Annotated in this window: 50 protein-coding genes and 4 tRNA genes (1 of these 54 running past the window's edge); 28 read left to right on the forward strand and 26 right to left on the reverse strand. The window is 73.4% G+C overall.

From position 1 onward, the window contains the following. Positions 1-38 precede the first annotated feature (38 nt). The 3 genes from ACFT55_RS02765 to ACFT55_RS02775 form a co-directional block, all read right to left on the reverse strand. A tRNA-Val gene (locus ACFT55_RS02765) sits at positions 39-113 on the reverse strand. A gap of 8 nt (positions 114-121) precedes the next feature. Continuing rightward, positions 122-192, reverse strand: a tRNA-Cys gene (locus ACFT55_RS02770). Positions 193-246: 54 nt separating this feature from the next. Further along, positions 247-319, reverse strand: a tRNA-Gly gene (locus ACFT55_RS02775). Between the two features lie 135 nt (positions 320-454). On the opposite strand from ACFT55_RS02775, the gene ACFT55_RS02780 reads away from it, so the two are divergent. Together ACFT55_RS02780 and ACFT55_RS02785 are read left to right on the forward strand one after the other, a co-directional pair. Then, the gene (locus ACFT55_RS02780; RefSeq protein WP_380241217.1) at positions 455-1,606 is read left to right on the forward strand and encodes a chorismate-binding protein; all 1,152 of its coding nucleotides are present in this window, start codon (positions 455-457) and stop codon (positions 1,604-1,606) included. Between the two features lie 29 nt (positions 1,607-1,635). After that, complete coding sequence (locus tag ACFT55_RS02785; protein WP_380241219.1) at positions 1,636-2,235, forward strand: dihydrofolate reductase family protein; 600 nt, start codon at positions 1,636-1,638, stop codon at positions 2,233-2,235. A gap of 7 nt (positions 2,236-2,242) precedes the next feature. Here the strand turns inward: ACFT55_RS02785 and ACFT55_RS02790 are convergent, their stop codons facing one another. Further along, entirely contained in the window at positions 2,243-3,817 is a 1,575-nt protein-coding gene (locus tag ACFT55_RS02790; protein ID WP_380241222.1) for a multicopper oxidase family protein, read from the reverse strand. Positions 3,818-3,830: 13 nt separating this feature from the next. Beyond that, on the reverse strand, positions 3,831-4,325 hold the full coding sequence (locus tag ACFT55_RS02795; protein WP_380241224.1) for a hypothetical protein: 495 nt from the start codon (positions 4,323-4,325) through the stop codon (positions 3,831-3,833). Between the two features lie 163 nt (positions 4,326-4,488). Between ACFT55_RS02795 and ACFT55_RS02800 the strand changes: the two genes are divergently transcribed. Then, on the forward strand, positions 4,489-5,355 hold the full coding sequence (locus ACFT55_RS02800; protein WP_380241226.1) for an aminotransferase class IV: 867 nt from the start codon (positions 4,489-4,491) through the stop codon (positions 5,353-5,355). A 61-nt stretch (positions 5,356-5,416) separates the two neighbouring features. Beyond that, positions 5,417-5,488 (forward strand) — tRNA-Val (locus tag ACFT55_RS02805). A gap of 60 nt (positions 5,489-5,548) precedes the next feature. Here ACFT55_RS02805 and ACFT55_RS02810 read toward each other — a convergent pair. The 10 genes from ACFT55_RS02810 to ACFT55_RS02855 form a co-directional block, all read right to left on the reverse strand. Next, positions 5,549-6,193, reverse strand: coding sequence for a response regulator (locus ACFT55_RS02810; RefSeq protein WP_380241228.1), 645 nt, complete (start codon positions 6,191-6,193; stop codon positions 5,549-5,551). Further along, on the reverse strand, positions 6,190-7,290 hold the full coding sequence (locus ACFT55_RS02815) for a sensor histidine kinase (RefSeq protein WP_380241230.1): 1,101 nt from the start codon (positions 7,288-7,290) through the stop codon (positions 6,190-6,192). The genes ACFT55_RS02810 and ACFT55_RS02815 overlap by 4 nt, the downstream gene beginning before the upstream one ends. A gap of 9 nt (positions 7,291-7,299) precedes the next feature. Next, positions 7,300-7,746, reverse strand: coding sequence for a hypothetical protein (locus tag ACFT55_RS02820; RefSeq protein WP_380241232.1), 447 nt, complete (start codon positions 7,744-7,746; stop codon positions 7,300-7,302). A gap of 166 nt (positions 7,747-7,912) precedes the next feature. Further along, complete coding sequence (locus tag ACFT55_RS02825) at positions 7,913-8,950, reverse strand: family 43 glycosylhydrolase (RefSeq protein ID WP_380241235.1); 1,038 nt, start codon at positions 8,948-8,950, stop codon at positions 7,913-7,915. Next, positions 8,947-11,565 carry a family 78 glycoside hydrolase catalytic domain gene (locus ACFT55_RS02830; protein WP_380241237.1) on the reverse strand — a complete coding sequence of 873 codons (2,619 nt, stop codon included), beginning with the start codon at positions 11,563-11,565 and terminating at the stop codon, positions 8,947-8,949. Before ACFT55_RS02830 ends, ACFT55_RS02825 begins: the two co-directional genes overlap by 4 nt. Before the next feature lie 2 nt (positions 11,566-11,567). Then, positions 11,568-12,467, reverse strand: a complete 900-nt coding sequence (locus ACFT55_RS02835; RefSeq protein ID WP_380241239.1) for a carbohydrate ABC transporter permease — start codon at positions 12,465-12,467, stop codon at positions 11,568-11,570. A 4-nt stretch (positions 12,468-12,471) separates the two neighbouring features. After that, entirely contained in the window at positions 12,472-13,356 is an 885-nt protein-coding gene (locus ACFT55_RS02840; RefSeq protein ID WP_380241241.1) for a carbohydrate ABC transporter permease, read from the reverse strand. 70 nt (positions 13,357-13,426) lie between these two features. Continuing rightward, a complete protein-coding gene (locus ACFT55_RS02845) occupies positions 13,427-14,737 on the reverse strand; it encodes an ABC transporter substrate-binding protein (RefSeq protein ID WP_380241243.1) in 1,311 nt (436 codons plus the stop codon). A 158-nt stretch (positions 14,738-14,895) separates the two neighbouring features. Continuing rightward, positions 14,896-15,957, reverse strand: a complete 1,062-nt coding sequence (locus ACFT55_RS02850) for a LacI family DNA-binding transcriptional regulator (protein WP_380241246.1) — start codon at positions 15,955-15,957, stop codon at positions 14,896-14,898. Between the two features lie 111 nt (positions 15,958-16,068). Continuing rightward, entirely contained in the window at positions 16,069-16,701 is a 633-nt protein-coding gene (locus ACFT55_RS02855) for a cysteine hydrolase family protein (protein WP_380241248.1), read from the reverse strand. Positions 16,702-16,824: 123 nt separating this feature from the next. On the opposite strand from ACFT55_RS02855, the gene ACFT55_RS02860 reads away from it, so the two are divergent. Beyond that, entirely contained in the window at positions 16,825-17,775 is a 951-nt protein-coding gene (locus ACFT55_RS02860) for a GlxA family transcriptional regulator (protein WP_380241250.1), read from the forward strand. Between the two features lie 34 nt (positions 17,776-17,809). Here ACFT55_RS02860 and ACFT55_RS02865 read toward each other — a convergent pair whose 3' ends face one another. Beyond that, positions 17,810-20,944 carry a hypothetical protein gene (locus ACFT55_RS02865; protein WP_380241252.1) on the reverse strand — a complete coding sequence of 1,045 codons (3,135 nt, stop codon included), beginning with the start codon at positions 20,942-20,944 and terminating at the stop codon, positions 17,810-17,812. A 192-nt stretch (positions 20,945-21,136) separates the two neighbouring features. Here ACFT55_RS02865 and ACFT55_RS02870 point away from each other — a divergent pair, with 192 nt between their 5' ends. The 3 genes from ACFT55_RS02870 (at position 21,137) to ACFT55_RS02880 (ending at position 23,793) form a co-directional block, all read left to right on the forward strand. Continuing rightward, a complete protein-coding gene (locus ACFT55_RS02870) occupies positions 21,137-21,568 on the forward strand; it encodes a hypothetical protein (protein WP_380241255.1) in 432 nt (143 codons plus the stop codon). A 90-nt stretch (positions 21,569-21,658) separates the two neighbouring features. After that, positions 21,659-22,516 carry an SDR family NAD(P)-dependent oxidoreductase gene (locus ACFT55_RS02875; protein WP_380241257.1) on the forward strand — a complete coding sequence of 286 codons (858 nt, stop codon included), beginning with the start codon at positions 21,659-21,661 and terminating at the stop codon, positions 22,514-22,516. A gap of 2 nt (positions 22,517-22,518) precedes the next feature. Beyond that, positions 22,519-23,793: a low temperature requirement protein A gene (locus tag ACFT55_RS02880; RefSeq protein WP_380241259.1), complete on the forward strand. Its 1,275-nt coding sequence runs from the start codon at positions 22,519-22,521 to the stop codon at positions 23,791-23,793. On the opposite strand, the gene ACFT55_RS02885 is transcribed toward ACFT55_RS02880, so the two are convergent. Both ACFT55_RS02885 and ACFT55_RS02890 read right to left on the reverse strand, forming a co-directional pair. After that, on the reverse strand, positions 23,740-26,685 hold the full coding sequence (locus tag ACFT55_RS02885) for an AAA family ATPase (protein WP_380241261.1): 2,946 nt from the start codon (positions 26,683-26,685) through the stop codon (positions 23,740-23,742). The two genes, ACFT55_RS02880 and ACFT55_RS02885, sit on opposite strands and share 54 nt — an antisense overlap. After that, positions 26,672-27,109 (reverse strand): nuclear transport factor 2 family protein, encoded by a 438-nt coding sequence (locus ACFT55_RS02890; RefSeq protein WP_380241263.1) that lies wholly within the window; start codon positions 27,107-27,109, stop codon positions 26,672-26,674. Before ACFT55_RS02890 ends, ACFT55_RS02885 begins: the two co-directional genes overlap by 14 nt. Positions 27,110-27,469: 360 nt before the next feature. Here ACFT55_RS02890 and ACFT55_RS02895 point away from each other — a divergent pair, with 360 nt between their 5' ends. The 3 genes from ACFT55_RS02895 to ACFT55_RS02905 all read left to right on the forward strand — a co-directional run bounded on the left by ACFT55_RS02895 (position 27,470) and on the right by ACFT55_RS02905 (position 31,106). Next, a complete protein-coding gene (locus ACFT55_RS02895) occupies positions 27,470-29,188 on the forward strand; it encodes a carboxylesterase/lipase family protein (protein WP_380241265.1) in 1,719 nt (572 codons plus the stop codon). 74 nt (positions 29,189-29,262) lie between these two features. Further along, entirely contained in the window at positions 29,263-30,303 is a 1,041-nt protein-coding gene (locus ACFT55_RS02900; RefSeq protein WP_380241267.1) for an alpha/beta fold hydrolase, read from the forward strand. Positions 30,304-30,434: 131 nt separating this feature from the next. After that, a complete protein-coding gene (locus tag ACFT55_RS02905; protein WP_380241269.1) occupies positions 30,435-31,106 on the forward strand; it encodes a response regulator in 672 nt (223 codons plus the stop codon). Positions 31,107-31,118: 12 nt separating this feature from the next. Here the strand turns inward: ACFT55_RS02905 and ACFT55_RS02910 are convergent, their stop codons facing one another. From ACFT55_RS02910 to ACFT55_RS02925, 4 genes are all read right to left on the reverse strand, one after another. Beyond that, the gene (locus ACFT55_RS02910) at positions 31,119-32,723 is read right to left on the reverse strand and encodes a GAF domain-containing protein (RefSeq protein ID WP_380241272.1); all 1,605 of its coding nucleotides are present in this window, start codon (positions 32,721-32,723) and stop codon (positions 31,119-31,121) included. Positions 32,724-32,803: 80 nt separating this feature from the next. Next, positions 32,804-33,379 carry a DoxX family protein gene (locus ACFT55_RS02915; RefSeq protein ID WP_380241274.1) on the reverse strand — a complete coding sequence of 192 codons (576 nt, stop codon included), beginning with the start codon at positions 33,377-33,379 and terminating at the stop codon, positions 32,804-32,806. Continuing rightward, entirely contained in the window at positions 33,376-34,419 is a 1,044-nt protein-coding gene (locus tag ACFT55_RS02920) for a universal stress protein (RefSeq protein ID WP_380241276.1), read from the reverse strand. Before ACFT55_RS02920 ends, ACFT55_RS02915 begins: the two co-directional genes overlap by 4 nt. A gap of 138 nt (positions 34,420-34,557) precedes the next feature. Next, positions 34,558-35,514, reverse strand: coding sequence for an Acg family FMN-binding oxidoreductase (locus tag ACFT55_RS02925; protein WP_380241278.1), 957 nt, complete (start codon positions 35,512-35,514; stop codon positions 34,558-34,560). 321 nt (positions 35,515-35,835) lie between these two features. Between ACFT55_RS02925 and ACFT55_RS02930 the strand changes: the two genes are divergently transcribed. From ACFT55_RS02930 to ACFT55_RS02940, 3 genes are all read left to right on the forward strand, one after another. After that, positions 35,836-36,864, forward strand: coding sequence for an Acg family FMN-binding oxidoreductase (locus tag ACFT55_RS02930; RefSeq protein WP_380241280.1), 1,029 nt, complete (start codon positions 35,836-35,838; stop codon positions 36,862-36,864). 68 nt (positions 36,865-36,932) lie between these two features. After that, on the forward strand, positions 36,933-37,400 hold the full coding sequence (locus ACFT55_RS02935) for a hypothetical protein (RefSeq protein ID WP_380241282.1): 468 nt from the start codon (positions 36,933-36,935) through the stop codon (positions 37,398-37,400). After that, the gene (locus ACFT55_RS02940) at positions 37,379-37,987 is read left to right on the forward strand and encodes an HPP family protein (protein ID WP_380241284.1); all 609 of its coding nucleotides are present in this window, start codon (positions 37,379-37,381) and stop codon (positions 37,985-37,987) included. The genes ACFT55_RS02935 and ACFT55_RS02940 overlap by 22 nt, the downstream gene beginning before the upstream one ends. On the opposite strand, the gene ACFT55_RS02945 is transcribed toward ACFT55_RS02940, so the two are convergent. Further along, positions 37,962-38,906, reverse strand: coding sequence for a universal stress protein (locus ACFT55_RS02945; protein ID WP_380241287.1), 945 nt, complete (start codon positions 38,904-38,906; stop codon positions 37,962-37,964). The genes ACFT55_RS02940 and ACFT55_RS02945 overlap by 26 nt on opposite strands. A gap of 511 nt (positions 38,907-39,417) precedes the next feature. Here ACFT55_RS02945 and ACFT55_RS02950 point away from each other — a divergent pair. From ACFT55_RS02950 to ACFT55_RS02980, 7 genes are all read left to right on the forward strand, one after another. Then, on the forward strand, positions 39,418-40,092 hold the full coding sequence (locus ACFT55_RS02950; protein ID WP_380241289.1) for a PAS and ANTAR domain-containing protein: 675 nt from the start codon (positions 39,418-39,420) through the stop codon (positions 40,090-40,092). Continuing rightward, entirely contained in the window at positions 40,089-41,150 is a 1,062-nt protein-coding gene (locus ACFT55_RS02955) for a glucose 1-dehydrogenase (RefSeq protein WP_380241291.1), read from the forward strand. Before ACFT55_RS02950 ends, ACFT55_RS02955 begins: the two co-directional genes overlap by 4 nt. A gap of 165 nt (positions 41,151-41,315) precedes the next feature. Further along, the gene (locus ACFT55_RS02960) at positions 41,316-42,359 is read left to right on the forward strand and encodes an aromatic acid exporter family protein (protein ID WP_380241293.1); all 1,044 of its coding nucleotides are present in this window, start codon (positions 41,316-41,318) and stop codon (positions 42,357-42,359) included. Positions 42,360-42,438: 79 nt separating this feature from the next. Next, positions 42,439-43,749 (forward strand): APC family permease, encoded by a 1,311-nt coding sequence (locus tag ACFT55_RS02965; protein WP_380241295.1) that lies wholly within the window; start codon positions 42,439-42,441, stop codon positions 43,747-43,749. Positions 43,750-43,903: 154 nt separating this feature from the next. Then, the gene (locus tag ACFT55_RS02970; protein WP_380241297.1) at positions 43,904-44,161 is read left to right on the forward strand and encodes an acyl carrier protein; all 258 of its coding nucleotides are present in this window, start codon (positions 43,904-43,906) and stop codon (positions 44,159-44,161) included. Between the two features lie 67 nt (positions 44,162-44,228). Beyond that, a complete protein-coding gene (locus ACFT55_RS02975) occupies positions 44,229-46,730 on the forward strand; it encodes a molybdopterin oxidoreductase family protein (protein WP_380241299.1) in 2,502 nt (833 codons plus the stop codon). After that, entirely contained in the window at positions 46,727-47,209 is a 483-nt protein-coding gene (locus ACFT55_RS02980; RefSeq protein WP_380241302.1) for a hypothetical protein, read from the forward strand. The genes ACFT55_RS02975 and ACFT55_RS02980 overlap by 4 nt, the downstream gene beginning before the upstream one ends. Positions 47,210-47,239: 30 nt before the next feature. Here the strand turns inward: ACFT55_RS02980 and ACFT55_RS02985 are convergent, their stop codons facing one another. Next, on the reverse strand, positions 47,240-48,145 hold the full coding sequence (locus ACFT55_RS02985) for an aminoglycoside phosphotransferase family protein (RefSeq protein WP_380241304.1): 906 nt from the start codon (positions 48,143-48,145) through the stop codon (positions 47,240-47,242). Positions 48,146-48,194: 49 nt separating this feature from the next. On the opposite strand from ACFT55_RS02985, the gene arfB reads away from it, so the two are divergent. Beyond that, positions 48,195-48,632, forward strand: a complete 438-nt coding sequence (arfB, locus tag ACFT55_RS02990; RefSeq protein WP_380241306.1) for an alternative ribosome rescue aminoacyl-tRNA hydrolase ArfB — start codon at positions 48,195-48,197, stop codon at positions 48,630-48,632. A gap of 57 nt (positions 48,633-48,689) precedes the next feature. Here the strand turns inward: arfB and ACFT55_RS02995 are convergent, their stop codons facing one another. Further along, the gene (locus ACFT55_RS02995) at positions 48,690-49,739 is read right to left on the reverse strand and encodes a LacI family DNA-binding transcriptional regulator (RefSeq protein ID WP_380241309.1); all 1,050 of its coding nucleotides are present in this window, start codon (positions 49,737-49,739) and stop codon (positions 48,690-48,692) included. 249 nt (positions 49,740-49,988) lie between these two features. Here ACFT55_RS02995 and ACFT55_RS03000 point away from each other — a divergent pair, with 249 nt between their 5' ends. From ACFT55_RS03000 to ACFT55_RS03020, 5 genes are all read left to right on the forward strand, one after another. Further along, entirely contained in the window at positions 49,989-50,810 is an 822-nt protein-coding gene (locus ACFT55_RS03000) for a carbohydrate ABC transporter permease (protein WP_380241323.1), read from the forward strand. Between the two features lie 3 nt (positions 50,811-50,813). Then, complete coding sequence (locus ACFT55_RS03005) at positions 50,814-51,728, forward strand: carbohydrate ABC transporter permease (RefSeq protein ID WP_380241311.1); 915 nt, start codon at positions 50,814-50,816, stop codon at positions 51,726-51,728. A gap of 68 nt (positions 51,729-51,796) precedes the next feature. After that, positions 51,797-53,140, forward strand: a complete 1,344-nt coding sequence (locus ACFT55_RS03010) for an ABC transporter substrate-binding protein (RefSeq protein WP_380241313.1) — start codon at positions 51,797-51,799, stop codon at positions 53,138-53,140. A gap of 93 nt (positions 53,141-53,233) precedes the next feature. Next, positions 53,234-55,021 carry a beta-galactosidase gene (locus ACFT55_RS03015; RefSeq protein ID WP_380241315.1) on the forward strand — a complete coding sequence of 596 codons (1,788 nt, stop codon included), beginning with the start codon at positions 53,234-53,236 and terminating at the stop codon, positions 55,019-55,021. 141 nt (positions 55,022-55,162) lie between these two features. Further along, complete coding sequence (locus ACFT55_RS03020; protein ID WP_380241317.1) at positions 55,163-55,828, forward strand: hypothetical protein; 666 nt, start codon at positions 55,163-55,165, stop codon at positions 55,826-55,828. Here the strand turns inward: ACFT55_RS03020 and ACFT55_RS03025 are convergent. Then, positions 55,812-56,540, reverse strand: coding sequence for a GTP pyrophosphokinase family protein (locus tag ACFT55_RS03025; RefSeq protein WP_380241325.1), 729 nt, complete (start codon positions 56,538-56,540; stop codon positions 55,812-55,814). The genes ACFT55_RS03020 and ACFT55_RS03025 overlap by 17 nt on opposite strands. A 116-nt stretch (positions 56,541-56,656) precedes the next feature. Between ACFT55_RS03025 and ACFT55_RS03030 the strand changes: the two genes are divergently transcribed. After that, on the forward strand, positions 56,657-56,801 hold the 5' end (the start) of the coding sequence (locus tag ACFT55_RS03030; RefSeq protein ID WP_380241319.1) for a gamma carbonic anhydrase family protein. 374 nt of this gene lie beyond the right edge of the window; the window shows 145 of its 519 coding nt (coding positions 1-145); it begins with the start codon at positions 56,657-56,659; the stop codon falls past the right edge of the window.

Raw genomic sequence — 56,801 nt, forward strand, 5'->3', positions numbered from 1 at the left:
GCCCCTGACCGGGGAGCCGGTCAGGGGCTTCGTCGTGCTGGTGGGCGATACTGGGATCGAACCAGTGACCTCTTCCGTGTCAGGGAAGCGCGCTACCGCTGCGCCAATCGCCCATGCTGCGAGGTGGGTACGGGATTCGAACCCGTGTATACGGCTTTGCAGGCCGCTGCCTCGCCTCTCGGCCAACCCACCTTGAGACGTGCTCTCCCGACGCTCATCGCGAGTCGATCAGAGAGTGGGCCTCCGAGCGGATGACGGGACTCGAACCCGCGACCCTCACCTTGGCAAGGTGATGCTCTACCAACTGAGCCACATCCGCACGACCAGGAACTTGGACACCTTGCGGTGACCGCCGTTCTGGCGCGCCCCAAACATTAGTGGACCCTTGACGGTCCGTCCAATCGCCTCGCCGGTGCCTCGCTGGTCGCCGCGCTGGAGCCGTTAGCGTGCTCCTGTGACCGCGCCGACCTCCTGGGCCACGTTCGCCGGACGCCGCGCGACGCGCGCCGTCGAGTGCGTCGACCTCGCCGAGCAGCCCGAGCGGCTGGACGAGGGCCTGTGGTTCGTCGTCGTCGACTTCGAGGCCGACCTCGGCCGCGACGGCACCACACGCCGGGGCGGCCGTGCACGCGCGTGGCGGTTCGCGGAGGTCGCCGCCGAGCCCTCGCGCCCCGCGCCCCCACGGACGGACGACTGGCACGGCCCCGCGCCGTCGGACTGGCGCACCTCCATGGACCGGGACGCGTACGTGCGCGCGGTCGGGACCGTCCGTGAGCGGGTACGGCGCGGGGACGTCTACCAGGTCAACGTCTGCCGGGTGCTCTCCGCCCCCCTCCCGGCGTGTGCGACGCCGGACGGCGTCGTCGAGCCGGACGCCGCCGCCCTGGCCGCACGGCTCGCCGCCGGCAACCCCGCCCCGTACGCCGCCGCCGTGCACGTCCCGGCGTCGAGCGGGCTCGACCCCGTCTGGGTGGTGAGCGCCTCGCCCGAGCTGTACCTGTCCCTCCATGGCCCTGTCCTGGCCTCGGGACCGATCAAGGGCACCGCCCGCACACCCGACGGGCTCACGGCGAAGGACCGGGCCGAGAACGTCATGATCACCGACCTCGTGCGCAACGACCTGCAGCGCGTGTGCCGCCCCGGCACGGTGGACGTCACCGACCTGCTCGCCGTCGAGGAGCACCCCGGCCTCGTGCACCTCGTCTCGCGGGTGCAGGGCCGGCTCGACCCGGACCTGGACGGGCCGGGCCGCTGGGGACGGGCGCTCGAGGCCACGTTCCCGCCCGGGTCGGTGTCGGGCGCGCCCAAGTCGTCCGCGCTGCGCCTCGTCGCGGAGCTGGAGCCCGTGGCCCGGGGCCCGTACTGCGGCGCCGTCGGCTGGGTGGACGGCGACGCCGGACGGGCCGAGCTCGCGGTCGGCATCCGCACGTTCTGGTGGACCGACGGACCCGGCGGCGGCGTCCTGCGCTTCGGCACCGGCGCCGGGATCACGTGGGGCAGCGACCCCGCGAAGGAGTGGGAGGAGACCGAGCTCAAGGCCGCGCGCCTCGTCGGCCTCGCGTCGTCGTCCCCCGAGGTGCCGCCTCCCGTGCCCGTCGACCGATGAGTTCCGGCGTCCGCCGACGTCGGACGGGCATGACACAGGTGACGTGCGACATCGGGATCTCCCTCGACGGCTACTCGGCCGGGCTCAACCAGAGCCTGGAGCAGCCGTTCGGGGACGGCGTGGGCGGCGGGGAGCAGATCCACGCGTGGATGTTCGACCACGCGGACGCCCACCGCGCCGAGCTCGACGCCATCACGGCCGCGGGCGCCTTCATCATGGGCCGCAACATGTTCACCCCCGGGCGCGGGGAGTGGGACCTGGGCTGGCGCGGCTGGTGGGGCGAGGACCCGCCGTACCACGCGCCCGTCTTCGTGCTCACCCACCACGAGCGCGAACCGCTGGAGATGGACGGTGGCACCACCTTCCACTTCGTGACGGGCGGCCCGCAGGAGGCGCTCGACCGCGCACGCGAGGCCGCGGGCGACCGGGACGTGTCCATCGCCGGTGGCGCCACGACGGTCGGGCAGTTCCTCGCCGCCGACCTCGTCGACGAGCTGCGCCTGCACATCGCGCCCGTCGTCCTCGGGGTCGAGGGTGTGCGCCTGTTCGACGGCGTCGGGAACCACGCGCTGCGCGCCGCCGGAGGCCGGGTCACCCCCGAGGTGACGCATCTCGTGCTGCGTCGCTGACCAGGCGCTACTCGGGGACGTTGCCGGTGTCGTGGCCCAGCAGGTACGGCGTCGTGACCCCCTCGTACATGAGGTGCGCGACGAGGCCCTCCGTCGCGTGCGGCAGGTTGTGGCAGTGGTCCATCCAGATGCCGGGGTTGTCGGCGACGAAGGCGATGTCGTAGACCTCGCCGTCGCCGACCTCCAGGGAGTCCACCCACCACGGGCTGCCGCTCGCCGCCACGCCGTCGCGGGACAGCACGACGACGTGGTGGCCGTGCAGGTGCATCGGGTGCGGCTCCCCGCTGCGGTTGTCGATCCGCATCCGGACCACGTCGCCCTCGGCGACCGTGAACATGGGCACGTCCGGGTAGGTGTGGCCGTTGACCGTCCAGTGCAGCCCGGGCTTGCCGTCGAGGAAGCCCGGCGCCCGGCCGATGACGTACGGGAAGCTGCGCGTCGCGTCCTGGGGGTCGAAGCCCAGCGGGGCGGGCGTGCCGTACGACAGCGGGTCGAGCGTCGTGGTCGGCCGAGGCTCCGGTGCACGCTCCTCGCCCGCCGGTCCGACGACCACCCCGGCGGAGCCGCCGAGCTCGACCCGCGCGGCCGACCCGTCCGCGGGGGCGACGACGAGCAGGTCGGCGCGGCCCCCCGCGGGCACGACGACGGCCTGGTCATGCACCTCGGGCGGCTCGTGGACGTCGGACCCGTCGATCGCCAGGAGGCGGAACGAGGCGCCGCTCACCCAGACCGGCAGGCTGCCGTTGTCGGTGTTGACCACGCGGACCCGCGCGGCCTGGCCGGGGGACACCTCGACCGGCAGGTCGCCGGTGGTGCCCTGCACCGTGCGACGAGCCCCGTACTGGTGCACGAGCGCGGGCACGTCGACGGCCGTGGCGAGCAGGCGCGCCACCTGCGCACCGCCCGCGACCTCCGCAGCCGGGTCGGGGCTGACCACCACGGCGCCGAGGAGACCCTTGCGGACCTGCTCGTGCGAGACCTGGTGCGAGTGGTACCAGTAGGTGCCCGCGTCGGCGGCGACGAACCGGTAGGTGAACGAGCCGCCCACGGGGACGGCGTCCTGCGTCACCCCCGCGACGCCGTCCGCGGCCCCCGGGACGTCGACACCGTGCCAGTGCAGCGTGGCGCCGCCCGGCACGCTCTCGTTGACGAACCGGACCTCGACGAGGTCGCCCTGGGTGGCGTGCACGGTCGGGCCGGGCGTCGACCCGTTGACCGTGTACGCGTCGATCGTGACACCCGGCGCGATCTCCACCTGCTCGGACCGCGCCGTCAGGGTGAGCCGGACGGCCGCCGGTCCCGACGGCGCGGTGAGCTCGTCGACGCCGACTACTGCCGCCGAGGCGCCATGGCCGCTGTCGCTGCCATCGCTGCCATCGCTGCCGTGGCCGCCATGGCCACCATGAGCGTCGAGGCTGGTCACGCGCGGTCCGCTGCCGCGCTCGGGTGCGCCGGCGTCGGCCACCGAGAAGCTCCCCGGGACCCGGCTGGTCTGCCAGAGCAGCGCGAGCGGGACGAGGACGGCGGCCGCGAGCAGGACCGCGACGACGCGCCGCAGGATCGCGGACGCACGCGCCGTCATCGTCCCGCCGCCCTCAGGACGCGAGACCCTCGACCGGCGCGCCGCCGGTCGCAGCGGGCGCCGTGCCAGGCAGCCTGCCGCGCGCCGCGACCCGCCACCCGGTGTACAGGGAGACGCCGAACAGCAGGAGCGCGTTGACGCCGTGCAGCGCGCCCAGGAACGGGACGCTGTGCCCGGCCAGGCCGAGCGTCACCTGCAGCACCACGAGCAGCAGAATCGCGAGCCCCCACCGCCAGGCACCCCGGACTCCGGCGAAGAAGGACGCGACGAGCGTCAGGATCGCGACGACGGGCAGCACCATCGTCCCGTTCACGCCGTGGAGCATGAACCCGACCTCCTCCGGGAACAGCGACGGTCCGGAACCGCTCTGCTCCATCGCGGCCTGGTCGAGCACGCCGCCGTCGTCGATGAACAGCCCCAGCCCGGCGACGGCATAGACCATCACGGCGGCCTGCACGACGACGCCCGCGGCGACGACGTACGCCAGAGTGCGAAAGACCTGTCTCACTGAGATCACCTCGAAGTCACCGGGGCCGCGCCGTCGCGGCCCCTCCTTCCGATGGTGAGGCGCCCGCCCCGCACGCGATACGACCACCCGGGGTGAACGCGCGGGTGAACTGGGGGCACGAGGATCATGCCGAAGGCGTGCGACGTCCGGCACACTGGCCCTCATGAGTCTGGTGATCTGGGCGGAGGGCCGCCTTGTCGGTCAGGGAGAGGCGGCGCTGAGCGCCGTCGACCACGGCATCACGGTCGGGGACGGCGTCTTCGAGACGTGCACGGTCTTCGACGGGCAGGCGTTCGCGCTGACCCGCCATCTGCGGCGGCTCGCGCGGTCGGCGCAGGGCCTCGGCCTCGCGGCGCCCGACGAGCAGAAGGTGCGCGACGGCGTGGCCGCCGTCCTCGCCGAGGCCGTGCGGGCCGACGGCCCGTTCGACGGCCGCCTGCGCATCACCGTGACCGGAGGGATCGGCCCGCTCGGGTCCGGGCGGGTCGACGCCCCGCAGACGGTCGTCGTCGCCGTGCAGGACTCGGCGATGGCCCCGACCTCGCGCTCCGCCCGCTCGCCGTGGCCGCGCAACGAGAGGTCCGCCGTCGCCGGCCTCAAGACGACGTCGTACGCCGAGAACGTCGTGGCGCTCGCGGACGCCGTGCGCAAGGGCGGCGACGAGTCGATCCTGCCCAACACCGTGGGCGACCTGTGCGAGGGCACCGGGTCGAACGTCTTCGTCGAGCGGGACGGCGAGCTGGTCACGCCCACCCTCGAGTCCGGGTGCCTCGCCGGCATCACGCGTGCCCTGGTGCTGGAGTGGTCGGCCGAGGAGGGGCTGCCCGTGCGCGAGGCGAAGGAGAGCGAGCTGCCGTTCACCGTCCTCGACGAGGTGGCCCAGGGCCGGTCGCAGCTCACGCTCACGTCCTCGGGGCGCAACGTGCAGCCCGTCGTGTGGCTCGACGGCGCCGACGTCGCCGTGGGCGAGGTGTCCCGCGCCGCGCGCGAGGTGTTCGAGCGCAACTGTCGCGAGCGCCTCGACCCCTGACGGTGCCGGAGGCGCCGGTTTGGTCCGCCGCCCGATCTGTGGCTAATATCGTCCACGCACCGGGCGATTGGCGCAGTGGTAGCGCGCTTCGTTCACACCGAAGAGGTCACTGGTTCGAACCCAGTATCGCCCACCCGTGAGAGAAGGCCCTCCGACCAGCAGAAGCGCTGGTCGGAGGGCCTTCTTGTCGCGTTCACCCCTCGAGCAGGCCGCGCCGGAACCCCACGGCGACTGCGGCCGCGCGATCGCCGACCCCGAGCTTGGCGTAGATGCTGATCAGGTGCGTCTTCACCGTCGCCTCGCTGAGGTGCAGGCGCGCTCCGGCGGCGCGGTTCGTCGTGCCGTCGGCGACGAGCGCGAGCACCTCGAGCTCGCGGGGAGTGAGAACGGATGCTTCCGGCGAGCGCACCCTGCGCACGAGCCGCGACGCCACCGAGGGCGCGAGCACCGCGTCGCCGACCGCGGCCGCGCGAATGGCGCGCAGCAGCTCGTCCCGCGGTGCGTCTTTCAGCAGGTAGCCGGTCGCCCCCGCCTCGATGGCGGGCAGCACGTCGGCGTCGGCGTCGTAGGTGGTGAGCACGACGACGCGTGCGCGGATGCCGAGCCGGCCGAACTCGCGGATCGCGGCAACCCCGTCCATGCCGCGCATCCGCAGGTCCATGAGCACGACGTCGGGGTCGAGCACGCGGGCGAGGGCGACCGACTGGGAGCCGTCCGACGCCTCACCGACGACCTCGACCCCTGGGTCGGTCGCGACCATGCCGACGATCCCGTCGCGCACGACCGGGTGGTCGTCGGCGACGAGCAGGCGCACGGGCGCTGAGAGGTGGCCGCTCATGCGGGCACCTCCGCGCGCACAGCGGTGCCAAGCCCGGGCCGGGACTCCACGACGAGCGCGCCGGCCAGCGACTCGATGCGCTCGCGCATGGCGAGCAGGCCGTAGCCGGCGCCGGCGGGGTCGGCGGATGCGTCGAAGCCGCAGCCGTCGTCGCGCACCTCGAGCCGGGCGCGGCCGCCGACGGTGCGCAGCTCGAGCACGACGCGGTGCGCCGCCGGGTGCCTGTCGATGTTCGCCAGCGCCTCTTGCGCCGTGCGCAGCAGGGCCACCTCGGTCTCGGTGCGCAGCTCCGCGCCGCCACCGGTGACGACCTCGACGGGGACACCGGTGCGGGCGGACCAGGTGCGTGCGACGTTCGCGAGCGCCTCCGGCAGTCTGTTGGCGTCGAGGGCGGGCGGCCTGAGCGCCTGCACCGAGCGGCGGGCCTCGGCGAGGCCGTCGCGTGCCAGCGCGAGCGCGGCATCTGTGTGCCTTGCTCGCGTGCCGTCGTCGACCGCCTGCTCCGCCGCCTGAAGCTGCGTCACGATGCCGGCGAAGTTTTGCGCGAGGGTGTCGTGGATCTCGCGGGCGAGCCGCCCTCGCTCAGCCTCGGTGGCGGTCTGCTGGGTCTGGCGCTGGGCGAGGCTGAGGCCCCACGACAGCCCGCACATCACGACGACGTTGAGCGTGACCACGGTTGCCGTCGCGACGATGCCGACGGTGTCGTGCCCGAAGCCCGAGCTCTGGGCCCAGCCCGCGACGACCGCGGTGGCGCCGACGGGAAGCAGCTCCCACGGCCACGGGACCATCGAGTACGCGAACGAGAAGGTCGCCACGGTGAGGAACCCGAACCAGCCGTCGCGCAGCACGAGCAGCAGGTTCAGGACGATCATGCCGCCCACGAGCACGGCGCTCGTCGTCGGGTGCCCGCGCCACCCGAACGGCAGGTCGCGCAGGACCAGCACCCACAGGGCGGTGCCGGCGCACAGCGCCAGCGTCGGGCCGAGCTGCGCCCACTGGCCCCACTGCATGACGAGAGTGAACAGCGCCAGGACGCCGAGCAGGACGTACGGCGTCGTCGTGAGGACGACGCGCCAGCGCGGGTGCAGTGCGGACACGGCCCGACCCTACGCGTGTCGGGGGAACAGGGTGCGGACGCGCGGCAGCAGCGCGAGGACCGCCACGGGGAGCACGATCGCGCCGCACACGGCCTGCTCGACGCGGACCCAGGCGGGCAGGAAGTCTGGGATCGAGACGACCACGACGACCGCGACCACGATGACGGGCGCGATGATCGCGAGACGTGCCCAGGAGGCACGCGAGCCGCGGGCCGCGCCGCGGGCGAACAGGATCTGCACGATCGCACTGGCGAGCACGAACGAGCACCGGATCCACACGGCGACGTCGACGGGCCCGACGAGCAGCGTCGTGACGATCAGGACGACGATCATCGTCGCGCTGAGCGCGAGGAAGGCGACGAGCAGGCGCAGGATCGGGCGGAAGGCGGCGCGGCGGGCGAGATCGGCCGCACCATGAGCGGCGGCAGCGTGAGCGGCGGCAAAGTTCTGGCTCATGCCCTCATGCTGCGTGCGGGGGCCGTCACCGTGGATCGACCGATCGGTGCGACATCGTCATCGATCGGCTGGTGCCGGGACGGACCGCGAGGACGGCTGGCGCCGGCAACCGACGACCCACGGCGCCGCGACGGCGAGCAGCACGCGGCGGGTGGTGGCGGGGACCTCAGGCGTAGTACTCGACGCGCCACTCGTCGTGCCACTCGATGACGGGGCGATCCCCGTCGAACCGGATCGGCAGCCAGACGTAGTCGGCGACCGAGGGGTCGACGTGCGCGAACTCCTCCATGGGCTCGTCACCGTCCCTTCCCGGGGCGAAGTGCTCGGTGAAGGCGGTGATCGCCTCGGACGAGTCCGCCGTGTACCGGGGCAGCCACCGGTCGCCGAGGGCGATGTACAGGTCCTCCTTGCCCGGGTGCTTGAAGACCGAGCTGATCTGCGACCGGAAGGAGTTCCGGTCGGTGTCGGTGGGGTGCAGGTCCCCGAGCACGGTCCAGGGGCCGTGGTACGTGTCCGCCACGGCCGCCTCCGACGGGTTCGGGTAGTAGCCGGTGGTGCCCGAGGTGAGGAGGTAGTGCTTGCGGTTCCGGTGGAAGTACGCCGGCGCCTCGCGCACCAGCGGCGGCTGCGGCTGGGGGAAGTGCGTCGAGTAGTACCCGGTGACGTCGGTGTAGTCGTCGGTCAGGTCCGCGACGATCATCTCGGAGTGCACCCGCTCGAAGATGTAGTAGCCCTTGCCGTCGTGGGGGTCGACGACGAGGTCGAAGTCCCCGGCGCTCATCCCGAGAGGGCGCAGGCCGGACCGCACGCGCCGGTACGGCCCGAGGATGTCGTCGGCGACCAGGACGGTGGACCGCTGCACCGATCCCTTGGACATCACCTTCAACCAGCACACGTACCGCCCGGTGCTCTCGTCGTAGACGATGTGCGGCCGGTCCATGCCCGTGCTGGGGTGCAGCGGCGAGTCCGGGTCGTCCGGCTCCGGCGGCACGATGAGCCCGCGGTCGGTCCAGCGGTACAGGTCGGTCGAGGAGTAGCAGCGCACCCCCCAGTGCCAGATTCCGCTGCCCGGCGTCGAGAGCTCCTTGTTCTCGCCGTACCAGTAGAAGGTGTCACCGACGGTGATGATCGAGCCTCCGTGGGCGTGGATCCGCTTGCCGTCGGTGTCGAGCCACACCTCGCCGGGCGTGATCGCGTCCTTCATCGCACCTCCTCCACGGTGGGTACGTCCTCGATCACGGCGGCGGTCCACACGTGCCGTCCCGCTCCCACCTCGTGCGTCGCGCCGTCGGGCAGCACGACGTCGGCCCGGACACCGAACGGCACCTCGACGAGGACCTCGACCTCGTCGCCGCGCCGCGTCCAACCGGCCTCGATCCGACCGTACGGGCTGTCCAGGCGCGCCGACGCGCTGGTCAGCCCGCCACCGACCCGCGGTGCGACCCGGACGCGCCGGTAGCCCGGGGCGGCGGGAGCGAGGCCGGCCACCACGCGATGGAGAAAGTCCACCACCGCGCCGAGGGCGTAGTGGTTGAAGCTGGTCATGTCGCCGGGGTTGACCCTCCCGTCCGGGAGCATCGAGTCCCACCGTTCCCAGATCGTGGTGGCGTCCATCGTCACCGGGTAGAGCCACGACGGGCACGCCCGCTCGAGCAGGAGCCGATAGGCGGTGTCCATCTGCCCCGTGTCGGCCAGGGCGTCGCAGACGATCGGCGTGCCGACGAACCCGGTCTGGATGCGGTGGTCCCCGTCCCGGACGAGCTCGGCCAACCGGCGTCCCGCGACCTGGCGTTGCCCGTCGTCGGCCAGCAGGCCGAACGCGATCACGAGCGCGTAGCCCGTGACCGACTCGTGGGCCAGGCGTCCGTCGGGCAGGACGTAGGCGGTCCGGAAGCCGGCAGCGGAGCGCTCGCCGACCTTGCGGTAGCGGGCCGCGACGTCATCGCGGCCCAGCACCTCGGCGGCCTGGACCAGGAGCCGGGCCGACCGGACGATGTAGGCGGTCGTGACGAGGTGCTTGTCGGTGCGGCCGGCTCCAGGATCGTCCGGCGGCGCGGCCGGGTCGAGCCAGTCGCCGAGGCCGAACCCGGACCGCACCACCCCGTCGTCGTCGGCACGGGAGGCGAGGTGGTCGACCCACCCGGACATGGAGTCGAACTGCTGGGCGAGGATGCCGGCGTCGCCGTAGCGCTCGTACATGGTCCAGGGCACGACGACGGCCGCGTCGCCCCAGGCTGCGGTCGAGTCGGACGGGAAGCCGCACGGCACCCACGGCACGAAGTTGGGCACCGCACCGTCGGGTGCGCCCTCGACGGACCCACCCGGCCCCTGCTCGTCGGCGACGTCGCGCAGCCAGCTGTCCAGCACCCCGCCGCTGCGGTACAGGTAGGTCGCGGCTGGGGCGAAGACCTGGATGTCGCCCGTCCAGCCCAGCCGTTCGTCGCGCTGCGGGCAGTCGGTGGGCAGGTCGACGAAGTTGTCCCGCATCGACCACACGGTGTTCTCGTGCAGCTTCTCGAGCAGCGGGTCGCTCGCGGCGAACCAGCCCGTGCGTGCCATGTCGGTGTGCACGACGACGGCATGCACGTCGCTGCGCTGGAACGTTCCGGGCCAGCCCTCCAGCTCCACGTAACGGAAGCCGTGGACCGTGAACCGCGGCTGGTAGACCTCGCCTCCCGGCTCGCCACGCAGGACGTAGGTGTCGGTCGACGTGGCCGTGCGCAGGGGACGGGTGCCGAGCTCGTCGTTCTCGAGCACCTCGGCATGATGGAGCCGCACCGTCGCGCCCGCCGCCCCGCACACCCGGATCTCCACGCGGCCGGAGACGTTCTGCCCGAAGTCGAGCCGGATGCGCCCGTTGGCGCGGCGCTCCACCGCGACCGGGGCGAGTCGCTCGACCTGCCGGACCGGGTCTCCGACCGCCGGCTCGAGCCGCGCCGTGACCGAGCCGAGCGGGCGGATCTCGGGCCGACGCCAGGTCGTGTCGTCGAACCCCGCGAGCGACCAGGCCGGGTCGTGGCGGCGCGCGTCGTACGTCTCGCCCTCGTAAAGCGCCGTCGCGACGGTCGGGCCGTCGGCCGTGGTCCGCCAGTCCAGGTCGACGATGCGCACCGCACCGTCGGTGTCGGTGAGCTCGAGCTGGGCGACCAGGCCCAGGTGCGACCCGTACAGATCCCACACGCCGCCGTCGAACCCGATCCGGCCGCGGAACCAGCCGTCGGCGATCTCGACGCCGAGGGCGTTGTCACCGGACCTCAGGAGCGGGGTGACGTCGTAGGTCTGGGTACGCAGCCGGTGGTCGTAGCTGGTCCATCCGGGCGCGAGATCCTGGTCGCCGACCTTGGCACCGTTCAGCTCGGCGCGGTAGACCCCCTGCGCGGTGGCGTACAGGCGCGCGCGCACCGGGGTTCGCTCGACGGTGAACTGAGCACGGAGCAGATGGGCGGGGCGCGGGCCGACGCCGCGCATCGCGCTCGGCGACGGCACGATCAGCGGGACCCTCCAGTCGGCTCGGTCCAGCAGAGCGGCCTCGATGGTCAGGAAATCGCTCCAGCGTGCGACGGTGCCGTCGTCGGCGGTGACCCGCACCCGCACGGCGACCTGCTCGCGGGAGGCCAGGGGGGCGAACGGCCAGTCGACCAGCACCTGGTCGGGCCCGTGCACGACGGCGGTCTCGCGCCGTCCGTGCCGAACGACCTCGACGTCGGCTCGAGCCTGGGTCCCGGTGCCGCCCTCGACGGTCCAGCTCAGTCGTGGCACCGAGGTGCCCAGACCGAACCCGTCGCGACGGTGTTCCACGCGTGGCGTGGTGGTGCGCATCGTCATCCCTTCACCGAGCCCGCTGTGAGGCCCTTCATGACCTTCTGGTTGAGGAACAGGTACAGCAGCAGCGTGCCCAGCACGTTCACGGAGATCGCCGCGAACATGGGCCCGTAGTCCACCGAGCCGTAGGAGCCGGTGAAGTTGAGCAGTCCGACCTGGATGGTCCGCAGTCCGGGGCTGTTGACGAAGGTCATCGAGATCAGCAGGTCGTTCCACAGGAAGAAGAACTGCACGAGCGCCACGGTGAAGACGGCGTTGCGCACCAGGGGCAGGCCGACGGACCAGAACAACCGGTAGACGTTCGCGCCGTCGATGGTGGCCGCCTCGAAGACCTCGCGAGGCACGGCTCGGAAGTAGGTCGCCATCATGAACACCGTCAACGGCATGCCGATGGCGACGTAGGTGATGATCAGCGGCCACAGGGTGCCGGTGAGGTCCAGGTTGAAGTAGATCGTGAACAGCGGGAGCAGGATCATCTGGACCGGGACCATGATCCCGGCGAGGAAGAGGAGCAGCACGGGGCCGCGGCCCTTCCAGACCATGACCTCGAGCGCGAACCCCGCCGCGGTGCCGAGCAGCACGATCAGGGCCAGGGACGGGAAGACGGCGAGGACGGAGTTGACGATGTAGCCGCCCAGTCCGCCTCCGACGAACGCCTCCACGTAGTTGTCGAGGCTCCACTGCTGGGGCAGGGACCAGAACGGGGCGGAGAGGAACTCGTTCTGCGTCTTGAAGGAGCCCAGGAGCAGCCACACCAGCGGGTAGACCACGACGATCAGCAGCAGCGTGACGCCGATGTGGACGGGCAGGTTCCGCAGGGTGCGGCGGGCGCGCCGGGGCCGACGGGTGACGGTGGGCGCGGGGGTGAGCTGCGGGGTGCGCAGCGTGTCGGTGGTCATCGGGTCACACCTTGGTGAGGTCGCGGCGCGTCGAGTTGAAGATCACGACGGTGACGACGAGGCAGAGGATGGTCAGCATGAGGGCGATGGTGGAGCCGTACCCGTAGTTGCCGTAGCTGAACGCGGTCTGGAACATGTAGACCGTCAGGGGCGTGGTGGAGCTGCCGGGCCCGCCGTTGGTCAGCGCGACGATGGTGTCGAAGACCTTCAGGGTGCCGTTGATGGAGAAGATCACGGCGGAGATCAGGACCGGCGCGGAGAGCGGGACGACGACGGAACGCACCAGGCGCCACCCGCCGGCGCCGTCGATCCGTGCGGCCTCGATGACCTCGTCAGGGATCTCGACGACGCCCGCGAAGAGCAGCACGGCGTAGAACCCCATCGAGCGCCACAGATCCAGCAGGATGATCACCCAGAATGCCGCGGTCGGGTCGCCGAACCAGTCGATGTTCGGGCCGCCGAGGGCCTGGATGATCGTGTTGACCGGTCCCACGGTGGGTGCCGCCTCGAAGAAGCGACGGAAGAGCAGCGCGACGGCCACGGTGGGCAGGATGACCGGGAAGAAGACGAGGGTGCGGACCACCGCCGAGGACCGCTTGAGGTGGAAGACGTACAGGAGCGACAGCGCGTAGCCGAGGCCGACCTGCAGGATCGTCAGCACGAGTGCGTACCTGATGGTGAACAGGACAGCGTCGTGGCCGGTGGGGTCACCGAAGAACTTGACGAAGTTGCCGAGTCCGGCGAACTCGAATCCGCGGATGGCGTTGCCGTCGGCGAAGGTGTAGCCGACCGACCAGAAGATCGGGACGAGCATGACGAGGGTGTAGACGAGGAGTGCGGGACCGAGCAGCAGCGCGACGGCGCGGCGGTCCCCGAGGACTTGTCGCATGGGTGGGCTCTCCGTGATCGGTGCGGGGGGTGGAGGGCGTCGGACGTGTCCACCCCCCGCGCGGCGGTGGTCAGTTGCCGCTGGCGTCCTGGACGAGCTTCATGAACTCCTGGCCGGTCAGGTCGCCGGTGGCGAGTCCGCCGCCGTTGCTCTGGCTGACCGTGGTCGCCTCCGGCGAGAAGAGCGCCTCGAACCACAGCACCGAGCTGGGGGCGTCGGCGATCGTGTCCTGGACGAGGGTGGTGAGGTCGCTCTGGCCCTCGGCCTTGGTGACCTCGAAGCCGGTGACCTGGCCGAACTCGTCCAGGGCGGTCTGTCCGTAGTTCTCTGCGACGCAGCCGAGCCAGTCCTTCTGAGCCTTGCCGTACTGCGCGGTGGTGAACATGACGGGGATGCCGACGTTGGCGGGCACCGCGTCGATGCTGCCGGCGCCCCCCTCGACCGCCGGGAACGGTGCGAAGCCGATGTTGTCGACGCCGATCTGGTTCTGCTCGGGGTCGTTGAAGTTCGCCACGGCCCAGGAGCCCATGTAGAGGAAGGCGCCGTTGCCGGTGAGGAACTGGCTGAGCGAGGTGTTGTAGTCGATCGACCCGGCGGCGTCGCCGAAGTAGCCCGCGCGCCCCAGGTCCGCGACGGCGTCGGCAGCCGCGACGTACTCCGGGTCGGTCAGGGAGGCCTCCCCGTCGGCCACCTTCTGCAGCGCGTCAGGACCGAGGTCACGGAAGATGTAGTTGCCGACGAGGCGGGTGACCGGCCAGCCGTCCTGGCCGGCGGCGATGAACGGCTGCACGCCGGCGGCGTCCAGCTTCTTGGCCGCGGCGACGAGGTCGTCCCAGGTCTGCGGCGGCTCGATGCCGTTGTCGGCCAGGATCTGCTTGTTGTACCAGAAGCCCTCGATGTTGAACTCGCTGGGCAGGGCGTACAGGTCGTCGGACCCGTAGAGCGCCTTGATGGTGGACTCCGCAGCGGGCAGGACCTTGTCCTCGACGCCCAGGTCGGCGAGCTCCTCGCTGAGGTTCACCACCTGGCCCGCGTCGATGAGCTCCTGCATCATCGTCGGGGTGCCGCCGGCCATCGACATGTTGGACAGGGCGTCCTGGCCCGCGAGGAGCTGGATCTGCTGGTCCCAGTTGGAACCGTCGATGGCGTCCGGCGTGAGGGGGGCCGCGTCGTTCTCGGCGGAGCACTGGTCGGCGGCGAGCGACTTGAGCGTGCCGACGATGGTGGTGTTGTCGTTGGAGCCGAGGTAAGTGAACTCGTCGCTGCCAGCGCCGGCGCCGCCGCCGGAGTCGCTGCCGGAGCAGGCGGTCAGGGCGAGCGCGGAGATGCCTGCGGTCGCGACGGCCGCGGTGAAGCGGCTGACTCGCTGGGTAGTGAACACGTTTCCTCCTTGAAAGGGTCCATCTTGGAGCGCTTCATCGCGGCGCCAGACGGTGTTCTTGAACCGCTTCAATGCTGATTCGAAGCGCGACGTTGAATCGCTTCAGTGACACGATGGCGGAGAGGTCCGCCGGCTGTCAATCGTTCGTTGCCCGATCGTTATCCGGGCGCGGAGCGCACGGTGATCGCTTGCCGCGCCGCCCAGCCCACCGTGCTGGGGCGAGCGATGAGCTGCGGCTGGCAGGTCACGAGTCGGTGCCGGTGCCCGGACGACGTCGCGGCGTTCATCTCCTCGAGAAGGAGCTTGGTCGCCTCCCGGCCGATCTCCTCGCCCGGTTGGCGCACCGTCGACAGCGGGATCGTCGAGTCCCAGGCCGCGCGGTTGTCGTCGTAACCGATGATCGCGAGGTCCTGGGGGACGCGCAGGGACGAGCCCACGAGGACCGACTGCAGGACGCCCAGCGCCAGCAGGTCCGCCGCCGCCACGACCGCATCCGGTCGCAGGTCCGCAGTGCGTGCGGCGATCTCGTCACCCACACGCCGGCCGTCCTCCACGCGCACGTCGTGGGTCCGTTCGACCTCGAGCGAGACGCCGGGATGCTCGGCGACGGCGCGCTCCACGCCGGCCAGCCGGTCGCGTACCGGCACGAGCTCGGTGGTCCCGGCGAACAGCAGCCGGGTGCGGCCCTGCTCGATGACGTGCGAGGCGGCCAGGTACCCGCCGAGCTCGTTGTCCGGAACCACTGAGCAGATGTCCGAGTGGTCCCCGGGGGCGTCGACCAGGACGACGGGCAGTCCGCGGGCACTGTGGTGCAGGTCCTGGGTGGATCCGTGGTTTGCCGCGATGAGGATCCCCGCGACACGTTCCTCGACGAACAGGTCGAAGTAGGTCCGCTGCTTGTCCTCCGACAGGTCCGAGTTGGCCAGCAAGAGGTTCAGGCCCGCCGTCCCGGCCGCCTCCTCGGCGCCGCGCGCGATGTCGAGGAAGTAGGAGTTGGACAGGTCGATGATGACGAACCCGAGGGTGGTGCTGCGCCCGGCGGCCAGCGAACGCGCCACCCCGTTACGGACGAACCCGAGGCTGGCGATGGCGGCCTCGACGCGTTCGCGTGTCGCGGGGGCGACGCGGGCGGTGCCGTTGAGCACGTTGGAGACGGTGCCCATCGACACCCCGGCCGCGCGCGCCACGTCCGAGATGCTCGGCGCGTGCCTCGTGCCCACCGTCGCTCCTTCGCCCACGTGCTCTCCGTCGTCGTCACGAAGATTACCCGCGCCTCGGCACACCGGACGGCACCATCCAGCAGTCGACGAGCTGTCCGAACCGGAGAGAGGTCAGCGGGCGGACCGCCCCTGCGCGGCGGACGTGCCGAGGTCGCTGCCCTCGAGCTCGTGCCCGTTCTTCACGGCGGCGGCCCACGTCGTGGTGTCGGCCACGCGAGCCCAGTTGGAGTGCAGGAGAGTCATGAGGGTCTCGTGCACCTGGCGGGCGGGCGCCGTGCCGGCCTCGTTGGCGAGGTCGACGGCGCCGGTCGCGTCGGAGAGCACCTCCACAGTGAGCCCGAGCGGCTCGGCGGCGGCCGCCGACGCGAGCACACAGTTGTTCGTCATGTAGCCCACCAGGGTGAGCGTGTCGACGTCGTGCTCGCGGGCCCAGGACTCCAGATCGGTGCCGGCGAAGATGCTCGAGTAGCTCTTCGTCACACGGGCGGCGGCTGATGCCGCTCGCCGCTCGATCTCGGGGTGCAGCTGCCAGGTCGCCGAGCCCGCGGCGAACACCGGCGAGCCGGCGGGCAGCTCGTGGCGGACGACGACGACGGGGACGTCCGAGGCGTCGGCGGCGTCGAGGGCCTCGAGGATCCGGGCGAGCGAGCCCTCACGCGGCGGGTACTGGACGGGTAGAGCTCCGCCGTCGAAGTACTCCTGCTGGGCATCGACGACGACGAGGGCGCGGCGGGGGACAGGCACGGGCGTTCTCCTTCGTGGGGCGGTGCGGCGCGAGGTCGCGCCGCCGCGTCCCACTGTCGTGGTCTCGGAGGCGCTACCGTGAGTGGCAGACAAGCACACTGTCGATGAAATCAGGACATGCCCATGCGAGTAGCCGTTCGTGCCTTCGACGGGATCACGGCGTTCCACCTGGCGTCGCCGCTGCTCGTGTTCGGCGAGGCGTCCCGCCAGCAGCCGGGGGCTGGCTGGACCACGACGGTCTGGAGCGACGACGCACGACCCGTGCTGACCTCGGAGGGCTTGTCGGTGGGAGACCTGCACGGACCGGAGGCGGCCGAGACCGCGGACCTGCTCGTCCTGCCCTCCTGGCCTGCCGAGTACCCCGATCCGGACGACACGCTCGTCGGCACGCTGCGCAGGGCGCACGAGCGTGGCGCAGGGATCGTCGGCCTGTGCCTGGGCGCGTTCCCCGTGGTCGCCAGCGGCGTGCTCGACGGGCGCACCGCGACCACGCACTGGGCCGCGGCGGCCGAGCTCGCGCGGCGCTACCCGCGGGTGGACGTCCGGGCCGAGGCGCTCTACGTGGACCACGGCGACGTGCTGACGTCCGCCGGGACCGCGTCGGGGCTCGACGCCTGCCTGCACGTCGTGCGCGAGCGGCTCGGCGCGGCGGTCGCCGCGGACGTCGCGCGGCGTCTGGTGATCGCGCCGCACCGCGAGGGCGACCAGGCGCAGTACATCGAACGTCCGCTGCCCGGCGACGACCCGGGCCCGCTCCACGACACCGTGACCTGGGCTCTGGAGCACCTCGACGAAGACCTGTCCGTCGACCGGCTCGCCGAGCGGGCGTGCATGAGCCCGCGGCACTTCTCGCGTCGCTTCGTCGAGTCGACCGGCATGACGCCCGCGCGGTGGGTCCTGGACCGCCGCCTCGACGAGGCGCGTGGACTGCTGGAGACCACGGGGCTCCCGATCGGTCGCGTCGCCGCAGCGTGCGGTTTCGCCAGCGTGGTCACGTTCCGGCAGAACTTCGCGGCACGGTTCTCCACCACGCCGACGTCCTACCGGACCAGGTTCGCGACCGCGGCGTCGTGAGCTTTCTTCCGGCCGAGGTGCCCCGGGGCGGCGGTCAGGAACGGCGACGCGCGCGCCTGGACCCGACGACGGCGGCGACGACCACCAGCAACGCCCCGGCCGTCATGATCGCGGCGCCGAGGCCCGCGGCCACCCACGGCAGGTCCACCGGGATGCCGAGGTGCACCGTGAGGCCGAGGATCCGCGAGAGCCCCCACGGCAGCACCATCATCTGGTCGTTCCAGGCCGTGAGGACCGTCTCCAGCCCGATGGCGCCGACCACGATCCCGCCGACCAGCACCGGAGCCGACACCGCGAGCAGCACGCGTCCGGCGGTGGCCGCCGGTCCGAGCCCGAGGGAGCGCAGCGCGAACCAGGCGGCGGCGACCACCCAGCAGAACGCCGCGAACGCGATCGTCACGTACACGGCGCGGGACGTCGGGTCCGCCCAGAGCCCGTACCAGTAGCCGCCCGGTCCGGTGAACGAGAGAGCGACCAGCAGGACGACGGTCCGCAGCACCGCGGCGCCTCCGACGGCGCCCGCCACCGCGAACGCGGCGCCCCGGCCGACGAGAGCCTGCAGCACCGCCACGAACAGGACCCAGGCGCCGAGCACGAGGACCAGGTGCACCCACCCCAGCGCCCAGGTGTACGCCACGCGGCTCAGCACCAGGGCGGCGGCGGGGAGCGTCCAGACCAGGACGCGGTCGGTGCGCGTCGCGGCCGCGGTCAACGGCGCGACCCGCCAGGGCCGGGTGGCGCCGAGCCACAGGGCGCGCAGGGCGGTGACGCCGCGCCCGGACCGCCCCCGGGCCAGCAGCCGCTGCCCGGGCTCGGTGCCCAGCAGCAGGGCGACCACGAGCAGGAGCCCGAGGACCCGCGCGACCCAGGACACCGGCAGGTCGCGGGCGGCGCGCTCGACGCCGAGGTCGGCCGCGGTGAACGTGTACGTGGGCAGGAAGAGGTCGTCGCCGTAGGTCTCGACGTGGTGGGCGCGGGAGGACTCGTAGGCGTCGCGCGCCGACGCCCACGCCCCGCGCGCGTCAGACGCTCCGGTGTCCAGCCAGCGGCCGTGCTGGAGGACGACGTCGCGGTAGTCGGCCAGGACCGTGAACAGGTCGACCTCGTAGTCCAGCGCCGCGAGGAACTGCTCGCGCAGGTCGGGGTCCCGCCACGTGGCCGGATCGGTGCCGGCGACCACGGCGCGCATCTGCTTCGCGACGTCGACGGCGGCGTGCCCCTCGGCCAGTGCGGCGTCCAGGTCGTCGCCGACGATCGAGGAGATCGAGTCCAGCGCCGCGGCGTCACCGGACAGGATGTCCCACTCGAAGATCCACATCATCGGCGGCGGCTCGAGGCCCAGCGCCCGCACCTGGTCGCGGGCGAACGCGCCGATGTACAAGCCGTGCCGGATCGCGTCGCGGGACTGCGCCATCGCCTCGCTGATCGCGGCGACGGTCTGCGGGTCGTCGGAGAACGTGGCGCGCGCCCAGTCGGCGGTGATCTCGCCCGGGTCGGCCTGGGGGTCGGCGGCCAGGCGCGCCGCCGCGTACGTGTTGAGGTCGTAGAGCTGCCAGAAGCCGGACTTGCGGTACAGCGTCATCGGCCCGGCCTTCCACGGACCGCCGTCCTGTGCCCACGCCCACACGCCTTCGAGGTGCGGGTTGACGTCCCGATAGTGCTGCAACGCCTGCTGGTAGGCGGACCCCAGGTCGTTGGGCAGCGCCCCGAACGCCTCGAACTCGCGTCGCGACTGGAGCTCGACGATCCGGCGCTGGTCACCGACCTCCAGCGTCGGGTTCAACGGCAGCCACGAGTAGAAGTCCCCGGCGACGTACTTGGTCGAGACCACGAGAGCGTCGGAGTCGATGCCGGCGAGCACCGCCTCGTACGAGTCCGGGTTGGTGTGCATGTCGCCCACCGCGCCCACGCCGACCGACCAGGACCGGAAGATCACGTCCTTGCCGTGCTCGTCGGCGACCCGGGTGAACGCGGTCAGCATGGCGCGCACCGACGCCGCGTCGGTCACGTCCAGCTCGGACCAGTAGTCCCAGCCGGGCAGGTCGTAGATGCGGCCCGCCTCGCCGATGCGGATCATGAGCCCGTCGACCGCCGGCATCGTGTCGAACACCTCGGCGAGCCCGGCGGCATACACGTCCCACAGCTCAGGATCGGTGGTGTCCAGGCCGTGCTCGTCGAGATAGGCCTGCAGGGGAGTGGTGAGCATGAGCATGTCGGTCTGCAGGTAGACGTCCATGCCTGCCTCGTCGGCGTCGGCCCACAGCCCGCCGAAGTCGCGCTGCATCGTCCTGGCGCGGGCGACGTGCTCGTCGGACCCGTCGTAGACGGGCTCGTCGAGGCCGTCGAACGTCACGTACTCGAGGAACCCCGGGACGACGACGCCCGTGAAGCCCTCGGCGAGCTGCGACCTGACGTACCCGCGGAAGTCGTCGGCGTCGTCGGCGAAGCTCGCCGGGTCCACGTAGGGCGCACCGGACACGATGCTGTCCGCGAACGACCCGCCGTTGTGGGAGTAGGGGTCGCCCTCGCGCCAGCCCTGCGGGTCCGGCTCGACTCCCGTGGCGCCCTTGTCGACCAGGCGCATGCTCATCGCCGGCGCCTGGACGACGCCGTCCTCCGCCGCGGGCCACGGGTCCGTCCCGGTGCGGACGCGGTCGGCCAGGGTGTACAGCCCGTGGGCCGCGCCGTCGTCCGTGGTGGCCTCGAGGAGCCAGCCGTCGCCGGTGCTGGTCAGGCGGGAGGTCTCGTCGCGCCTCCCCGACGTCGCGCCCTGGGTCTGCGGCGCGGGCGGCAGGTCGACGCCCGTCGTCACGGTCAGGACGCCGGTCCCGGCGCCCGGTGACTCGCTCCCCGCCGCGGAGGTGTCGGCGTCGTGCACCGCCACGGCCGCGGTGCCGCGCGCCGCGAGCGCGTCCACGACGGCGTCCGCCGCCAGCGTGAGCTGGAGCCGGTCCGCGGTGCGGACCTCGGAGATCTTCGGCGGTGCCGCGGGGGCGGTCGCGGGGGCCGCCTGCGGGTGCTCGGGCGCAGGGGAGACCCGTTCGGCCGAGACCGCGAGCAGACCGGCGAGCTGCGTCGCGACGACGAAGCCGAGCACGAGCAGGACGACGGCGGTGGCGGCCGCGTGCCAGGGGCGCCGGCGCGCGCCGGGGCGAGGGACAGGAGACACGGCGTGAGTGTAGGTGACCCAGGTCACAAGCCGGGCCGGTCGGCATACCCGGGGCCGACTGACGGGCCAGGGGCCTCGGGCACGCCCCCTGGGGGTCCGGCCAGGGACGCCCCCTGGCGCCTTCCCCGTGGCTCCGGAGGGAGTCTCGGAGAGCGGGGGACGACCTCCGCGTCACCCAGGAGGGAAGGCCCCATGCCCGTCATCCGCTTTCAGCTCGACTCCTCGCTCAGCGCCCCGGAGGCCTTCGGGGTGCTGACCGACTTCACCGCCGCTCGGCCGGACGCCTGGCCGACGATCGACGCCGACCACTTCGAGGTCCACGCCCTCGGCGCGAGCTGGGCCGACGTCACCGAGGGCACCGCGTCCGCGTGGGAACGCGCGCACTACGAGTGGGACGCCGACGCCGGCCGCGTCGACATCACGACGCTCGACTCGAAGGTCTTCGGCCCCGGCGGCGGCTGGGTCTTCCAGGTCACCCCGACCGCCTCGGGCTCCCGCATCGACGTCGAGCTCACCCGGCACCCCGAGTCCCTCAAGGGCAGGCTGCTGGCCGCGCTCCTGCCCCTCGTGGCGCCGGCGTCGCTCCGCAAGTCGTTCAGCGGCCCGCTGCACGCCGTCGCCTGACCTGCCACCACCGATCGCCCACCACCGATCACCCACGACCTACCACCCGTCACCGGCGGCACGGCCGCCGCGACTGAGAGGAACGACCCCATGTCCGAGATGAACCCCGCCCCGGAGCGTGTCTGGCTCGTCACCGGGAGCTCCCGCGGCTTGGGCCGCGCCGTCGTCGAGGCCGCGCTCGAGCGCGGCGACGTCGTCGTCGCGACCGCCCGCCGCACGGACGATCTCGCCCCCTTGACCGAGCGCTTCGGCGACCGCGTGCTGCGCACCCCGCTCGACGTCACGGACCCCGAGGCGGCACGGGCCGCCGTCGCCGCCGGGGTCGACCGTTTCGGACGGCTCGACGTCGTCGTGAACAACGCCGGCTACGCCGACAGCGCGGCGATCGAGGAGATGCCCGAGGACGTCTTCCGACGCCAGATCGAGGCGAACCTGTTCGGCGTCGTCAACGTCACCCGGGCCGCGCTGCCCGTGCTGCGCCGACAGCGCTCCGGGCTGTTCCTCCAGCTCTCCTCGGTCGGCGGCCGAGTCGGCGGCACGCCGGGCATGGGGGCCTACCAGGCCGCGAAGTTCGGTGTCGAGGGGTTCTCCGAGGTGCTCGCCGCCGAGGTCGCTCCCTTCGGCGTGCGCGTCGTGATCGTCGAACCGGGCGCCTTCCGCACCGACTGGCAGGGCGGCTCGATGCAGCGGTACCCGGCGGGTGCCGACTACGCGGCGACCGTCGGCGCGATCAACGACCTGCGCGCCGAGACCGACGGCACCCAGGCCGGGGACCCGGCACGGGCCGCCGAGCTGCTCGTGAGCCTCCCGGAGCGGCCCGACCTCCCGCTCCGGCTGCCGCTCGGCTCCGACGCCGTCGAGCGCGCGCTCGCCGGCGACCGGCGCCGCATCGACGAGACGACGGCGTGGGCCGACGCGAGCCGGAGCACCGACTTCGCGGTGCTGTGACCATGCCCGCGACGACCCGGTCCCGCCTGGGGCGGGTGCTCGTGCCGGGCACGGCGGTGCCCACGCGGGCCGGGGACCGCACGACGCCGTTCGAGATCTTCTTCGACCTCGTCTTCGTCTTCGCCCTCACCCGGGTCGTCGCGCTCGTCGAGGCGGCGCCCGGGGCGGCCGCGCTCGGACGTGGGCTCGTGCTGCTGCTCATGCTCTGGTGGTCGTGGTGCGCGTTCATCTGGCTCGGCAACCAGGTGCGCCTCGACCGGGGGTTCGTGCGGGTCGGGATGCTCGTCACGATGGCGGCCCTGTTCGTCATCGGGCTCGTGGTCCCCGAGGCGTGGGTGGCCCGCCCGGGCGGTGTCGCGCCCGCGGTCGTCCTCGCGATCGCCTTCACGGTGGTGCGCGCGTGCTACGTCGTGCTCCTCGTGGCGGTGGCCTGGCGACGCCGTCGGCTGCGCACGCAGATCCTGCTCGACCTCGTCCCGCAGTCGCTGTCGATCGGCCTCCTGTTCGCCGGTGCGCTGCTCGGGGGAGGGTGGCAGACGGCGCTGTGGGCGAGCGCGTTCGTCGTCGACTTCGGCGGCGGGCGGTCCGCGTCGCGGTACCGCGGCTGGCGGGTGGGCAGCGCGGGGCACCTCGCCGAGCGGCACGACCTCGTGCTCATCATCGCGCTGGGCGAGACCGTGCTCGCCACCGGCGCCCGGGTCGACCCGTGGACCTCCGACCCCGCCGCGCTCGGCGTCGTGCTGCTCGGCTTCCTGCTGACCGTGAGCCTGTGGTGGGCGTTCTTCGGGAGGCTCTCGGGCGAGGCGGCCCGCGCCCTGGAGAGCTCGGACCACTCCCGGCGTTCGGCGCTCGCGCGTGACGGGTACACGTTCGGGCACCTCCCGATCGTGGGCGGCGTGGTCCTGGTCGCCCTCGGCGTCGCCCTCCTGCTCGACGACGTCGCGGGCGCGCCGGGCGCACCCGCCGACGGGTTCGCCGTCGCCGTCCTCGCCGGGGGCGTCGTGAGCTTCCTGCTCGGCCTGGAGACGTTCCGGTGGGTGCTGCTGGGCAGGTGGCGGCCCGAGTCGGCGGTCGCTGCTGCACTCGTGCTCGCGACCGCCGCCGCGTCGCCGTGGCTGGCGGCCTGGACCGTGGCCGCCGCGGTCGCGGGGATCGTCACGGTCGCAGCCGCCGTCGTCGGGGGAGCGCCGCCCCGGACGAAGCGAGGGGGAGCGCCCGCCCCGTCAGCCGGACGCGACCAGCGCGTCGCGCAGGGCCGTCGCCAGCTGTCGCCGTGACGTGATGCCGAGCTTCCCGAACACCTTGCGCAGGTGCCACTCGACAGTCCGCGGGCTGAGGAAGAGCTGGGCCCCGATCTCCGGGTTCGTGCTCCCGGTCGCGGCGAGGCGCGCGATCTGGCGCTCCTGCGCCGTCAGCTCGTCGACGGGGCCGGTGGCCGACCGGTGCACGACCTCCCCGGTCGCGGCCAGCTCCCGCGCGGCCCGCTCCGCGAAGGCGTGGGCACCGAACCGGACGAGCTGCTCGTGCGCCTGGCGAAGGACGTCGCGGGCCTCGACACGCCGGTTCTGGCGGCGCAGCCATTCGCCGAACAGCAGACGGGCCCGGGCCTCGGCGGTACCGACCCGGGTGCGGCCGAGGGCGTCGATCGCGGTGCGGTAGAGCGCCTCGGCGTCGCCGTCGTCGGCGAGCAGCGCGGCCGACCTGGTGGCGAGGCCGACGGCCCAGTCCGTCCCCGTCGTCGCGGCGATCTCCTGGAGGCGGGCTGCCGCGGGCCGGCCCTGCTCGGGGACGCCCGCGCGCACGGCGGCCTCGACGTGCTCGGGAAGCACCCAGGCGGCGAGGCCGATGTCGAACGGGTGGCCGTCCGCGCCGGCCGTGGCGGCGAGCGCCTCCGCGTAGCGGGCCCGGGAGTTGTGCAGGACCCCGCTGTGCAGCACGTCCGAGAGCCGCCACTGCGCCTCGCCGCGTTCGGCGACCCGGCGCGCCACCGCGGCCGAGGACTCCTGCTTCGCCGCGTCGTCACCGCGGTAGGCGGCGAACCAGCCGGCCCGGTCGGGGCCTTCCGGGACGTCGCTGGCGGCCATGATCTCGCGGAGGCCGCCGTAGAGCTCCTCGGCGTCGGCGATGCGGCCGCTCATGAGCAGGATCGGGTAGTGCTCCGACATCGCCATGGCGAGGGTCGAGAACGCGCCGTCCTGCTGGCAGGCGTCGACGAACTCGGCCGACGCGTCCGCGTACGTGGCGTCGTCGAGGAGCACGCGGGCGACGAGGCAGGTGAGGGGGAGCCAGCGCATCGCGCCTACCTCCTGGCTGACGTCGGCCCCGTACCCCCGCATCGGGTCGGTGTCCCCCTCGTCGGTGTCCGCGTCGAGCGAGCGCAGCGCGGTGAGCGCCGCGCGCAGCATCGGTGCGGCCGGACCGTAGCCGTCGAGCGCGAGGACGGCGAGCCCGCGCAGCGCCTCGCGCGCGGCGCGCGACCCGGGGCTGAGGGGCGCGGTGGCGTCGGCGGCGAGGATGCCGTGCGCGACCTCCGGGATGCCGGTGCCGCGGGCGGCGGAGCCGGCGAGGACCGCGGCGATGAAGGCGTTGGCGTAGGTGACCGTCGCGGCGTCGCCGTCGAACGGTGCGAGCCGGTTCGCGGCGTCGAGCAGCAGCTGCGCGCCGTCGCGGCCGGGGGAGACGTAGAACTGGACGTGGCCGCGGACGAGGTCGACGCGCGCCTGCTGGTGGGCGTTGAGCAGCTCGGGTTCCACGCGGTCGACGAGTCGTTGCGCCTGCTGCATGGAGCCGGCGCGGAGGGTGTCCTCGGCGGCCATCAGCATCCGGCGGGAACGCATCGTGCGGTCGGGGGTCAGCTCCGCCCCGCGGACGTGGAAGCTCGCCGCGGCGACGACCCCGCCGCGCACCCGGGCGCGGTCGGCGGAGCGCACCAGCTCGGCGGCGACGTCCTCGTCGAAGCCGAGGGTGCTCTCGGCGAGGTGCCAAGCCCGCCGGTCGGGGTCGAGCGCGGGGTCGGTCGCCTCGGCGATCGCACGGTGCGCGGCGCGCCGGTCGGCGGCCGGCTCGGCGGCGACGACGGCGGAGCGCACGAGGGGGTGCCGGAAGCGCAGACGTGCGCCGAGGTCGAGGAGGTTCTCCTCGATGGCGGGGGCGAACGCGGCGGCGTCCAGGCCGAGCGAGGCGGCTGCGGCGAGCACGAGCGTGGGGTCGCCCACGGGCTCGATGGCGGTGACGAGCAGCAGCCGCCGGGTGTCGGCGGGCAGCCGCTCGATGCGGCGCCGGAAGGCGTCCTCGAGCTGGGCGCTCACACCCATCCGGCCGTGGGGCGCGGGCGGGGCCGCGAACTCCCCGGCGCCGCGCCGGAGCTCGACGAGCGCGAGCGGGTTGCCGCGCGACTCGGCGACGATGCGTTCGCGCACGGCCGCGTCCACGGGGCCGGCGACGACGCTGGCGAGCAGCGTGCGCGCGTCGGCGTCGTCGAGCGGGCTGACCACGAGGTCCTCGATCGCGGCGAACCGCTCGTCGACGGGCTCCCGGACGGCGAACACGATCCCGACGGACTCGGCGACGAGGCGCCGCGCCACGAACGCGAGCACCTGGGCCGAGGCCTGGTCGAGCCACTGCGCGTCGTCCACCAGGCACACGAGCGGGCGGGTCTCGGCGGCATGGCTGAAGAGGCTCAGCACCGCCAGGCCGAGGACGAACCGGTCCGGGGCGGGCCCGGAGCGCAGGCCGAGCGCGACGCCCAGCGCGAGCGCCTGCGGTTCCGGGAGGGAGTCCAGGCCCTCGAGGACGGGCGCGCACAGCTGCTGGAGGCCGGCGAGCGCCAGCTCCATCTCGGACTCGACGCCGACGGCCCGCAGCACCCGGCAGCCGGTCGCCTGCGCGGCGACCTCGTCGAGGAGGACCGTCTTGCCGAGCCCCGCCTCGGCCCGCAGGACCAGGGCCCGGCTCTCGCCGCCACGGACGCTGGCGACGAGCCGGCTGAGCCGCTCGCGCTCACGACGACGCCCGATCAGGGCCGGGCCGTGCGCGCTGGGCGTCATGGTCGCAGAGCCTAGCCGCAGGCCACGGGCGGGGCGGCGGGTGCCCGCGGGCACGTCGGTGCGGACGTCGGGGTGGAGGTCCGGGCCGTCGGGCACGGCGGCGTGCGGGTCACCGTGGTTCACGGGCCGTCCGGGTGAACTCGGCCGTGGCGACCCGCCACCGGCCCTCGTCGAGCCGGTAGGCCAGGGCGAGGGAGCCCGCGCCGTGCCGGGCAGGGCTCTCGCCGTCCGGGTAGAGGGTGTCCTCGACGGACCAGGTCCCGTCGGCGCGGTCGTCGGCGAGGACGTCGAGCTCCTCGTCGGACGACTGGACGACGAGCCGCCCCGGTCCGACCGCGCGGTCGATCGCGGCCCCGATCCCCGAGCTGGCGGCAAAGCAGCCGAGCTCGCCGTCGGGACCGTAGGCGCGGAACCGGCCGTCGGCGGTGAACACCGCCTCCAGCTCGGCCCAGTCACGGGCGGAGGCGGCGCGGCAGAGCCGGGCCTGCACGCGGCGCAGCTCCTCGAGCACGAGCAGCCGGTCGAGGGGCGCCAGCGGGTCGGTCATGCGAGTCCCCGTCGTGCGGTCGTGGTGCGGTGGATCATCGGAGTCCCTTCGAGTACGGCGTCTGGCGTCAGCCGGGTGTGAGCGGGCGTCTGGCCCGCTTTCGGTCGTAAGTCGGGCCAACCGCCCGCTCACAACCCCGCCAGCGTCGCGCTCGCCGCCGTGCGGGACACCAGGGGAACACCCTGGTCGGCACCCTGGGGTCGCCGCCGCGCGGCGCGCAGGGCCGCGCCTCGGCCGGACGCCGGGCCGCCGGTCGGACACCAGGGCCTCACCCAGTGCCCGACCCAGTACCTCACCCGGTGGTCGTCCAGGGGGTGACACCGGCGCCTCGGCGTGGGCCCGCACGCGACGGTGGCTGCCATGCACACCACCACACCACCGCCCCGCAGCCCGCGTGCGACCGCTCGTGCCGCGCTCGCCGCCCGCCCCGCTGCTGCCCACCGCGCCGCCACGCGCGTCCTCGCCGTCCTCGGCGCGCTCGCCGTGCTGCTCGCCTGCTGGGGTTCGCTCCTGCCGCCGGCGCACGCTGCCGCACGTCCCGCACCACCGGTCACGCCGGTCGTGCACGTCGACTCCGGCGACCTGCACGGTGCCGCGACGTCGGCCGGCCTGGAGTTCCGCGGCGTGCCCTACGCGGCGCCGCCGACCGGCGAGCTCCGGTGGAAGCCGCCGCAGCCGGTCAGCCCCTGGTCCGGCGTCCGTGCGGCCACCGCGTACCCGCCGGTCTGCCCGCAGGCGCCGCCGAGCCCGAACGGCCAGAGCGAGGACTGCCTCTACCTCAACGTGACCGTGCCGTCCGGCACCGCCGCCGACGCGAAGCTCCCGGTGATCGTCTGGATCCACGGCGGCGGCTTCGAGCTGGGGGAGGGCGCGGACTACGAGGCGTCCGACCTCGCATCCCACGGGGCCGTCGTCGTCACGATCAACTACCGGCTCGGGCTGCTCGGCTTCCTGTCCCACCCCGCGCTGGCCGACCGCGGCGGCGCCAGCGGCAACTACGGCCTCATGGACCAGCAGGCGGCACTGCGCTGGGTGCACCGGAACATCGCCGGCTTCGGCGGTGACGCCAAGAACGTGACGATCGCGGGCCAGTCGGCCGGCGGGCTGTCGGTCGCGATGCACCTGGCCTCACCGGGCGCCAAGGGGCTCTTCCAGCGCGCCGTGATCCAGAGCGGGGCGTTCGCCCCGGTGCAGAAGACGCTCGCCCAGGCGGAGAAGGAGGGGGTCGCGTCGGCGGCGGCAGTCGGTTGCGCCGATCAGGACGCGGACCAGACCCCCGGACAGACTGCCGACTGCCTGCGGCACGTGCCCGTCGAGACCCTGGTCGCGCACCAGCCGCTCTCGATCACGCCCGGCGTCGTCGACGGCGCCGTGCTGCCGCGGTCGGTGGGCGACGCCATCGCGACCGGGCGCTTCCACCGGGTGCCGATCCTCAACGGCGTCAACACCCAGGAGAACCGCATCTTCACCACGCTCGGCCTGAGCGTGACCCGCGGCGCCACGGCGGTCCTGCCCGGCCCGGTCGACGCGTCGAGCTACGAGTCCACCATCGCCACGAACTTCGGGGTCGACGCGCGGACGGCGTCGTTCATCGCGAAGGCCTACCCGCTGTCGCGGTACGCCTCGCCGGCGCAGGCGTTCAGCGTGCTCAACTCCGACGCCAACTTCTCCTGCCCCGCGTTCGCGCTCGACGGCGCGGCGTCGGCGTGGGTCCAGACCTACGGGTACGAGTTCAACGACGCCGAGGCACCCCGCCTGTTCGCGCCCGACACGCTGGGCGCGCCGTACGCGGCGACGCACCAGTCCGAGCTGGCCTACCTGTTCAACCAGCCCAACGCCCCGCTGCCCGGCCAGCTCTCGCCGTCCCAGCAGCAGCTCGCCGACACCATGCAGACCGCATGGGTCCAGTTCGCCCGGACGGGGTCCCCGACCACCGCCGCCACGCCCTGGCCGCGGTTCGACCTCCGCAGGCAGCAGATCCTCTCCCTCGACGACCCGGCACCGACGGTCGAGCGCGGGTTCGCGGCCGACCACCGGTGCGGCGTCTGGGCCGCGGTCGCCCTGTTCGGCTCGCACTGACCGCGCCGCCACCCGCATCCCACGACCCGCACCCCACCACCCGCAACCCACCACCAGGACCGAGAGGCCACGTCATGATCGACAGAAGATCGTTCCTCCGCACCACCGGTGTGCTCGCCGCGGCCGGAGCCGTCGGCTCCCAGGCCGGCCCCGCGATCGCCGGCCCGCCCGCCACCGGCCCGTCCGCGCAGGTCCCCGTGCTGCCGGTCCGCCCGGCATTCCCCGAGATCAAGCAGGTGAGGGCCGGCGAGCTCGACGTGGGCTACGCCGAGCTCGGCCCCGCGCGAGGGAAGCCGGTGATCCTGCTGCACGGCTGGCCGTACGACATCCACAGCTTCGCCCGGGTGGCACCCCTGCTCGCCGACCAGGGGTACCGGGTGATCGTGCCCTACTTCCGCGGGCACGGGACGACGACCTTCCTGTCCACCCGCACCTTCCGCAACGCCCAGCAGTCCGTCATCGCGCTGGACATCATCGCCCTGATGGACGCGCTGCGGATCCGGAGCGCGGTGCTCGCGGGCTACGACTGGGGCTCGCGCACCGGCGACATCATCGCCGCGCTCTGGCCGGAGCGGGTCCAGGCCCTCGTGTCGGTGACGGGCTACCTGATCACCAACCGGGAGGCCAACGAGGAACCGCTCCCGCCGGCCCTCGAGTGGGCCTGGTGGTACCAGTACTACTTCGCCACCGAGCGGGGTCTGCGCGGACTGAACAACCCGCAGTACCGCGACGAGCTGGCCCGGCTGGTGTGGACGTTCAACTCGCCCACCTGGTCGTTCGACGCGGCGACCTTCGCCCGGACCGCAGCGGCGTTCACCAACCCGGACTACGCCGCGATCGTCGTCCACAACTACCGCTGGCGGCTCGGCCTCGCGCCCGGCGACCCGAGGTACGACCGGCTGGAGAAGCGCCTGGCCGCCGGACCCACGATCGGCGTGCCGACGATCACGATCGACGGCGCGGACGACCCGTTCACCCCGGACGGCGACGGTGCGCGATACCGCGCCAAGTTCGTCGGCCCCTACGACCACCGGACCTTCGCCGTCGGGCACAACGTGCCGCAGGAAGCGCCGGAGAAGTTCGCGCAGGCGGTGGTCGACGCCACCGGCCTGTGACCCGAGCCCCCTGTGCCTCCAGGTCCGGACGGAGCCCCGTCCGGACCTGGACGCGCGCCGAGGACCGCACGGGCGGGACGGCGTTCGCGGCCGCACTGGTGGTGAGGGCGGTGCGGGGGTACAACGAAGCCATGGGCACGGTGCGCGTCTACCTCCTCGACGACCACGAGCTGGTGCGCCGAGGGCTGCGGGGCCTGTTCGAGACCGAGGACGGCTTCGAGGTGGTCGGAGAGTCCGGCTCGGCCCCCGAGGCGATGCGGGACATCCCGCGGTGCCGCCCGGACGTGGCGCTGCTGGACGTGCGCCTGCAGGACGGGTCGGGCGTCGAGGTGTGCCGCGAGCTGCACTCCTCGATGCCCGGGCTGCGCGCCCTGATGCTCACGTCGTACGACGACGACGAGGCGCTGTTCTCGGCGATCATGGCGGGGGCGTCCGGGTACCTGCTGAAGGTGATCGCCGGCTCGGACGTGCTCGACGCGGTGCGCCGGGTCGCGGCCGGCCAGTCCTTGATCGACCCCGCGCTGACGTCGCGCGTGCTCGAACGGCTCCGCGCCGGGCCCGCCGAGGCACCGGCGCTCGCGGCACTGAGCGAGCAGGAGCACAAGGTGCTGACGCTGATCGCCGAGGGGCTGACCAACCGGCAGATCGGGGCGCAGATGTTCCTCTCCGAGAAGACCGTGAAGAACTACGTGTCCAACATCCTGACGAAGCTGGACCTGGAGTCGCGGACCCAGGCCGCGGTGCTCGCGACCCGGCTGCTCGGCGGGTCGCAGGGTGCGGCTCCGGGTCGACGGCCCGTCTGATCCTGGCGGCCCTCAGGTCTCCTGGGTCGTCCCGTCGATCGGGACCCGCCACGTCAGGACGCTGCCCCGTGGCTGTCGCGGCGTGAGCTCGAGGGTGCCGCCCAGCTCCGCCGCGCGGTCGGCGAGGTTGACCAGCCCGCTGCGCGCCAGCGCCGGGTCGAAGCCGACGCCGTCGTCGCTGATCGAGCAGGTCAGCTCGTCCGGCCCGGCCTCCACGGTGACCCAGACGCCGTGCGCGGCCGCGTGCCGGGACGCGTTCGAGAGCCCCTCGCGCAGCACGGCGACGACGTGGTGGTGCAGCACGGGGTCGACCATCGTGTCCACGGGGCCGTCGACCCGCAGGAGGGGGGCGGGGTCGAGCACGCGGGCGTACTCCGCCACGACGGCCTGGATCTTGGCCCGCAACGAGTGCGACTGCCCTCCCACGGTCCGCAGCCCGGCGATCGACTGGCGTACCTCGCGGATCGTCTCGTCGAGGTCGTGCGTCACGGTGCGGAGGCGTTCCTGGACCGCGGGCGGCGCCTGGCGGTCGATCGCCTGCAGCTGGAGCCCGAGGGCGAACAGGCGTTGGGTCACGCCGTCGTGCAGGTCGCGTGCGATGCGGTTGCGCTCCGCGAGGACGGCGATCTCCTGCTGCATGGCCCGCGTGTGCCGTCGCTCGAGGACGAGGGATGCCTGGGCGGCGAAGTTGGCGACGAAGTCGGAGTCCTCGCCGAGCGGTTCCGCGTACCCGCGGGTCGGGAACACGATGACGAGCGCGCCCCGGGTGAGCGTGTCGACGGACAGCCGGGTCATGACGGCGTGGCCGCCGCCCGGCAGGTCCGCCCAGCGCGTCTCGCTGCTGGCCATGGCGAGCATGAGGGCGGGGTGCAGCTGGGCGAGCGTGCGCCGAGGGTCCTCGCTCACGTCGCCGGCCGCCGCGCGGACGACGAACGTGCCGAGGGCGTCGGGGGAGGGGTCCGGGGCGATCGCCATCGCGGTCAGCCCGCCGGACGCGCGCAGCGCGGCGTGCAGGACCGCGTCGACGGCCTCGTCGGTCCCTGCGGCTCGCAGCACCGTCGAGGGCACGGTGGCGACCGCCTCGAGCCAGCGTGCGCGACGCTCCGCGGTCATGAGCAGACGGGCGTGGTCGATGGCGAGGCCGGCGAGGACGGCGAGGGCGGTGACGGCGGCCTCGTCGTCGGCGGTGAACGTCGGTCCTGTCGTCTTGTCGGTGAGGTAGAGGTTGCCGAAGACGTGGCCGCGCACCCGCACGGGCAGCCCGAGAAAGGTGGTCATGGGTGGGTGCCCGGCGGGGAACCCCGTGGAGGACGGGTGGCGGGACAGGTCGTCCAGCCGCAGAGCCTCCTGGTGGACGATCAGGTGGCCGAGGAGCCCGCGGCCGGTGGGCAGGTGCCCGATCTGCGCACGCTCGTCGTCGCTGATGCCCTCGGTGACGAACTCGACGAGGTGGCGGCGCGAGCGTCCGATGACGCCGAGCGCGCCGTACCGGGCTCCCGACAGCGTGCACGCGGCTCGCACGACACCGTGCAGCAGGTCCCGCAGGTCGAAGTCGGCGGCGACGCCGCTGACCGCCTGCAGGATGGCGTCCTGCACCTCGGCCGAGGTCTTGTCCACGGCCACGAGCGTAGGCCGGTCCCCCCGCTCCGGTCGCGCGGGCGCGCGGCCCTCGGAGGCGGGGGGACCCTCGCGCCCCCTCACACCAGGACGGGCCAGCGCCGGACCAGGGACGTCTGCTGCCACCAGGCACCCAGGCCGAGCGTGCGTCCGGCATCACCGAGCGCGAGGGCGATCAGGACGAGCGCGTAGATCAGGTGGTCGTCCATGAAGGGGTTGTTCGCCGGCGGGAGCACGGCGGACCACATCAGCACGAGCATGAGCGCCCCGGCCACGGCGGCGATCCGCATGCCGATCCCGAGGATGAGGGCGACCCCGATCCCGAGGAGCCCGATCATGAAGACCCAGTCGACCCACGCCTGGCCGGCGAGGCCCTGGTAGAGGTCGGCGAACGGTCCGGCGGTCGCGTGGCCGAGGAAGCCCGCGGTGGGCTGTCCGCCGTCGAGCCAGGCGCCCTCGGGCGGTGTCTCGTGGCCGAGGCCGAAGAGCTTGTCGAGGAAGGCCCACAGGAAGATCCACCCGAGGCAGATCCGGATGACGGCGCCGACGTAGCGCAACGCTCGCCGTGCGGCAGGGGAGGTCCCGGTCGTGCTCTCGCCGACCGTGCCCGCGGACGCGGCCACCGGCGTCTCGTGGCGGCTCTGGAACGTGCTCATGATGACGTGCCTCCTGATGACAGGCCACCGACAGGTGCGGCGGCACGGGCTGGGGAAACGAAGCTGGTGACGGCGGCCGACCGCGTCCGGTCCACCGTGGCGACCTCGTCCGCCACCTCGGCGAGGGGACGGGGCGGGACGACCTCGACGGGGCATCGCGCGTGCTGGAGCACCGCCCGGGTCACGCTGCCGAGCACGGCCGCGACCATCCGCGAGCCCAGGGCACCGCCCCCGTGCCGGCCCATGACCAGCAGGTCGGCGCCGTCGGACCAGCGCACCAGGGTGTCGGCGACGTTGGCGTACTCGACGTTGCTCTCGTGGGCCACGCCGGGGTGCGCGCGGGCGGCCGCCTCGATCAGGCCGTCGATGATGTCGTGCGCCTGGACGCCCCACTCCTGCTGGACCGACCACTCGTCGACCAGGTAGCTGTAGAAGGGGTCCAGCCGCCAGCAGTGCACGATCTCGACCCGCGCGTCCCGCTGGGCGGCGAGGGCGAACGCGTGCTCCAGCACCTCGGCCGAGGAGCGCGACCCGTCGATCGCCGCCACGACGTGGTGCGAGCCGGGCTTCCGGACCAGGTCGCGCGGGACGCTCACCACCGGGCACAGTGCGCGAGCGACGACGCCGAACGTGGTGCTGCCGGTGAACATCCGCTCGACCACCGAGGTGGTGCGATGCCCGAGCACGACGAGGCGGGCTCGCTCCCCGGCAGCCGCGAGGACGTCGACCGCAGGACCGAGAGCCACCTGGAGCCGCGTGCCGACCGTGCCGTCCGACAGCTCCTCCACCCGGTCCCGGGCGTCGGCGAGGAGCTGGTGCCCGACGTCGACGAGGGGCTCACCGCTGATCAGCGGCAGCATCGGGCCGACCGGGACGATCTCGTGGATCGCGTCGATCAGCCACACGGAGCAGCCGTCACGCTCCGCCTGGCGCACGGCGAAGGCCAGGGCCCGCGCGGACTCCGGTGACCCGTCGATGCCGACCACGATCGGGCGGTCCGAGGGTGTGTGCGGCGGTGTGGCGCTCGGTGTGGTGCTCATGGTGGTGCTCCGGTCCCTGGCGTGGTCGTGGGCGTCGTTGCGGTCTCCACGGTGCTCCGGTCGTGGCGCCGTCGTCAGGGCCATGCGCCACCTCCGGCCCGGGACGTTCGGACCACGGTCCCGGGGACCACCGTCGGTTCAGGTGTCGGTCGAGATCGCGTCGTCGACGCTGCGGCGCCGGGTGCGCGGGGGCGTGGTGCCGTACCCGAGGCGCATGAGCATCTGCGGCGGCGCGTCGAGGGAGAGCGCCTGCCGCAGGTCGTGGCGGGTGGTGGGGTTCTCCAGCACGGTGGTCGCGAACGACGCGCGGACGAAGTAGGTGGTGGCCACCAGCAGCAGACGTTCGAGGGCCTGGCCGGCCGCGACCCAGTCGCGGGGCGTGTCGCCGGCGGTCACGAGGACCGCCATCGTCGAACGCTGCTCGAACCGGGCGTTGCCGGCGCTGGCGAGGAACCGGCGGACCGGTGCCTGGTCGTCGAACGTCCACGGGCCGAGCAGGTCCTGCGGGATGCCGTCGCGGCGGTCGGACGGCACCGCCGTCCAGGCCTTCTCCTCGTCGCGGGCCGTCGCGTCCTCGGCGGCCAGCGCCTCGGCGCGCCGCACCAGGGACATCACCTTGGCCCGGACGGGTTCCGACGGTTGGACGAGACGCAGCAGCGCGCCCTCGTCGTGCGCCGCGACCTGCATCGCCTGCAGGACGTCGGCGTCCAGCGGCTGGTCGTCGAACGGGCTGCGCGTCGTAGCACGGCGGGCGATCGCCACGGCCAGCTCGAGCTCGTCGATGTCGGGTTCGAGGCCCGGCAGGAGCTCGATCGTCGCGACGAGGAGGCGGTCCTCGCGGTCGGGCAGCACGGTGAGCACCGGCGTCAGCGACTCGCGCCGCGCCGCCATCCGGACGTTGAACAGGAACGCGCCGCAGCTGATGAGCATCTCGCGCCCGTGCGGGTCGCTGTGGCGCAGCTGCCGCGCCGGGTCGGCACGCACCGTGATGCGGTTGCCCCGGACCGTGACCTGCCACGGCTGCGTGTTGTGCACGCTCGGCGCGTGCGCACCCGCCCGCAGGATCCGCTCGATCCTGGCATCGAGGAGCTCCATGACCCCACCGTCCTCGCAGCGCTCGGCCGGCACCGGCCGTCGGGCGACGATCGGGGCGGCGCCGCCGGGGAGTGGCGGCGCCACCTCGCCAGCAGACCAGGGCACAAGGCGTCCCCGGTAGGGCAGGACGGCCCGGGCCGCCTGGTCCATCGGTCCCGCGCCAGTCCCGCCGTGACCTCAGGCGACGGGCGGTGTCGGGCGGCCTGGCGGCGGCGGCAGGACCCCGCGGCGGCGGGACCTTCGCCTCTGGTCGGTCCGCCGTCGGGCTCGCACGGTGATGCATGGGGGACATCCCGGCAGCACGACCGGAGACGAGGTCCGATGACCACGAGGGACGAGCGCATCGCGCGGATCGTCGCAGCGGGCTGCCGCGCGCCGAGCGTCCACAACACGCAGCCGTGGTCGGTGCGCGTCGAGGACCACGGCCACCTCACGGTGCGCGCCGACCCGTCCCGGCAGCTGGACCGCTGCGACCCGCAGGGGCGGGAGATGTTCATCAGCTGCGGAGCATTCCTGCTGAACCTGCGCGTGGGTGCGGCGCACGAGGGCCTCGACGCGCACGTCCAGCTCTCGCCCGACCCTGACGACCTCCTGCTGGCGGCGCGGGTCACGCTCGATGACCGCGGTGCGCCGAGCACCTTCGACCCGGCCCTCTTCCGTGCCCTCACGAGCCGTCGCACGGTCCGTGGCGGTGCGGCCGCGCGGCCGCTGCAGAGCCCCGACGTCGAGCGACTGCGCCGGGCCGTCGTGCTCGAGCACGCCGACGTCGTCTTCCTCGGCCCGCACGACGCGGCCCGAGGCCGCCTGGTGTCGGCCATGCGCAGGGCGGAGGCGCTCGCGCTCGGCGACGACGCCCTGCTCGCGCAGGACCGGAGCTGGCTCGGTGTCTCCCGCGACCGTGTCGACGGGGTGCCCGTCGACGCGATGGGCGGGTGGTTCCGGGAGTCCGTCGTCGATCAGCACTCCCTCGACCGCGACGTCGCCAGCGGGGCGCGCACCTTCGAGACCGGCGCGACGAGCGCCCTCCTCACGACCCCGCAGGACGGGCCGCGGCACTGGCTGGTCGTGGGCCAGGCCCTGGAACGGATGCTCCTGGTCGCCACGACACGTGGGATCCAGGCATCCTTCGCGACACGCGTGCTGGAGAACCCCGCGACGCGTGCCGAGGTCGAGCGGGCGTTCCACCTGGACTCCCGTGCGCAGGTGCTGCTGCGGTTCCGGTACGGCTCGGGAGCGCCCTTCACGCCGCGCCGCGAGCCCGACGACGTGATCCGCGCGGGCTCTCACGGGTCCCACGACCAGGGTGCGGCGCCGGACCGGGACGAGGACCGGACCGGGAGGTCCTCATGAGGTGGTCGCACGATGGATCTTCACGCCACGGGACTCCACACGATGGGCGTTCCCGCGGCGGGATCTCTGTGGTCCTCGCGCTCGCGTGCGCGATCGTCCTGGCAGGCGGGGGCCTCGTCCTCGGGCTCCTGGTCGCGGCCCCTCACGACGCGGGGACGGGGTGGACGTCGCAGTCCATGATGGTCCCGGCCCGCGCGGGAGGGGGCATGCTCGGGCCACCGGCGGGTGCCGGCGGCACCCGGCGCGGCGACGTCGCGGTCCAGGGCCAGCAGGTCCGGCAGATGCAGAGCTGGCTCCGGCAGTGGTATCCCGAGCAGCCCGTGGCGCAGTACCGGCCGATGATGCGCGACCTGACCAGGCTCTCGGGCGAGGACCTCGACCGCGCCTTCCAGCGGGACATGGCGCAGATGCGTCGCTGGCTCGTGCAGTGGTCCGGGCCGACCTCCGGCGGCTGCCGAGCCTGGCGTGCAGGACGGGCCCTTCCGCCCGTCCACGAACCGGCAGGAGGTCTACCGTGCTGGCCGCCGACATCATGACCACCGCCGTCGCCACCATCGGGCCGGACGACCGGGCCGAGGACGCCTTGCGCGCTCTCGGCGACCGGGCGATCACGGCCATGCCCGTCGTCGACCACGACGGCCGTCTCGTCGGGATCGTCAGCGAGGGGGACCTGCTGGCGAGCGGCGTCGCCCGGGACCCCAGGTCGACGCTGCGCCGGGACGCCGCAGGGGACCGCGGGCTCCCGTGGCCCACCGTCCGGGTCGGAGACGTGATGACGCGCCCGGTGGTCACCGCGGTGCCGAACCAGGACGTCGCGAGCCTCGTCGGCACCATGCTCGCCCGCGGCATCCACTCCGTGCCCGTCGTCCTCGGTGCGCGTGTCGTGGGGATGCTCAGCCGCAGCGACGTCGTCCGCGCGCTCGCGCGCACCGACGCCCAGATCGCCGCCGACGTGACGGCTCAGCTGCGTGGCGCCGGCCTCGACGGGTGCACGTGCGCGGTCGAGGACGGCACCGTGCGCCTGGTCGGCGGCTCCGCCGCGGACCTCCGGCTGGGGTCGTCGCTCGCGCGGACCGTCGCGGGGGTCCGCGCGGTGGTCACAGACTCTCCGGCCAGCTCTTGAGCACCTCGCCGAAGCGTTCCAGCACGAGCGGCGCGTGCTTCGGGACGCCAGTCAGCGGGACGACCTCCACCGGGGTGCCGGCGTGCCCGAGAACGGCTCGCGTCGTCGGGCCGAGGCGCCCCAGGTGCTCGAGGTCACGCCGGCGCCGGGCGAGCACCAGGACGTCCGCGCCCGCGGCGGCGTCGACGAGCTCTTGGGCCGGCCTGCCGGGGACGACGCCGATCTCGACCTCGACGTCCGGGAAGCTGTCCCGCCAGTCGGCCACGGTCGACTCGAGCAGCCGGGTGGCCGCCACGACCCACTCCCCGGTCACGGCCCGCTCGCGGTCCAGGGCCGCATAGGGGTCGGGCACCTTCCACACGTGCCTCACCTGCAGCAGCGCGTGCCTGGCGGCGGCGAGCGGGAACGCGTACGCCAGGACCTCTGCCGACGCGGGCTCGACGCCGACGAGGACGCGGCCGCGCTCCGAGGGCTGCCAGTCGCGGTCGACGACGGCGACGGGCACCGTCGCGCGCGCGGCCACGCCCGCGGTGGTGCTCCCGACGTACACCCGGTCGATCCCGTGCCGGGTCTCACGGCCCAGCACCAGGAGACTGCCCGGCGCGGCGGCGGCGACGAGCTCGGCCACCCGCCGGCCCTGGCGCAGCACCCCGTCCACGCGGAGGTCCGGTGCGGACTCCCGCGCGGCGGCGACCGCCTTGTCGAGGATCTCCCGCGCCACGTCGACGAGGGCTTCGCGCGGATAGTTCATGTACGGCATCGAGCCTCCCACCGGCAACGTGGCAGGAGCGACGTGGACGACCCGCAGGTCCGTCCTGCGTCGTCGTGCCTCGTGGACGGCGTACCGGACGGCGCCGGCACTGCGCTCCGTCCCGTCGACGGCGACGACGACCGTGGCCGGGTGTTCGGCGGCGTTCATGGCGTGGTCCTTCCTGAGGGTCGGGACGGCCAGGCGGCCGACCGCACGTCGTCAGGGACCTGGGGAGCGTCGACGGCGCTGTCGACGGGATGCCCCGACCTCGACGTCGAGGTCGTCCCCTGTCCGGTCGCGGTCACGCGTGGTGGGCGGTCCTGCTCTCGCTCGTCCACGGTCGTGTCCTCTCCGCTCGAGGTCGTCCGTCAGCCGTGCGGTGCTGCTGCACCGCGCAGGTCACGGGCGGGTGCGACACCTCCACGGTGGCACTGCCGGGGCCTCGCGGACAGTGCCGTTGGCCCCCCGCGGGCGGGCCGCAGTACCTGACGTGACCCGGTCCGAGGACCCTGTGCCGTCAGCCCGCCCGGCCGAGACGACCGGGGTGGGGGCGGCCTGGACGAGCTCGCCCCCGCCCGCGTGCCGCGCACCGTGGCCACGGTCGGCGCCGTGGGGCTACTGTCATGAACGGGCCAAGACGCGGCCTGCCGGGGTCACCCACGCGAGTGGAGGACGGACGATGACGACGGAACGACTGGCACCGGTCGGGCAGGGTCTGTCGCGGGGTGCGCGCTGCAGCATCGGCCGGTACCGGTACGACGTGGCTGCCGACCGGTGGTGGTGGTCGGACGAGGCGTTCCGCATCCACGGCTTCGAGCCGGGCGACGTGGTCCCGACCACGGCGCTGCTGCTGGCGCACGAGCACCCGGAGGACCGGGACCACGTCCGCCGGGTCCTCGAGCACGCGCGGGTCTCCGGCGAACCGTTCGCCAGCGTGCACCGCATCATGGACGCGAGCGGCACGGAACGCACCCTCGCGATCGTCGGGGAAGGGCGGCACGACGGCGGCGCCGGCGACGTGACCGAGCTGACGGGATTCTTCGTCGACATGACCGCCCCCGTCGCCCTGCGGGCCGACGCCCGCGCCAGCGCGAGCATCCGCGCGTCAGCGGCGAACCGCGCCGCGATCGAACAGGCCAAGGGGATCCTGGCGCACGTCCTGGGGGTCGGCATCGACGAGGCGTTCGACGTCCTGCGTCGGGCGTCCAACCTGGCGAACGTGCCGCTCCGCGCGCTCGCCCACGACATCGTCGATCACCTCACCGACGGCGACGGCGATGGCGACGCCTCGGTGGTCGCGGAGCTGCTGCGCCAGGTAGCGGGCGCACCGTCCGACGACGAGGAGGCCCGATGAGGGCGTTGACCATCGTGCCGCAGAAGGAAGGCTCGCTCGCGGTCACGGACGTGCCCGAGCCTCGGCCCGCCGACGGGGAGCTGCTCGTCGACGGCATCGCCGTGGGCGTCTGCGGCACGGACCGCGAGATCGCCGCCGGCGAGTACGGTGCACCACCGCCCGGGCGGGACCGGCTCGTCCTCGGCCACGAGTCCTTGGGCCGGGTCCGCAGCGCGCCGGAGGGCAGCGGGTTCACGGCGGGCGACCTCGTCGTCGGGGTGGTGCGCCGCCCCGACCCCGAGCCGTGCGGGGCCTGCGCCCGGGGACAGTTCGACATGTGTCGCAACGGCCGGTACACCGAGCGAGGGATCAAGGAGCTCGACGGCTATGCGAGCGAGCGCTGGGCGGTCGACCCACGCTTCGCGGTCCGCCTCGACCCCGCGCTCGAGGACGTCGGGATGCTGCTCGAGCCGACCACGGTCGTGGTGAAGGCATGGCAGCAGGTGCAGGCCGTGGGGTCGCGCGCATGGTTCGAGCCGCGCACGGCGCTCGTGACCGGAGCGGGGCCGATCGGCCTGCTGGCGGCCATGCTCGGCGTGCAGCAGGGCCTGGAGGTGCACGTGCTCGACCGGGCCACGGACGGACCCAAGCCCGGCATCGTGGCCGACCTGGGCGCCACCTACCACGACGACCCGGTCGACGAGGTCGCCGCGCGGATCCGCCCCGACGTCGTGATCGAGGCGACCGGAGCCACCTCGGTCGTCTTCGACGCGATCGCGGCCACCGGGACCTATGGCGTCACCTGCCTGACGAGCGTCACCTCCGCCGGCCGTCGGCTGCGCATCGACGCGGGCGCCGTGAACCGCGAGCTCGTCCTGGAGAACGACGCGGTCGTGGGCTCCGTGAACGCCAACGTCGACCACTACCGCGGCGCCGTGCAGGCGCTCGGACGAGCCGACGTCGGCTGGCTGCGTCGCCTCGTGACCCGCCGGGTGCCCCTCGAGCACGCGACCGAGGCGTTCACCGCGCACGACGACGACATCAAGGTCGCCATCGACCTCCGAGACGCCGGGGCGTGATCGCGGTCAGGATCGGCACCCGACCCTGACAGACCGCGTCCCGCTTGCGACCAGGGGCACAGCGGCCACGATGGCGTGGAGCTGTCGTCGTCTTCCCAGGAGGTGCTGGTGCCAGAGCGCGGACTCCCGGCGGGTGAGGTCCGCGAGCGGTGGCATCGTGCCTGGGTGCTGCACCCGCGTCTGTCCATGGCGCTGCGCGGGGCGGTCGCCGCGGCGCTCGCCTGGGTGGTGGGGACGCTGATGCCCGCCCCGTGGTCCGAGTTCCCGTACTACGCGCCGCTGGGGGCCGTCGTCGCGACGACGAGCACGCTGGCGCGGTCGGTGCGTGAGTCGGTGCAGACCGTCGGCGCGCTGCTGCTCGGTGCGGCGATCGCCGTCGGCACGGACGCCGTGCTGCCGCCGGACGCCCTGTCGATCGCGGTCGTGGTCGGCGTGGCGCTGCTGTGCGCGGGCTGGCGCGTGCTCGGGGAGATGGGGTCGTGGGTGGCGAACTCGGCGATCTTCGTGCTGATCCTCGGCCAGGGGGAGAGCACCGAGTACATCGGCGCGTACGCCGGCCTGGTGGTGGTGGGCGCGGCCATCGGCATCGGGGTCAACTTCGTGCTGCCGCCGCTGCTGCTCACGCCGTCCGACGTCGCGCTCGACGCGCTGCGCGACTCGCTCGTGGGGGAGCTCGACGACCTCGCCGGCTGGCTCGAGGACAAGGGACCGCTCGAGCCCGAGGAGTGGGAACGTCGACGGCGCGCGCTGTGGCCGACCGTCGAGGGGGCGCGGGGGGCGGTCACCCGCACCGGTGAGGCGAGGCGCGGCAACCTGCGCGCACGGCGCTACGGCGACCGGGTCACGACGCAGGCGCGTCGCGCCGAGGTGCTCGTCACGACGGCAGAGGTGGTCGACGAGCTCGTGCGGCTCCTCGCTGGCTGGGAGGTCGCCGACCGGGAGCAGGTCCCGCTGGGACCCCGGTTGCGTCCGGAGCTCGCCGCGACGCTCCGCGCCTTCACCGCTGCCCTGCGGGCCCCCGGCTACGACGACCCGCAGGCCGCGGCCGACGTCTCCCACCCGACCGCGGCGGAGCGGTTCGACCACGCCGTCGACGAGCTCCGCGACGAGGTGCGCCGGGCGAGCGCACGGTCGGGCGGCGACGACCACCTGGTGGCGAGCGCGCTCGTCGTCGTCCTGCGACGCGGTGCCCAGGTCCTGCAGAGCTGACGGCGGCAGGGGTCCGGGCTCGTCTGGGCTGGCGCCGCGTCGGCGAGCGTGCACCAGGGGGTGCCGTCAGACTCGCCCGATGACGAGCACAGCCACCACCGGGTCGACCGGCCTGCGCCGCGCGGTGACCGCGCCCCTGCTGTACCTGTTCATCCTGGGCGACGTGCTCGGGGCCGGCGTCTACGCCCTCATCGGGGAGATGGCGGGCGACGCCGGCGGCCTCGTCTGGCTGTCCTTCCTGGTCGCGCTGGCGATGGCGATGCTGACGGCCTTCTCCTACGCCGAGCTCGTCACGAAGTACCCCCGGGCGGGCGGCTCGGCCGTGTTCGCCGAGAAGGCGTACGGCAGCCCGCTGGTCGCGTTCCTGGTCGGGTTCTGCATGCTGTCCGCCGGCATGGTGAGCGCCGCCGGGCTGTCGCTGGCCTTCACCGGCGAGTACCTGGCCGCGTTCCTCGACGTCCCGCAGGTGCCCGCCGCCGTCGTGTTCCTGCTGGTCGTCGCGCTCGTCAACGCGTGGGGCATCAAGGAGTCGCTGCGCGCCAACGTCGTGATGACGGTGATCGAGTCCGCCGGCCTCGTGCTCGTCATCGTCCTGGGTGCGTGGGTGATCGGCCGCGGCGACGCGGACCTCAGCGGGGCGTTCACCCCGCCCGAGGACTCCACCGTGGGCCTGGCCGTGCTGGGCAGCGCGCTGGTGGCGTTCTACTCGTTCGTCGGTTTCGAGACGTCCGCGAACCTGGCCGAGGAGGTCCGGGACGTCTCCCGGGTGTATCCGCGCGCGCTGTTCGGAGCCCTCGCGACCGCCGGGGCCGTGTACGTGCTCCTCGGGTTCGTGGCCCCCGCCGTCGTCGCCCCGTCCGAGCTCGCCGAGTCCTCCGGACCGCTGCTGGAGGTGGTCCGCGTCGCCGGCTTCGTCTCGCCGGAGCTGTTCGCGGTCGTCGCGCTCGTCGCCGTCGCCAACGGCGCCCTGCTCACCATGATCATGACGAGCCGCCTCGCCTACGGGATGGCGCACCAGGGCCTGCTGCCCGCGGCGCTCGGCCGGGTGCTGCCCGGCCGGCGCACGCCGGGCGTCGCGATCCTGGCGACCACGGCGGTCGCCGTCGTCCTCGCGGCGACGGGAGAGCTGGTCGACCTGGCCTCGACCGTCGTCCTGCTCCTGCTCTTCGTGTTCCTCTCGACCAACGTCGCCGTCCTGGTGCTGCGCCGGGACCACGTCGAGCACGACCACTTCCGCGCCCCGACCGTCCTGCCCGTGCTGGCGGTCGCCTCGTGCCTCCTGCTCCTCACCCAGCAGGAGGCGCAGCACTGGCTGCTGGCGGCCGCGCTGCTCGCGGTCGGGGTCGTCGTCTTCCTCGTCACGCGTCGCACGATGCGGGCCCGGGCCTAGCCGTACCGACGCGGCCGATGAACACGCCCGGTGGGCCGGGAGTTGCGAGCACGGCCCGTCTTGGCACGGTGGGAGGAGGTCCAGCAGGGGGCCGCACCCTGCCGCCGAGTCCCGGCGGCCGAGCGCCGGCAGCCCGGCGAGCGGAGGAACCATCATGGCGACCGGAGAGACTGGATTCGACGACGTCACCTACGACCTGATCTCGGTGCAGTACCACGCGCTGAAGGCGGGCCACGACTACGGGCAGTACGTCCGCGACGCCCGCAACGCGGGCAAGGACGACATCGCGGAGTTCTTCGAGCGGGTGATGTCCGAGGACTCGGCGCGTGCCCAGCAGTGCCACCGTTTCATCGCCGAGCTCACGGGGGACGGCGGCACGTCGGCGACGTCGCCGCAGGGCGGCACGGCCTGACCGACCTGACCGACGGGGAGATGCCGCAGACCTGAGCGCACGCACGTCGCAGGAAGGAGACGACACGGTGGTCTCGACCGACCGGATCGCCGAGCCGTGGGGGACCCGGACCCCCTACGGCCCGGGCGAGCCGTGGCCCACCCGGGTGGACACGTTCCTCGACGACGGCGTCTCGCCCGGCGACGTCGACCGCTGGGTGCAGTCCGCGACGCTGCTGCACTCCAACGGGGACGGCCTCGACATCGCGGTGAAGGACGGCCGCATCGTGGGGGTGCGGGGGAGGGCCGTCGACCGCGTGAACCACGGTCGCCTGGGTCCGAAGGACCTCTTCGGGTGGCAGGCGAACGCCTCCCCGGACCGGCTGACGCGGCCGCTCGTGCGCCGCGACGGCCGTCTCGTGGAGGCGACGTGGGACGAGGCGATGGGCCGGGTGGTCGGCCGGACGCAGTCCCTCCTCGACGAGCAAGGTCCCTCCGCGATCGGCTTCTACACCTCCGGTCAGCTGTTCCTGGAGGAGTACTACACGCTGGCGCTCGTCGCGCACGGGGGGATCGGCACCAACCACGTCGACGGCAACACCCGGCTGTGCACGGCGACGGCGGCCGAGGCGCTCAAGGAGTCGTTCGGCTGCGACGGGCAGCCCGGCTCCTACACGGACGTGGACCATGCCGACGCCATCGCGCTCTTCGGGCACAACGTGGCCGAGACGCAGACGGTGCTGTGGTCCCGGGTGCTCGACCGCCTGGCGGGCCCACGGCCCCCGCAGGTCCTGTGCGTGGACCCGCGCGCGACCCCGGTCGCCCGCGCGGCCACGGTCCATCTCGCGCCCCGCCCGGGCACCAACGTCGCGCTGATGAACGGGCTGCTCCACGAAGTGATCGCACACGGGTGGGTCGACCGGGCGTACGTCGACGCGCACGCCGTCGGGTTCGACGAACTGGAGCGGCAGGTGGCGGACTACCCGCCCGAGGTGGTCGCCCGGATCTGCGACGTCGCGGCGGACGACCTGCGGGCCGCCGCCCGCCTGGTCGGCACGGCCGAGCGGCTGCTGTCCACGGTGCTGCAGGGGTTCTACCAGTCGCACCAGGCGACGGCCGCCGCCGTGCAGGTGAACAACCTGCACGTCGTGCGCGGCATGCTCGGGCGGCCGGGGGCCGGGATCCTGCAGATGAACGGCCAGCCGACGGCGGAGAACACCCGGGAGTGCGGCGCCGACGGCGACCTGGCCGGGTTCCGCAACTGGTCGAACGACGCGCACGTGGCCGACCTCGCGCGCGTGTGGAACGTCGATCCGGCGGACATCCCGCACTACGGGCCGCCCACCCACCTCATGCAGATGATGCGGTACGCGGAGGAGGGGTCGGTGCGGATGCTCTGGGTGCAGGCGACCAACCCGGCCGTCTCGCTGCCCGAGCTCGCGCGGATCCGGTCCGTGCTGTCCCAGGAGCGGCTGTTCCTGGTGGTCCAGGACGCATTCCTGTCGGAGACGGCACAGCTGGCCGACGTCGTCCTGCCCGCCGCGACCTGGGGCGAGAAGACCGGGACGTTCACCAACGCCGACCGCACCGTCCACCTGTCCGAGAAGGCCGTCGACCCGCCCGGGGAGGCGCGCCCGGACCTCGACATCTTCGTCGACTTCGCACGGCGGATGGACCTGCAGGACAAGGACGGGCGACCCCTCGTGCCGTGGACCGGGCCGGAGGCGGCCTTCGAGGCGTGGAAGGAGTGCTCGCGGGGTCGGCTCTGCGACTACTCCGGCCTGTCGTACGCGAAGCTCCGGGGTGGCAGCGGCATCCAGTGGCCGTGCACCGACGACGCGCCCGACGGCACCGAGCGCCTGTACGCGGACGGCGCGTTCTGGGCCGACCCGGACCGGTGCGAGAGCTACGGGCGCGACCTGGTGACGGGCGCCCCGCTCGAACCCACCGAGTACCGTGCCCTCAACCCGGACGGCAAGGCCGTGCTCAAGGCGGCGGAGTACCTCCCGCCCGTCGAGGAGCCCGACGAGGACTTCCCGCTCTGGTTGATCACCGGGCGCACGCTCTACCACTTCCACACGCGCACCAAGACGGGGCGGGCCCCTCAGCTCCAGGACGCCGCGCCGGACGTGTGGGTCGAGCTCTCCGCCACCGACGCGAGCACGTACGGCCTCGCGGAGGGCGACCTCGCCGAGGTGACCACGCCCCGCGGCAGGGTCGAGGCTCGCGTGCGGGTGAGCGGCATCCGCCCGGGCGTCGCCTTCCTGCCCTTCCACTACGGGTACTGGGACCTCGGCTCCGCAGGGCCCGGTGCAGGGTCGGGTGCAGGGTCTGATGGCAGGCCGGGCGAACCACCGGGCCGCGCCGCGAACGAGCTCACCATGACGGCCTGGGACCCCGCCTCCAAGCAGCCCCTCTTCAAGACGGCCGCGGCCGCGGTCCGCAGGCTCCGCGGCGGGGACGGGTCGCCGTCCGCCGCGCCGACCACCACGGGCTCCGCGCCGGTCGCCGGTGACGTGCCGCCCACCGCCGGCGGCGTCCGCGCCCTCAGCGACGAGGACCTCTCCGCGACGACGGACGGAGCACGATGAAGATCGGGCTGGCGCTGCGCGGGCTGCACGCGTCCGAGGACGACCTCGCGCACGAGCTGCTGCGGGTCGCCGCGCGGCACCAGGCGGACCAGGAGCTGTTCCACACCGGCCAGCTCCTCGCGCGCTGGTCGCAGGACCACGTGCGGGCGGTCGCCGCGATCGCGCACCGCTACGGACAGGAGCTCGACCCGGAGCCGCGCGACCGGGCGGACGGGGCGCGCCGCCTGCTCGAGCAGGGCAGCGAGCTGGTGGGCCGCATGCGGTCGGGGGAGCTGCTGGTGCTCCGCGACCTGCGCGAGACCGCCATGAAGGCCTACGGCGTCTCGACGGAGTGGGAGATGGTCGCGCAGGCCGCGCAAGGCGCCCGGGACCCCGACCTCCTCGCCGTCTGCCAGCAGTGCCACCCGCAGACGCTGCGCCAGCTGCGCTGGGCGAACGCGCAGATCAAGGTCCTGTCGACCCAGGCGCTCCTGGCTTGACCGGCCGGTCCCCGTCCCGCCGGTGCCCGGTCAGCGACCCGCCAGGGCCCGTGCCAGGGACGCCTTGCCTGCGGGACCCCACTCCGGTTTGCCGCCGGGCAGTCCCCGGTCCCCGTTCTGCCCCATCAGCAGGAGGAACAGGCTCTTCATGACGGCGAGCCCGCGAGCCCGGCGGACGGTCGCCTCGTCCGCGCGCGGGTAGCCCTCGAAGAACCGGGCGGCGCCGCCTGCGGGAAGCAGCAGCCACGCGGCCGCCAGGTCCCAGGCCGGGTCGCCGGCGAAGAGGGCGCCGAAGTCGACGACGCCCGCGAGGGTGCCGTCGCGCACGACGACGTTCGCGGGGTGCAGGTCCCCGTGCACCCAGACCCGCGGGCCGTCCCACGCGGGAGCTGCGACCGCGTCCTGCCACACCGCGCGGACGTCGACCTCGGCGACGCCGTCGAGGTCGACGGAACGCAGGAAGTGCTCGAACCCGTCGGTGCACTCCCGGGGGTGCGCGCCGAAGTCCGAGGCGCCGGGGGCCTCGACGGGTGCCTCCACGTGCAGCGCTGCGAGGAAGGCGGCCAGCGTGTCGGCCGCGTGGTCGCCGCGCGTGATCCGGCCCTGGTCCAGCGGCGTGCCCGCGACCCACGTCATCACGGTCCAGACCTTGGGGAACCGCGCGGACGGCGCACCGTCCCGCACCGGCCGCGGCACCGCGAGCGGCAGACGCGGGGCCAGGACGGGCAACCAGCGCCGTTCCTTGAGCTGCAGGTCGGCGGAGGTGTCCATCCGTTGCATCCGGACGGCCAGGTCGTCCCCGAGGCGCCACATCTGGTTGCCCCAGCCGCCCGCGACCTCCTGCACGGGCAGCTCGGCCAGGTCGGGATGCTGCTCGCGCAGCAGGGCACGGACGAGGTCGGCGGTGACCTCGGACTCGGACTCGGGCTCGGTCATGGGCAGCCAGGGTAGCGCCGGCGGCGGCCGGGCCAGGCATGATGGCCGGGTGCCCCGTGACCCCCGCCCCGGACTGCGCGTGACCTCCGCGCTCGTCGTCCCCGAGCCCGAGCTGACGTGGCGGTTCTCCCGGTCGTCCGGGCCAGGTGGCCAGGGCGTGAACACCGCGGACTCGCGGGTGGAGCTGTCGTGGGACGTCGCCGCCTCCAGGGCGCTGACGGACGCGCAGCGTGCGCGCCTCGTCGAGCGGCTGGGGCGCCGGCTCGTGTCCGGGGTCCTCACCGTGGCGTCGTCCGAGCACCGCGCGCAGCTGCGGAACCGCGAGGTGGCGCGGACGCGGCTGGCTGCGCTTGTCGCCGACGCGCTCGCGCCCCCGGGGCCGCACCGGCGTGCGACGCGCCCGACCCGCGGCTCCGTCGCTCGCCGCATCGACGCCAAGAAGCGGCGCGCAGGGGTCAAGAAGATGCGCCGCCCGCCCCTGGACTGAGGCGTCCGCACCCGGACCGAGGCGGCCGCGCCGAGCAGGCCGAGGGGCTGAGGGGGCCTACCGCGGCGCGGGGCCGGTGCTCTGCCGCACGGTCAGGTGCACGGGCACGGTCTCGTGGGTGCCGCTGAGGTCGACGCCGTCGCGCACCTGGCGCAGCAGCAGGTCGACGAGGCTGCTGCCGATGCGTGCGAAGTCCTGCTCCACCGTGGTCAGCGGCGGCCACAGGTGCTCGGCGAGCGTGATGCCGTCGAACCCGACGACGGACACGTCGTCCGGGACCCGCCGACCCGCCTCGTGCAGGGCGTGCAGGACGCCGGCGGCCGTCTCGTCGTTCGCGCAGAACACGGCGGTGACGTCGGGGTCGGCGGCGAGCGTCGCACCGGCGGCGTAGCCGGTCCGCGCGGACCAGTCGCCGTGCAGCGGCTCGGGGACCTGCCGCCCGGCCTCCTGCAGCGTGGCGCGCCAGGCGTCGATCCGGCTCTGCGCCGGCAGGGAGTCGTCGGGCCCGGCGACGTGGTGCACGGTGCGGTGCCCGAGGTCGAGCAGGTGCTGGACGGCCAGCCGGGTGCCTTCCGTCTGGTCGGCGCGCACGGCGGGGTGGGTCCCGACGAACCGCGAGTCGGACACGACCACGGGCAGCTGGGCGGGCAGGGCGAGCGTGTCGGGGGTGGCCGACTCGGCGCGCACGATGACGAGCCCGTCGATGGCCTGGTGGGACAGCCGGGCGACGGCCGCGGAGACGTCGTCGGGGGAGGGGCTCTCGACGTCGACGATCGTCACGGTGTAGCCCTCGGCGCGCGCGGCCTCGACCACGGCCTCGACGGTGCGCGACTCGCCCGTGCGCGCCAGGCGGTGCGCGATCACGCCGATGGTCCGGAAGCTGCCGTAGCGCAGCGCCCGGGCGGCGGTGTTGGGGGCGTAACCGAGCTCCGCCATCGCGGCGAGGACGCGCTCGCGGGTGGCCGGCCGGACGTTGTCCAGCCCCATCGAGACGCGCGAGACGGTCTGGGAGGAGACGCCGGCCAGCGCGGCGACCTCCGCCATCGACGGTGCCGTCCGCGAGCGGCCGCGGGGTTGCGCCTGGGGCGCACCGTTCGTGTCGACCATCCCTGCCCTCTCGTGACCTCGGCCGTCGCCCGCGTCGGCGGCGTCGCCGTGCAGGTCGGACGGCGGGGCTTGACATCTCCCGCCGCCTCGCGACACTCTAATGCGGCCAGGATGTTTACGTAAACATTCGGCCCGCACCCTGGGAGTTGCTCCGTGACCGCTGTCGCTCCGGCATCCTCGCCGCCCACCGTGCCCGTGCTGCGCCGCAGCAGTCGGCGCTGGACCGGGTGGGCGTTCGTCGGCCCGTTCATGCTCGTGTTCGCGCTCGTGTTCCTGGCGCCGATCGTCTACTCGCTGTACCTGTCCGTGTTCCGCACGCAGATGGTGGGCGGCACGACGTTCGTGGGCCTCGACAACTACGCGCAGGCGCTCGCCGACCCGCAGTTCTGGGAGGGGCTGGGCCGTGTCGCCCTGTTCCTCCTGGTGCAGGTGCCGATCATGCTCGGCGTCGCGCTGCTCGTGGCGCTCGCCATCGACAGCGGCCGCCTCTACGGCAAGAGCTTCTTCCGCATCTCGATCTTCATGCCCTACGCCGTGCCGGCCGTCGTCGCCTCGCTCATGTGGGGCTTCATGTACGGCACCCGGTTCGGCCTGGTCGGCAACCTCAACGACGCCCTCGGGACCCACCTGCCGAACCCGTTGTCGCCCGACCTCGTGCTGGCCTCGATCGGCAACATCGTGACCTGGGAGTTCGTGGGCTACAACATGCTGATCTTCTACGCCGCGCTGCGCGTGGTGCCGCACTCGCTGTACGAGGCGGCGGAGATCGACGGCGCCGGCCAGTGGCGCGTCATCGGTGCCATCAAGCTGCCCGCCATCCGTGGCGCGCTCGTCATCGCCACGATCTTCTCGATCATCGGCAGCTTCCAGCTCTTCAACGAGCCGAGCATCCTCAAGTCGCTGGCGCCGAACGCCATCACCACGTCGTACACCCCCAACCTGTACGCCTACTCGCTGTCGTTCTCCGGGCAGCAGTACAACTACTCCGCGACCGTGGCCATCATCATGGGCCTGATCACCATGGTGATCGCCTACGTGGTCCAGCTGCGCGGCATGCGCAAGGAGCCGTGACCCGTGTCGACGCTGACCGCCGCCCCCGCCCGGCCCGCCCCGCGCCTGCGCACCCCGCGCCACCACTCCGTCGCCCGTCCTCGGCGCAGCACCCTGCTCACCGTGCTCACCGCCGTCGTGCTGGTGTACTCGCTGGTGCCGCTCGTGTGGCTGCTCGTCAACGCCACCAAGACGCAGGCCGACCTGTTCTCCTCGTTCGGGCTCTGGTTCGGCGACTCCTTCTCCCTGTGGGACAACGTCACCGCCACGCTGACCTACGACGACGGCGTCTTCGTGCGCTGGTTCGCCAACACCGTCCTGTACGTGGTCGTCGGCGCGGGCGGCGCGACCTTCCTCGCCGTCCTGGGCGGCTACGCCCTGGCGAAGTTCGACTTCCCCGGCAAGCGGGGGGTGTTCGCCCTCGTGATCGGCGCGGTGGCCGTGCCCGGCACGGCGCTCGCCGTGCCGACGTTCCTCATGTTCAGCCAGCTGGGCCTGACGAACACGCCCTGGGCGGTCATCATCCCGTCGCTGATCTCGCCGTTCGGGCTCTACCTCATGTGGACCTTCGCCGCCGAGGCCGTGCCGGGCGAGCTGCTCGAGGCCGCCCGGATCGACGGCGCGGGGGAGTTCCGCACCTTCTTCCGCGTGAGCCTGCCCCTGCTCGCGCCGGGGATCGTCACCGTGCTCCTGTTCACCATGGTCGCCACCTGGAACAACTACTTCCTGCCGCTGATCATGCTGCGCGACTCCTCCTGGTACCCCCTGACGCTCGGCCTCAACGCGTGGAACGCGCAGGCCGCGACCGCCGGCGGCGAGGCGATCTTCAACCTCGTGATCACCGGTGCCCTGCTCACGATCCTGCCCCTCGTGGCCGCCTTCCTGCTGCTGCAGCGCTACTGGCAGTCCGGCCTGGCGGCCGGGTCCGTCAAGGAATGACGGCTCGTCCGCCCTGCCCCTCGCACGACCTTCCGTGACACCCGTCTGACGATGAAGTGAGGACACCCATGAACGCACGATCCCGCCACCTGATCCGTGGCACCGCCCTCGCCGGGGTGCTGGCCCTCGGCCTGGCCGCCTGCGGCTCCGGCGAGGACAGCGGCCCTGGCGGCGGCGACGCCGCCCCCGTGGACACCGCCTCGGTGCTGGAGAAGGGCGGCGAGATCACCGTCTGGGCGTGGGAGCCCACGCTCGAGGGCGTCGTAAAGGACTTCGAGGCGAAGTACCCGAACGTCACGGTGAACCTGGAGAACGTCGGTACCGCGAACGACGAGTACACCGCCCTGCAGAACGCGATCGCCGCCGGCGACGGCGTGCCCGACGTCGCGCAGATCGAGTACTACGCCGTGCCGCAGTTCGCCATCTCCGAGGCGCTGACCGACCTCGGACCCCTCGGCGCGAGCGACCTGGACGGCACGTTCAGCACCGGCCCGTGGAACGCCGTGCACAGCGGCGACGGCGTGTACGGCCTGCCGATGGACTCGGGCCCGATGGCGCTCTTCTACAACAAGGACGTCTTCGACAAGTACGGCGTCGACGTGCCCACCACCTGGGAGGAGTACCTCGAGGCGGCCCGGACCATCCATGCGAAGGACCCGAAGGCGTACATCGCCAACGACATCGGCGACGCCGGGTTCACCACGAGCATGATCTGGCAGGCCGGGGGGCACCCGTACCAGGTCGACGGCACCGACGTGACCGTCGACTTCGCGGGCGACCAGGGCACGAAGACGTTCACCGACGTCTGGCAGCAGATCCTCGACGAGGACCTGCTCGCGCCCGTCGGCTCCTGGAGCGACGAGTGGTACCAGGGGCTGGGCAACGGCACCATCGCCTCGCTGACCATCGGGGCGTGGATGCCCGCCAACCTCGAGTCCGGGGTGCCGCAGGGCAAGGGCAAGTGGCGCGTCGCCGAGATGCCGCAGTGGGAGGCCGGGCAGCACGCGTCGGCCGAGAACGGCGGGTCCTCGCTGACCGTGCCGGCCGCCAGCAAGAACGCCGAGCTCGCCTACGCCTTCGTCGACTACGCCACGCACGGCGACGGCGTGCAGACCCGGATCGACGGCGGCGCGTTCCCCGCGACGACGGCGGACCTCGAGTCGGACGCGTTCCGCGGCACCACCTCGGAGTACTTCGGCGGCCAGAAGATCAACGAGGTGCTCGCCGACTCCGCCGCCCACGTGGTGGACGGCTGGCAGTACCTGCCCTTCCAGGTCTACGCGAACTCCGTCTTCAACGACACGGTGGGCCAGGCGTACGTCTCCGGCACGACGCTGACCGACGGCCTCGCCGCCTGGCAGGAGCAGTCCGTCACGTACGGCAACGGCCAGGGCTTCACCGTCAACAAGTGAGCCCGACCGCGTGACCCGGCGGCGGGGCGGAGCGCGCCCCGCCGCCGCCCTGCGCCCGCCGCGCACCCCCGCCACGAAAGGCCTCGTCACCCCATGCCCACGTTCGAGATCGGCGAGCGCGACTTCCTGCTCGACGGACGCCCCTTCCAGGTGGTCAGCGGAGCGCTGCACTACTTCCGCGTGCATCCCGACCAGTGGGCCGACCGGGTCCGCAAGGCGCGGCTGATGGGGCTGAACACCATCGAGACGTACGTCCCGTGGAACTTCCACGCCCCGCAGCCCGACGAGTTCGACCTCACCGGGCGCCGCGACCTGGGCCGCTTCCTCGACCTCGTGGCTGCGGAAGGACTGCACGCGATCGTGCGACCCGGCCCGTACATCTGCGCCGAGTGGGACGGCGGCGGGCTGCCGGCGTGGCTGTTCGCCGACGGCCGGGCCGGGGTGCGCCGGGACGACCCCGCGTTCCTGGCGGCCATCGGCACGTACTACGCCCACCTGCTGCCGGTCGTCGCCGAGCGGCAGGTGACCCGCGGCGGCCCGGTGCTCCTGGTGCAGGTGGAGAACGAGTACGGCGCCTACCCGGGCGTCCCCACCGACGAGCGCGCGCGCTACCTGCGCGCGCTGGTCGACCTGACCCGCGCGCAGGGGATCGACGTGCCCCTGTTCACGTGCGACCAGGCCGACGACGAGCACTTGTCGCTCGGCGGGCTGCCCGAGCTGCACAAGACGGCGAACTTCGGTTCCCGGTCCCTCGAGCGGCTGGCCGTGCTGCGTCGGCACCAGCCCACCGGGCCGCTGATGTGCACCGAGTTCTGGGACGGCTGGTTCGACTCGTGGGGGCTGGAGCACCACGTCACCACCCCGGAGGCCACCGCCGCCGACCTCGACGACCTGCTCGGTGCGGGAGCGTCGGTCAACCTCTACATGTTCCACGGCGGCAGCAACCTGGGCCTGACCAACGGGGCGAACGACAAGGGGACGTACCTGCCCATCACCACGTCGTACGACTACGACGCCCCGCTGTCCGAGCACGGCGCGGCGACCGCGAAGTTCCACGCCCTGCGCGCGGTGATCGCGAAGCACGCGCCCGTGCCCGACGAGGTGCCGACGCCGCCGCACCCCGCCCCGGAGCTCGACGTCGTCCTCGACCGGCGCGTGGCGCTCGACGGCGTCCTGGACCGGGTGTCCGGGCGGCCCGTGCGGACGTCGGCCGCGCAGCCCCCGACCATGGACGACCTGCGGCAGTGGTCGGGCTTCGTGCTGTACGGCACGCGCGTCCGGGCGGACGACGCGGTCCTCGTGGCGCAGGAGGTGCGCGACCGCGCCGTCGTGGCGCTCGACGGCGACCCGGTGGGCGTGCTGGACCGCACCACCCACGCCTGGTCGCTGCCGCTGCCCCGGCGCGCCGGCACGCTGACCCTGCTCGTCGAGGACCGCGGGCGGGTGAACTACGGTGCCCGGATCGGCGAGGCCAAGGGGATCGTCGGGACGGTGCGCACCGCCACCCGCGAGCTCACCGACTGGGAGGCCGTGCCGCTGCGGCTCCACGACGCCCCGGCGCTCCTGGCGGACGGCGACTGGGGACCGGCGGGCGACGACGTCGCTCCGGTCGCCGGGCCGTCGTTCCACCGCGGCACGTTCTCGACGGTCGCGGGCGCCGACCACTTCCTGCGTCTGGACGGCTGGACCCGCGGCCTCGCCTGGGTCAACGGTGAACTGCTGGGCCGGTACTCCAGCCAGGGCCCGACCGGCACCCTCTACGTGCCCGGCCCGCTGCTGCGCGCCGACGGCAACGAGCTGGTGCTGCTCGAGCTGCACGGCGCGGCCGCGCCACGAGCCCGGTTCGTCGCGACCCCCGACCTCGGGCCGACGGAGGCCTGAGCGCCATCAGGGCCCCCGACGCGGCGGTGAGGCGCCGCCCGTGCTCCTCTCGCCCCGCGCGACCCGCCGCGCGGACGTAGGCTCGCGTCGCCGGGGGCAGCACGGCGCAGGGTGATCCTCGCCACGACGTGGGGTGGTGCGATGGCGACCAGCGCGCGGGGCACCCGCGAGCGCCGTCTGCGCCGCGAGGCATGGGGCTTCTCGGCGGGGTCGGTCTGCTTCCTCGTCGGGGCGCTGCCCGCCTACGCGGCGTGGGCCGGTGCCGTCGGCACCGGGGCGACGTTCGTCGTGGGCGCCGTCCTGTTCACCGCGGCGGCCGTGGTGCAGCTCGCGCTCAGCGGCCGGCGTCCGCCGGGGCCGGGCACGGCGCCGGCGGACCGGTGGGACTGGTGGTCCGCCGCGGTGCAGCTGCTCGGCACGCTGCTGTTCAACGTGAGCACCACCATGGCGCTGGCGGCGGCCGTCGCGACCCCGGGCGACGTCGGCGCCGGGTGGCGCCCGGACGCGTTCGGCTCGGCCGCGTTCCTCGTCTCGAGCGGCCTGGCCCTGGTCGCGACGGCGGACCGGGGCCGGCTGTGGGACCGCGACGCCCGGACCTGGCACGGCACCTGGCTGAACGTGGCGGGGTCGGTCGCGTTCGCGGCGTCGGCGGTGGGCGCGTACGTCGCGCCGGGCACGGACGCGGACCTCAGCCCGTGGTGGTCGACGACGGGCACGCTCGTCGGTGCCTGCTGCTTCCTCGTGGCCGCGCTCCTGTCGCGGCGCGCGGCGGAGGCGGGTCCGGGGCCGCTCAGCCCTCGCGGGTGACGCGCAGGGCGTCCCCCTCGACCTCGGCGGCGCTCCAGAAGTTGCGGAGCATCTCCTCGGGGGTGAGCAGGGAGTCGCGCTGCTCCACCGGCTCGTCCTCGCCGGCGATGGCCTTCACCTCGTCGTGGATCCGCTCCATCGAGCTGTCGAGGGACGCGGCGACGTCGGCGGCGAGCTTGAGGGAGTCGGTGAGGTGCCGGGGCACGTCGCGCGCGTACTTGTAGTAGATCTTGTGCTCCAGGCTGGCCCAGAAGTCCATCGCGATGGTGCGCAGCTGGATCTCGACGACGACCTCCTCCACCCGGTCCGACAGGTAGACGGGCACCTGCACGATGAGGTGCAGGGACTTGTACCCGTTGGCCTTGGGGTGCGCGATGTAGTCGCGCTCCTCCAGGATCGTGAGGTCGGCCTGGTTGAGCAGCATGTCCCGCACCTTGTAGATGTCTGAGACGAAGCTGCAGGTGACACGCACGCCCGCGACGTCGAACATCCGCTCGCGGACGCCCTCTGGCGTCAGGGGGATGCCCTTGCGGCGGCACTTGGCGACGATCGACTCCAGCGACTTGAGCCGCGAGCTCACGTGCTCCACCGGGTTGTAGTTCTGCATGTGCCGGAACTCGTCGCGCAGGATCGAGATCTTGGTCATGACCTCGTCGATGCCGAACTTGTACGTGAGCACGAGCCGTCGCAGCTGGTCCACCAGCGTCCGGATCTCAGCGGCCTCGGGGGAGTGGTGCTCGGGGGCGGGCTCGCCCGCGGGTCGGCTGTCGACGTTCTGGCTCACGCCCTCCACGGTAGACGGCGCGGCGCCCCGGTAGGGTCCTGGGCATGGCGACGGTGCTTCCTTTCGACGGTCACACTCCCGACATCCACCCCACGGCGTGGGTCGCCCCGACGGCGACGATCGTCGGGAACGTGCGCATCGAGGCGCACGCCAGCGTGTTCTACGGGGCGGTGCTGCGCGGCGACATGG

It is taken from the genome of Isoptericola sp. NPDC057191 (genome assembly GCF_042670225.1).
GTDB lineage: Bacteria > Actinomycetota > Actinomycetes > Actinomycetales > Cellulomonadaceae > Isoptericola.

Coding starts and splice junctions, on each gene's coding strand:
- ACFT55_RS02785 (WP_380241219.1), top strand. CDS start 1,636: ATGACACAGGTGACGTGCGACATCGGGATCTCCCTCGACGGCTACTCG.
- ACFT55_RS02790 (WP_380241222.1), bottom strand. CDS start 3,817: ATGACGGCGCGTGCGTCCGCGATCCTGCGGCGCGTCGTCGCGGTCCTG.
- ACFT55_RS02800 (WP_380241226.1), top strand. CDS start 4,489: ATGAGTCTGGTGATCTGGGCGGAGGGCCGCCTTGTCGGTCAGGGAGAG.
- ACFT55_RS02810 (WP_380241228.1), bottom strand. CDS start 6,193: ATGAGCGGCCACCTCTCAGCGCCCGTGCGCCTGCTCGTCGCCGACGAC.
- ACFT55_RS02820 (WP_380241232.1), bottom strand. CDS start 7,746: ATGAGCCAGAACTTTGCCGCCGCTCACGCTGCCGCCGCTCATGGTGCG.
- ACFT55_RS02825 (WP_380241235.1), bottom strand. CDS start 8,950: ATGAAGGACGCGATCACGCCCGGCGAGGTGTGGCTCGACACCGACGGC.
- ACFT55_RS02830 (WP_380241237.1), bottom strand. CDS start 11,565: ATGCGCACCACCACGCCACGCGTGGAACACCGTCGCGACGGGTTCGGT.
- ACFT55_RS02835 (WP_380241239.1), bottom strand. CDS start 12,467: ATGACCACCGACACGCTGCGCACCCCGCAGCTCACCCCCGCGCCCACC.
- ACFT55_RS02840 (WP_380241241.1), bottom strand. CDS start 13,356: ATGCGACAAGTCCTCGGGGACCGCCGCGCCGTCGCGCTGCTGCTCGGT.
- ACFT55_RS02860 (WP_380241250.1), top strand. CDS start 16,825: ATGCGAGTAGCCGTTCGTGCCTTCGACGGGATCACGGCGTTCCACCTG.
- ACFT55_RS02870 (WP_380241255.1), top strand. CDS start 21,137: ATGCCCGTCATCCGCTTTCAGCTCGACTCCTCGCTCAGCGCCCCGGAG.
- ACFT55_RS02875 (WP_380241257.1), top strand. CDS start 21,659: ATGTCCGAGATGAACCCCGCCCCGGAGCGTGTCTGGCTCGTCACCGGG.
- ACFT55_RS02880 (WP_380241259.1), top strand. CDS start 22,519: ATGCCCGCGACGACCCGGTCCCGCCTGGGGCGGGTGCTCGTGCCGGGC.
- ACFT55_RS02890 (WP_380241263.1), bottom strand. CDS start 27,109: ATGACCGACCCGCTGGCGCCCCTCGACCGGCTGCTCGTGCTCGAGGAG.
- ACFT55_RS02895 (WP_380241265.1), top strand. CDS start 27,470: ATGCACACCACCACACCACCGCCCCGCAGCCCGCGTGCGACCGCTCGT.
- ACFT55_RS02900 (WP_380241267.1), top strand. CDS start 29,263: ATGATCGACAGAAGATCGTTCCTCCGCACCACCGGTGTGCTCGCCGCG.
- ACFT55_RS02905 (WP_380241269.1), top strand. CDS start 30,435: ATGGGCACGGTGCGCGTCTACCTCCTCGACGACCACGAGCTGGTGCGC.
- ACFT55_RS02915 (WP_380241274.1), bottom strand. CDS start 33,379: ATGAGCACGTTCCAGAGCCGCCACGAGACGCCGGTGGCCGCGTCCGCG.
- ACFT55_RS02920 (WP_380241276.1), bottom strand. CDS start 34,419: ATGAGCACCACACCGAGCGCCACACCGCCGCACACACCCTCGGACCGC.
- ACFT55_RS02925 (WP_380241278.1), bottom strand. CDS start 35,514: ATGGAGCTCCTCGATGCCAGGATCGAGCGGATCCTGCGGGCGGGTGCG.
- ACFT55_RS02930 (WP_380241280.1), top strand. CDS start 35,836: ATGACCACGAGGGACGAGCGCATCGCGCGGATCGTCGCAGCGGGCTGC.
- ACFT55_RS02945 (WP_380241287.1), bottom strand. CDS start 38,906: ATGAACGCCGCCGAACACCCGGCCACGGTCGTCGTCGCCGTCGACGGG.
- ACFT55_RS02950 (WP_380241289.1), top strand. CDS start 39,418: ATGACGACGGAACGACTGGCACCGGTCGGGCAGGGTCTGTCGCGGGGT.
- ACFT55_RS02955 (WP_380241291.1), top strand. CDS start 40,089: ATGAGGGCGTTGACCATCGTGCCGCAGAAGGAAGGCTCGCTCGCGGTC.
- ACFT55_RS02965 (WP_380241295.1), top strand. CDS start 42,439: ATGACGAGCACAGCCACCACCGGGTCGACCGGCCTGCGCCGCGCGGTG.
- ACFT55_RS02970 (WP_380241297.1), top strand. CDS start 43,904: ATGGCGACCGGAGAGACTGGATTCGACGACGTCACCTACGACCTGATC.
- ACFT55_RS02980 (WP_380241302.1), top strand. CDS start 46,727: ATGAAGATCGGGCTGGCGCTGCGCGGGCTGCACGCGTCCGAGGACGAC.
- ACFT55_RS02985 (WP_380241304.1), bottom strand. CDS start 48,145: ATGACCGAGCCCGAGTCCGAGTCCGAGGTCACCGCCGACCTCGTCCGT.
- ACFT55_RS02995 (WP_380241309.1), bottom strand. CDS start 49,739: ATGGTCGACACGAACGGTGCGCCCCAGGCGCAACCCCGCGGCCGCTCG.
- ACFT55_RS03000 (WP_380241323.1), top strand. CDS start 49,989: ATGCTCGTGTTCGCGCTCGTGTTCCTGGCGCCGATCGTCTACTCGCTG.
- ACFT55_RS03010 (WP_380241313.1), top strand. CDS start 51,797: ATGAACGCACGATCCCGCCACCTGATCCGTGGCACCGCCCTCGCCGGG.
- ACFT55_RS03015 (WP_380241315.1), top strand. CDS start 53,234: ATGCCCACGTTCGAGATCGGCGAGCGCGACTTCCTGCTCGACGGACGC.
- ACFT55_RS03020 (WP_380241317.1), top strand. CDS start 55,163: ATGGCGACCAGCGCGCGGGGCACCCGCGAGCGCCGTCTGCGCCGCGAG.